The following is a 44,768-nucleotide window of genomic DNA, read 5'->3' on the forward strand; positions in this document are numbered from 1 at the left end:
CACCTCGACGGCCTCGCCCGCACCCACGGCCACAGCGACGCCGACGGCAGCCGGCTCCCCCACGACCACCGCCACACCGGTCCCGACAGCGTCGCCCGCGCCCAGCCCCGCGCTGACCACTGCCCCGGCAACGACCGGGTCGCAGACCCTGGCCGCTCCGGAACCGCTGTTCACCGAAGTCCTTGGCGGAAGCAAACCCTCGTCAAGCTCGTCCGTTGAGAGCACTTCGATCCAGGTCAGGAAGGGTGCCGAACAGCGCAAGGCAAGCACCGAGGCCTACTCCCTCAGCCGCAGCGGTGACATCAAGGTGAGACTGGTTATGGTCCAGCTGGCCGACCGGACGGCGACCATCCCGGAGGCGGACGCCCGTGCCGCCGTCGACACCAGCAGCCAGTACTGGCAGGCCATGTCGAACGGCAGGCTCTCCATGAGCGTCGCCACGGCCGAAAACAGGACAAGCAAGGCAACGTCCACCCAAAGCTATTCGTCCATGATGACTACGATCGTCGCAGAAACCGGCTGGGTCCCCAGCCCCCTGACGGCACTGGTCGTGTTCGTTTCCTCACCCACGCTGTCCGACGGGGCCTACGGCGCCGGCTGGAGCTACAGCGGAACGAGCGGACGCGTCATTATGCCGCTCCCGGCGTCGCTCACCAAGAGCGTGCTGACTCACGAATTCGGGCACGTCCTGGGCCTGATGCACGCCAACAGGCTCCGGTGCGGGGATGGGGCCGTGGACACCGCCAGCAACGCCGACGGTTCATTCGCGAACAGCACGTGCAGCGTGGAGGAGTACAAGGACAACCTCGACGTGATGGGCGTGTCACAGAGCAGCCAGCCGGTGATCAGCTCCCCGATGTACGAATACGGCGGATTCGGCGCCGGCGCCGAGGTCAGGAACCTGGGGAAGGCGGTCGGCCGGAACTCCTACCAGTTGAAGGCCTGGGGAAGCGCCGACGAGAGCCGCGCACTTAAGTTCACCGATCCCGTCAGCGGGGAGAGCTACAACCTGGAACTTCGCCTCCCGGTGGGCAATGACGCGGCAACGGCCGTCAGCGGCAACCGCGGAGTCAAGGTTGTCCAGGCCTTCGGTTCAGGGTCCATCGCCCTGCAGCCCAACACCACGACCTTCAGCGGCTATTACAGCTACAACCAGGCCTGGCAGGCCGGGCAGACCTTCACGACCTATGCCGGGACCAAAGTAACCATCGACTGGGTCTCAGATTCCGCCGCCGGGGTCACCATTGATGCCATGCCTGCGGCCAAGCCGTTGCTGGTCGCCCCCGGTGACTTCAACGGTGACGGAAACACTGACCTCATCCAACGCAAGGTCAACGGCGAGCTGTGGTTCTACCCGGGCGACGGTACGGGCAAGTCCGGTGCCGGCCAGCGGATCGGCACCGGCTGGGAGATCTACGACACCATCGTGGGGACCGGCGACTTCAACGGTGACGGCAGGAACGACCTCGTCGCCCGCAAGTTCGACGGATCGCTCTGGTTCTACGCCGGCACCGGAAATGTTTCGGCGGGCAACGAGGGGTACAGCGCGGCCGTCAAAATCGGCAACTTCGGCTGGGACGCCTTCGATGCGCTCCTGGGCGTCCGCGACTTCGACGGCGACGGCAAGCCGGACCTCCTGGCCCGGCGCCCGGACGGCGTACTGATGCTCTACCCGGGAATGGGAACGGGCTGGCCGGGAACCCCCCGGCAGATCGACTACGGCTGGGACATCTTTGACCAGCTGATCCCGGTCCAGGATTTCAACGGCGACGGAACCAACGACCTTGCGGCACGGCGCCCGGACGGAACCCTCTGGCTGTATTCCAACTCCGGGCCCGCGAAGCTCGTCCAGCCCCAGCAGATTGGGGCAGGCTGGGGCATCTACACGACCATCCTGGGCGCTGGCGACGCCAACGGGGACCGCACGGCCGACTTCGTGGCCAGCCAGGCCGACGGAAACGTCTTCTTCTACGCCGGGACCGCCATGCGGGACGAGGGGTACGGCAGCGCCCGGAAGATCGGCGACTTCGGCTGGGAGGTCTTCGACTCCCTCACGGCCATCGAGGATTTCAACGGCGACAAAATCGCCGACCTGCTGGCCCGGAAGCCGGACGGCACCCTGTGGTTCTATCCCGGCGACGGGAAGGGCGGCTACGGTGTGCCGCGGAAGATCGGTCTCAGCGGCTGGGAAGTGTTCAATGCGCTGGTCAGCGTCGGGGACTTCACCGGGGACGGAAAGAACGACCTCGTCGCCCGGAAGCCCGACGGCACCCTGTGGATTTACCCCGGCACCGGCCGGGTCGACGCCACCGACCCCGGCTACACGGCACCGAAAAAAATCGGCACCGCCGGCTGGAACGCCTTCACCGCCCTGACCGGAACCGGGGACCTGAACGGGGACGGAAAGAACGACCTCGTCGCGAGGAAGTCCGACGGCTCTCTCTGGCTGTACCGCGGCACGGGCACCATCAGCGGAACCAACGAAGGCTACTCCTCGCCGGTCAAGATCGGCGACTACGGCTGGGAGGTCTTCGACCAGCTTTTCGGAGCCGGTGACTTCAACGCCGACGGAAAGAATGACGTCGTCGCCAGGAAGTTCGACGGAACCCTGTGGATGTACCCGGGAGACGGCACGGGAAAGCTTTCCGCCCCGCGCAGGATCGGAACAGGCTGGAGCGTGTTTGACACCGTCCTGGGCGCCGGAAACCTGACCGCGGACAGCTTCCCCGACCTGGTGGCCCGCAGGCCCGACGGTTCGCTCTGGGCCTACTCGGGAACAGGCATGCAGCCGAACGAGGGCTACCTCCCCCGGACCTTCACGGGTTCGGTGTCGTAGGCCGGGACCGCACCCGGGAGCCCGGGAGGTGAGAGAAAAGGGCCGGATCGTCAACGATCCGGCCCTTTTCTGTCACCCCGGGGCACCGGCGGAGCGGGCTGCTACGGCGTGCTGCTCAGCGGGCTGCCCGGCGGGCTACTCCGGCATGATCATGGTGCGCAGGTCCAGCTGCCGCAGGACCCGGTCCGCGACCTCGGGGTCCACGCCGGGCTCGTTGCGGGCCGCGACGACTTCCTGGCGGGCCGCATCGAGCGCGATCGTCTGCACGGCAATCGCCAGCTCCCGTCCGCGTTGGCGCAGCTCCCCCACACTTTCGTTGCGGATGCTGCCGTCGAGCAGTTCGGCGTGCAGCCGGGTCATTTTCTCCTTGACCAGCGCCACCTTCTCCGGCGGCAGCTCCTTCATCAGCTCGTTCGCCTTCAGCGCCGCGATGGCCGCCTCCTGGGCGCGCCGGGCGAGTACCCGTGCGGCGTCGCGCTCTTCCGAGCCGTCGCCCGAAGCCTTCAGGGCCCGCATGAGCCACGGCAGGGTCAGCCCCGGGAGCACCAGGGTGGCCAGCAGGACCGCGCAGGCGATGACGATGAGCTGGCTCCTGGCCGGGAACGGGCTCCCGTCGGCAACGGTCAGCGGGAGCGCCAGTGCGAGGGCCAGCGTGGCGAGTCCACGCATGCCGCACCAGGTGAGGATGAGGACTTCCTTGGCGGAGGTCGGCCGCAGGGAATCCTGGGTGCGCGCCAGGCCGGACATCATGGCCATCCACGCAAACCGGACGGCGAACACCAGCACGCAGACCACCGCGGCGTTGCCGATCATCCCGACGATGCCGTCGCCTTCGTCGCGGACCACCTGCCGCACCTCCAGCCCCACCAGGCCGAACGCCAGCCCGGTGACCAGCAGCTCCACGACGTCCCAGAAGGCGCTGCGGGTGACCCGCTCGGCGGCGTCCTGCGGCCGGGCGTGCCGCTGGATCTCCAGGGCGGTGACGACGACGGCGATCACACCCGAGGCGTGCACCTCCTCGGCGAGGATGTAGGCCGCGAACGGCACCACCAGGGTGACGGCGCTGCGCGCCACCATGGACTGCACCAGCCGGGTGATCAGGCTGGTGAGCCAGCCCATGCCGATGCCCACGGCCACCGCGATCGCCGCGCCGAGCACAAACTGCAGGGCGACGTCAGGTGAGAACTCGGTGCCGGAGACGGTCGCGGCGACCGCGGCCTGGAATATGACGACGGCCGCCGCGTCGTTGAAGAGGCCCTCGCTTTGCAGCACCGTGATGAGCCGCCGGGGCATGTGGACGCGGCCGGCGATGGACTCCACGGCCACCGGATCCGGCGGGGCGACCATGGCGCCCAGGGCGATCGCCGCGGGAATACCGATCCCCGGGATCAGGAGCCAGGCCGCCCCGGCCACCACCGCGGTTGAGACCACCACGAGGGCCACCGCAAGCAGCAGCAGGGTGCGCCAACGGACCCGGAACACGGCCCAGGAACTGCGCTGGGCCGTGGCGAAGAGTAACGGCGGCAGGAAGATGGGGAGGATCAGTTCCGGCGAGATGGAAATCTCCGGAAACCCCGGAATGAAGGTCAGCGAGGCGGCCAGGATGAGCATCAGGACCGGAAACGGGAGCCGCAGCCGGTCCCCGACGCCGACCGCCACCACCGTGGCCAGCAGGAGTCCGATGATGAGTGCCAGCTGGTCCATAGGCCTACTTTCCCGGGAGTTGTCGGGTCAGGCCGCTGCGTTGGATGGGCCGCCCGCCCCCACTACCCTATCGGCACCTGCCGGGCGCAAGCTGGGACGCGTCCGGCGGCCTCCCCGCCGGGTTAGCTCACTGGCTCCAGTGCGGCCGCCAGGGGCAGCGTGCCGTCCCGGAATTCGATCGTGCTCCGGGCCGTTGAGGGCAGGCCCAGCACCGCGGCCGCGACGAGCGCCACGTTGGCCCGGGCCGTTTCCGAGCCGTCGGATGTATCCGCAGGGTTGACTTCGATCAGGCCGTTTCCGGGCCCGTCCGTGAGCGCTCCCGGGCCCAGGATCGTCCAGTCAAGTGCCGTCCCGTGCAGATAGGCGTCAGCGGCGGCCTTGGCATCGGCGTACGCGTAGAAACTGTTGTCCTCGGGGACGCCGTGGTCCGGCCCGGCACCAAGATAGGAGACCATGACGTACCGCCCGACGCCGGCCTCGGCCGCCGCATCCATCGACCGGATGGCGGCATCCCGGTCCACCGAGTAGGTCCGCTCGGGGCTTCCACCGCCCGCGCCGGCCGACCAGACCACGGCGTCATGGTTCCGCAGCGCCTCGGCGATCTCCGCCGTCGTCGAATTTTCAACATCCAGGACAACGGGAGTGGCGCCCGTGGCCGCGACGTCCTCCCGGTGGTCCGGGTTCCGGATGAACGACGTAACGTCCATTCCCTCCCCGGAGAGGATGCGGGACAGTTCCAGAGCCACTTTGCCGTGGCCGCCAATGATTGCGATTCGCGTCATGGACCCATTCTGTCCCACAACCGCCCCGGCCACCGTTGCTCTGTCACTTTTCGTGGCCAAAACGCCCGTTTAAGCACCCAGAGTGATAGCGCAAATGGGGGTTAAAACAAAAGGACCCCACAGGCTGGGCCTGCAGAGTCTTTCTGTAGCGGCGGGGAGGCTCGATCTCCCGACCTCACGATTATGAGTCGTGCGCTCTAACCAACTGAGCTACGCCGCCATAAATGAGGAAAACCTGCGCTAAGCCGGTCAAAAACCGCCTTGACACAGGCCCTCATTCAGAGCCCCCCACCGGAATCGATCCGGTGACCTCGTTCTTACCAAGAACGCGCTCTACCACTGAGCTAGGGGGGCAACGAGTAAATACTCTACCGGAAGATTCCGCTCCCAACAAATCGGCGCCGGGAGGGCTCCGAAAGCGTCAAAATCGGCGGAAATCAGGGCTGCCGGGGGCCCGGCGACGGCCCGCGGGCGGCCCTGGAGCTCCGCCGGGACCGCGGATGTGACCAAGGGAACTTAACGAAAAACGGGCCGGCTGTTCAGCCGGCCCGTTTTCAGGGTGAATCAGTGCTTAGCAGCTGATGGTTACCACTTGGTGCGGGGCTTGAAGCCGCCTTCGGTGCGCGGCTTGCGGGCCGCGTCGGAGCCGACGCCACGCTCGTTGCGGTCGCTGAAGGAGCGTCCGCCACGGTCAGCGGAAGTCCGCTCGCCGTCGTTCTTGCGGAATTCGCGCTTGAAGCCGCCGTTGCCCTTGAAGTTGCCGCCACGGTCGCCGCCGCCGGAGTAACCGCCGCGGCTGCCGCCCTGGCCGCCACCCTGGTAGCCGCCACGGTCGCCGCCGCGGTCGCTCGCGGGCGAACGGCCGTTGTCCAGCTCGAGGTGGATCAGCTCGCCGCCGATCCGGGTGCGGGACAGCGCCTTCAGCTGGTCGGCACTGAGGTCCGCGGGAAGCTCCACGAGGGAGTGGTCCGCACGGATGTCAATGCCGCCGATCTGGGCCGAGGAGATTCCGCCTTCGTTGGCAATGGCGCCAACGATGGAACCCGGCATAACGCGCTGACGGCGTCCGACGGCGATCCGGTAGGTGGCATTGCCCTCGGTCAGGGTGCGGGTCGGGCCGCGTGAGCCGAAGCCGTCCTTGGACCGCTCGCGCTTCTGGAACTCAGGAGCAGCAGGCAGTTCCTTGACCAGGAGCGGCTGGCCGCCCTGGGCCATGACGGCCAGTGCAGCAGCGATCTCCGACGCCGGGACGTTGTGCTCTTCTTCGTACGAGGAGATGAGGTCGCGGAATGCGGCGACGTCCTCGGACGCAAGCGTCTCCGTGATCTTCTCGGCAAACTTGCCCAGGCGCAGGGTGTTGACCGATTCCGCGGTCGGCAGGTGCATCTGCTCGACCGGCTGGCGGGTCGCCTTCTCGATGGAGCGCAGCAGGTACTTCTCCCGCGGCGTCATGAAGAGGATCGCGTCACCGGAACGGCCTGCACGGCCGGTACGGCCGATGCGGTGCACGTAGGACTCGGTGTCGTGGGGGATGTCGTAGTTGACCACGTGGCTGACGCGCTCGACGTCAAGGCCGCGGGCTGCGACGTCGGTGGCGACGAGGATGTCGATCTTTCCGTCACGCAGGGCCTCGACGGTGCGCTCGCGCTGCTGCTGCGGGATGTCGCCATTGATGGCGGCAGCCTGGAAGCCCCGTGAACGCAGCTTGTCGGCCAGGTCCTCGGTCGCCATCTTGGTACGCACGAAGGCGATGACGCCCTCGAACTCTTCAACCTCGAGGATGCGGGTCAGTGCGTCGAGCTTGTGCGGGCCCATGACCTGCAGGTAGCGCTGGCGGGTGTTCGCGCCGGTCGTGGTCTTGGACTTGACCTGGACCTCGGCCGGGTTGTTCAGGTACTGCTTGGACAGCCGGCGGATCTGGCTCGGCATCGTGGCGGAGAACAGTGCAACCTGGCGGCCCTCGGGGGTCTGCTGGAAGATCTGCTCAACGTCTTCAGCGAAGCCCATGCGGAGCATCTCATCAGCCTCGTCCAGCACCAGGTACTGGAGTTCGGACAGGTCGAGGGAGCCCTTGGCGATGTGGTCGATCACGCGGCCGGGGGTACCGACAACGACCTGGGCGCCGCGGCGGAGGCCGGCGAGCTGGGGGCCGTAGGCGGAGCCGCCGTACACCGGGAGGACGGTGAAGTCATCGATGTGCTTGGCGTAGGAGGTGAAGGCCTCGGCGACCTGGAGTGCAAGCTCTCGGGTCGGAGCAAGCACCAGGGCCTGGGTCTTGCGTGACGGGCCGTTGAGGTCGTGGAGCTCGGCCAGGCGGGACAGTGCCGGTACTGCGAATGCTGCAGTCTTACCGGTGCCCGTCTGGGCCAGGCCCACGACGTCGCGGCCTTCGAGCAGCAGCGGGATGGTTGCTGCCTGGATCGGTGACGGCTTCTCGTAGCCGACGTCCTGCAGGGCAGCCAGGACACGGGCGTCGATGCCGAGGTCAACGAACTTGACGCCTTCTTCTTCGTCTTCGTCCTTGGCCGGGGCGGGCGTGGTGTCAGCCTGCGGTGCGGTCTCGGCAGCAGCCGGAACCTCAACGGGGGCAGGAGCCTCGGTGAATACCGGGGCGGTGCCGGCTGCGGGGGCAGCCGTTTCAGAAGTCTCGACGTCGCTCTGAATGTTTTCGGTTTCGACGGAGTTGTTCTGAGTTTCGGGCATAGGTGAAATATCCTCATCCATAGGGGCCAAGCGGCACAACCCGAGGTGAGCGGAGCCGCAGTACGCGTGACACAAAATCGCCGGGCATACTTTGACCGGCCGGTCACATAGAAGCCCGGCGCTTTCGCAATCCCGTGGCAGGACTTCCCGCTGCAACTCTTGGCTGCTATCCCAGCAGTCTGTACAGCGTTTTCTTTAGCCGGCTCTCCCTATGAAAATGCCCGCATCTCAATTGCGCGGGCCCCAACACTTACCAGTCTTGCCTCAAGAATTGGGCAGGAAATAAGGGATTTCCGGAGTGGGGGATAGTTCAATTGTAGGGCATGGATCCGCCCTTGGGTAACCCGGCCGCCCACGACGGCGGTGAGCTTGCGCACACGGGCACCCGGCCCGCTACATCCCGGGGCGGCGCTGCAGCTTCTCGAACTCCCCCAGATACTCCGGCTGGAGGCGGATCTCACCGTCGGCGTCGGCGTCCCGCAGGGCCTCCATGTCCGCCACCGTGGGATCGCTGAACCACTTGCCGATGGTGACCCCGTGGGTGGGGAGGAAGATCCGGTGGATGTGGTCCCCCGCCTGGATGCTGCCGACCCGCACGACCCGCAGGTAGGTCCCGACCCGCCCGGCGTCGCCGAACCGCTTCACCCAGTGCGGCTCATGCATCCGCCGCTGGAAGGTGGCGCAGGGCACGCGCGGGGAGGTCAGCTCGACTTCGACGTCGAGTCCGATCTTCCAGCGTTCGCCGATCAGGGCGTCGGTGGCGCTGATGCCGGCGACGCGCAGGTTCTCGCCGAAGATCCCCGGCGGCAGTTCCCGGCCGAGCTCCGCTGCCCAGTAGTCGGCGTCGTCCTGGGAATAGGCGTAGAGCGCCTGGTCCTCGCCGCCGTGGTGGACGCGGCTGGCCTGGACGTCTCCGCGCAGCCCGAGCTTGTGCACTCTGACCGGTCCGGCCACGGGACGTTTGTCGATCGCGGTGACGCCGACGCTGCCTGGATCCTCCAGCAGCTGGTGTACGCGGCAGACGGCAAGAACGGAAGCGGTGTCCATGGCACCAGTGTAGGCCGGGGCCGCGGCGGCCGGGACCGTAGGATGCTGGAATGAGCAACGAAGCTGGTTTTCCCCATGCGTCCAACGATGTATCCGACGTCCTGGCCATCGATTCCCTGCTGAGCGCCGGGGAACTGGCCGTCCGGGAACGGGTCCGCGATTTCACCGATCAACGCATCCGCCCGGGCATCGCGGGCTGGTACGACGACGGCGTCTTCCCGCTCGAGCTGGCCCCGGAGCTGGGGGAACTCGGCGTCCTCGGCATGCATCTTCAGGGCTACGGCTGCCCGGGCCGCTCCGCCGTCGAATACGGCCTGGCGGCGATGGAACTGGAGGCTGGTGATTCCGGCATCCGCACCTTCGTCTCCGTCCAGGGTTCGCTGGCCATGACGGCCATCCACAAGTGGGGCTCCGAGGAGCAGAAACTTCACTGGCTCCCCCGGATGGCCGCCGGCGAACTGATCGGCTGCTTCGCGCTGACCGAGCCCACCGCCGGTTCGGACCCCGCCGCGATGAAGACCTTCGCCCGCCGCGACGGCACCGGCGAGGACGCCGGCTGGATCCTGGACGGCACCAAACGCTGGATCGGGCTCGCCTCGGTGGCCGACGTGCTGGTGGTGTGGGCGATGACCGACGACGGCGTCCACGGTTTCCTGGTCCCCGCCGGCACCCCCGGGGTGACCGCGAGGCCGATCGGGCAGAAACTTTCGATGCGCGCCTCGATCCAGTGCGATGTCACGTTCGACGGCGTCCGGCTGGGCCCGGAGGCCCTGCTCCCGGCAGCCCGCGGGCTGCGCGGCCCGTTCGGCTGCCTGAACGAGGCGCGCTACGGGATCGCGTGGGGCGCGATGGGTGCGGCCCGCGACTCCTACGAGGCGGCGCTGAAGTATGCGCAGGAGCGGCTGCAGTTCGGCCGGCCGCTCGCCGGGTACCAGCTGACCCAGGAGAAGCTCGTGAACATGCTGCTGGAGATCCAGAAGGGCACCCTGCTGGCGCTGCAGCTGGGCCGGCTCAAGGACGCCGGGAAGCTGCGGCCCGAGCAGATCTCGCTGGGCAAGCTCAACAACGTGCGGGAGGCGATCACCATCGCCCGGGAGGCCCGGACCATCCTGGGCGGGAACGGCATCACGCTGGACTATTCGCCGCTGCGGCACGCCGCGAACCTGGAGTCGGTGCGCACCTACGAGGGCACGGACGAAGTTCACACCCTGGTTCTGGGCCAGCACATCACCGGGCTGCAGGCCTTCCGCTAGGCCGGAACGGGCACGGCTTCCTTGGCGCCGGCATCCTTGCGGATGGTCGCGCTGATCACGGCGGCGATGGTGCACATCGCGGCCGCGCCGAACCAGGCGTAGGTGTACTGTCCGGTGGCGTCCCTGATGGCGCCGGCCGCCAGCGCCGCGGCGGCCGCACCGAGCTGGTGGGCGGCGAAGACCCAGCCGAACACCACGCTGCCGTCCGCGCCGAAGACCTGGCGGCAGATGGCAGCGGTGGGCGGCACGGTGGCCACCCAGTCCAGTCCGTAGATCACCACGAACACGATCATGCTGGGCTGGACGGTGGCGCTCAGCAGCAGCGGCAGCACCAGCAGGCCAATGCCCCGGAACTGGTAGTAGACCGCGAGCAGGATCCGCGGATTGAAGCGGTCCGTCAGCCAGCCGGAGGCGATCGTCCCCGCGATGTCGAAGATCCCGACGACGGCCAGCAGGCCCGCCGCCGTCGTCTGGGACATGCCGTGGTCGTGGGCGGAGGGGATGAAGTGGGTGCCGATCAGTCCGTTGGTGGTGGCGCCGCAGATCGCGAACCCGGCCGCGAGGGCCCAGAAGGTCCGCACCTTGCTGGCGCGCTTGAGCACCTGCAGGGCCCGGACGGCGGCATTCCGGCTAGGTTCCCCGGCCCCCGCCCGGCCCGGCCCGGGCGCGGACCCGGAAGTGGACTCTGAAGTGGACTCTGGCGTGGACCCGGGCGTGGGCTCAGGTTCCGCTTCGGCCCCGTAGGGCAGCACACCGGCGTCGGCGGGCGAGTTCTTCAGGAACTTCAGCACCAGCGGCACCACGGCCAGGGCACCGGCGGCGATCAGCAGCGACGCCTGCCGCCAGCCCGGATCCTGGGCCAGGGCGGCGATGAAGGGCAGGAAGACCAACTGCCCGGCGGCGCTGCCGGCGGTGAGGATGCCGATCACCAGGCCGCGGCTCTTCGCGAACCAGGTGTTGGCAATGGTCGCGGCGAAGACCAGCGCCATGGACCCCGTCCCGAGCCCGATCAGCAGCCCCCAGGTCAGCAGGATCTGCCAGGACTCGGTCACCAGCACGGTCAGGGCGCTGCCGGCCCCGATCAGCACGAGCGCCACGGCGGTCACGGCGCGGACGCCGAAGCGTTCCATCAGGGCCGCGGCGAAGGGCGCGGTGAGGCCGAAAAGCACCAGATTGATGCTGACCGCGGCGGAAAGCGCGGTGGTGGACCAGCCGAATTCGCTCTGCAGCGGCACCATCAGCACCCCCGGCGCGGCCCGGAAGCCGGCGGCGCCGACGAGCGCCAGGAACGCGACAGCGGCGACGGTCCAGGCCGGGTGGATCCTCCGCCGGCGGGCGGCCAGCAGGGTGTTCTTGGGGGCGCTCATGCGGCGGTTCCGTTCGCCTGGATGATGGTGCCGGCCGGGGCTGCCGGCGCCGGGGCGGCGGCGAGCGGCACGGGGTCCGGGGTCCGGGTGAGGCTGTGCCAGCTGGTATTCCGGACGGTGAGCCGTTCCCCACACGCGGTGCAGCTGTCCGCGGACGTGGTGCGCGCCCCGCAGCCGGTGTGGATCACGTACATGTGGGCCTGCTCCGAGGGCGCCGGCAGGTGCTTTTCGGCCCAGAGGACGACGGCGTTCAGCACCGGCAGCGCGTCCTCCCCCTTGGCGGTGAGCACGTACTCCTGGCGGGTGCGGCCGCCGTCGTCGTAGGGCTGCCGGGTGAGCAGCCCGGCGTCGACGAGGGCCGCCAGGCGTTTGGTGAGGACGGAATCCGCGGCCCCGAGCCGGGACTTCATCGCGTCGAAGCGGCCGTTGCCGAAGAAGACCTCGCGGAGGACGAGCATGCCCCACGGGTCCCCGAGGATGTCCAGCCCGCGCGCCATGCTGCAGTTCCGCTGGGACCAGTCTGATCGAAGTGCCATGCGGACAAAACTAGCTGACTATCTTCAAGAAAGCTAGACCCGGTGGCAAAGTTTCAGCGGAACCGGAGTTAGAGGTCTCAGCGGGACCTGTGGTAACAGCTTCAGAGGAGCCCGGCGTTGATGCGCGTGCGGAGCGCGGCGCGGGAAGGGTGGTAGGCAAGGGCCCAATAGACCAGCATGGCGATGCCGCAGACCACACCGAGGCTGGCCACAATGAGCTGCCACTGGGTCTGCGGGTCCTTGCCCCACTCGGCCGCCCCGGCCATGACCGAGAGGTACTTGGGCGTCAGGTAGAAGGCGAGGGCCGAGAACGCCACGATGATCCACCCTGCGAGGCGCATCCGCCCGTTCCGGGACGGCACCCGGTGGATCGCGAAGCCCATGCAGGGCAGCGCCACGGCCATCCACACCCAGTGGTGCGACCAGGACACCGGGCTGACCAGAAGCATCAGCACGGCGGTCGCGGAGACGGCGACGAAGTTCTCATCCGCGTCCACCGCCCACCGGATCACAAGGGCAGCGACCGCGGCCAGGGCCAGGGCCAGCACCAGCCACACCAGGCTGGTCAGACCGGAATCCGGCAGGCCCAGGTGCAGCAGCAGGCCCTTGACCGAGAGGTTGTCCACATAGGCCGGTCCGCCGATCCGTCCGGTGTCGGGCAGGATCTGGGTCCAGAAGGTGAGCGAGGCGTGGGGCAGCACCGCCCAGGCCAGGCCGATCGAGCCGAAAAAGCCGGCCGCCATCCAGCCGAGGGCCTTGAAGTCGCGGCGGACCAGGAAGTACAGCCCGAAGGCGAGCGGGGTCAGCTTGATGCCGGCCGCGATCCCGATCAGCAGCCCCGCGGGCCAGCGGATCTCCCCGGCCCGGGCCTTGCCGTGGAGCGCGAAGTCAGCCAGGATCAGGCCCATCAGGATGATGTTGATCTGGCCGAAGTCGAAGGTGTCCCGCCAGGGCCCCAGGAGCAGGATCGCGGCGGTGCCGGCCAGGGTCACGGCCCGGAACCGCCAGTCGGCGGCCGCGTTCCGCCAGCCGCCGAGGCGGAAATAGTGCCGCGCGAGCCACGCGGAGACGATTCCGGCGCCCAGCAGGGCCGTGCTGATGAACACCAGGCCGCCGCCGCGCTGGCCCAGCGTCGCCAGTGCCGCGAACAGCAGCGCCGCGAAGGGCGGGTACGTGAACGGCAACCCGTCCCGGGCCGCGTAGAGCTCGTTGACGCCGGTCTCCCCGGTCTGGAGCACCCGGTTGCCGCCGTAGAAGTAGACCTCGAAGTCATTCAGCAGCGGATCGTAGGCCGAGTACAGCACCACCAGGGCGGCGACGACGGCGGACGCGCCGGCCGCCGTCGCGAGCCAGCCGCGCGTGGTGGAGGGCATGGCCCTGGTGGTGGTTGTCACGGGTGCTTAGCTGCCTGACTCGCCGGCGGAGGCAATCTGCGCGAACGCCTGCTCGAGGTCGGCGATGAGGTCCTCGACGTCCTCGATGCCGCAGGAGAGCCGGATCAGGTTGACCGGGACGGCCAGCTCGGTGCCCTTGACCGAGGCGTGCGTCATTTCCGAGGGGTAGTTCATCAGGGATTCGATGCCGCCCAGGGACTCCGCGAGGGTGAACACGGAGGTCGATTCGGCCACCTTGCGTGCCGCCGCCTCGCCGCCCTTGAACTGCACGGAAATCATCCCGCCGAACTTCTTCATCTGCTTTTTGGCCAGCTCGTGCCCGGGGTGCGAGGGCAGTCCCGGGTACAGCACGGCCTCCACCTCCGGGCGCTCCAGCAGCCACTCGGCCACGGCCTGGGCGTTGTCGCTGTGCCGGTCCATCCGGACGCCGAGGGTCTTGAGCCCGCGGGTGGTGAGGAAGGCGTCCATCGGGCCGGAGACGGCGCCGACGGCGAACTGGACGAAGCCGATCTTCTCGGCCAGCTCCGCGTCATTGACGATGATGGCGCCGCCGACGACGTCGGAGTGCCCGCCGATGTACTTGGTGGTGGAGTGCACCACGACGTCGGCGCCGAGGGCCAGCGGGTTCTGCAGGTACGGCGAGGCGAAGGTGTTGTCCACCACGAGGAGGGCACCGGCGTCGTGCGCGACCTTGGCGAGGGCGGCGATGTCGGTGATCTTCATCATCGGGTTCGACGGCGTCTCCACCCACACGAGGCGGGTCTTGTTGGCGGCCACGGCCGTAGCGACGGCGTCAAGGTTGGACATGTCCACCGGGGTGTTGCCGATGCCCCACTCCCCCAGCACCCGGGCGATCAGCCGGTAGGTGCCGCCGTAGGCGTCGTTGCCGAGCACAATGTGGTCACCCGGGCGGGTGAGGGCGCGGATCATGGAATCCTCGGCGGCGAGGCCGGAACTGAAGGAGAACGCGGCGGAGCCGCCCTCCAGCGCGGCGAGCTGTTCCTGCAGCGAGTCACGGGTGGGGTTGGTGCCACGGCCGTATTCGTAGCCGGCCCGCAGCACGCCGATCGCTTCCTGGGCGTAGGTGGTGGAGAAGTGCACGGGCGGCACGACGGCGCCGGTGCGCGGCTCGAACTCCTGGCCGGCATGCACGGCGCGGGTGTTGAAGCCGGCGTTTTTTGCGGAAGAGCTTTCTGGCAAAGACATTTGCGTTCCTTTCGGCCGGCGGCCGGACGCCCCTAGGGGGCGGCCCGGTGTCCGGGTCAGTTGCTGGGGTCAGTTGCTGGGATCAGTTGCTCAGGTAGGCGAGCAGGTCATGGCGGGTGAGGATCCCCACCGGCGCGCCGACGAACGTCACCATGAGGGTGTCCGCGTCGGAGAGGAGCTCGCGGGCGGTCGAGATCGATTCGAGCGAGCCGATCACCGGCAGCCGGGCCTCCATGTGTTCGGAGATCTTGTCCGAGAGTTTCGCCTCGCCGCGGAAGAGCTTCGCGGTGAGGGTGCGTTCGTCGACGGCGCCGAGGACCTCGCCCATCACCACGGGCGGCTCCTGGGACAGCACCGGGATGTGCGAGACGCCGTACTCGTTCATGATGTTGATGACATCGCGGACGCTCTCGTTGGGGTGGATGTGCACGAGGTCCGGCAGTTCCCCGGTCTTGGCCTTGAGGATTTCGCCCACCGAGGCTTCGTCGCCGCCGGCCAGGAAGCCGTAGGAGCGCATCCACTGGTCGTTGAAGATCTTGGCGAGGTAGCCGCGGCCGGAGTCGGGCAGGATCACGACGACGACGGCGTCGTCCGGCAGGTCCCTGGCGACCTTCAGGGCGGCGACGACAGCCATGCCGGAGGAACCGCCCACGAGCAGGCCCTCCTCGCGGGCGAGCCGGCGCGTCATCTCGAAGGAGTCCGCGTCGCTGACCGCGATGACGGCATCCGGGACGGCCTTGTCGTAGTTGGCCGGCCACATATCCTCGCCGACCCCCTCGACGAAGTACGGCCGGCCGGTGCCGCCGGAGTACACCGAACCTGCCGGGTCGGCGCCGATGATCTTGACCACGCCGCCGTCGGCCTCCGCACGGGCGCCGGAGACTTCCTTGAGGTACCGGCCGGTGCCGGTGATGGTGCCGCCGGTGCCGGCGCCGATCACGCAGTGGGTGACCCGGCCGTCCGTGTCGCGCCAGATTTCCGGCCCGGTGGACTCGTAGTGGCTGGCCGGGGCGGCGGGGTTGGAGAACTGGTCGGGCTTGTAGGCGCCGGGGATCTCGGTGACAAGCCGGTCCGACACGCCGTAATAGCTGTGCGGGCTGTCGGGGGCGACGGCGGTGGGCGTCACCACGACCTCGGCGCCGTAGGCCTGCAGCACGGCGCGTTTGTCCTCGCCGACCTTGTCCGGCACCACGAAGATGCAGCGGTAGCCCTTCTGCTGCGCCACAAGGGCCAACCCGACGCCGGTGTTGCCGGAGGTGGGTTCCACGATGGTGCCGCCGGGCAGGAGCTTGCCGGTGCGTTCGGCCTCCTCGATCATCTTCACCGCGATGCGGTCCTTGATGGAACCGCCGGGGTTCAGGTATTCCAGCTTCACCAGGACCGTGGCCCCGATTCCGTCGGTAACGTGGTGCAGCTTCACGAGCGGCGTATTGCCAATGAGGTCCAGAACGGACTGGGCGTACTTCATAGGTACAAAGTTACCGTCTCTGCGGCCCGGGGCACGTCGGGGCGGCTCCCGGGGCACGCCGGTGCGAAGATTATCCGGTGAACCGTGGGTGGAGCCGATGAGGCTGAAGAGTTACTTGCTCCCTGCCGGCATGCTCGCGGCGGGAAGTGCGGCGCTGCTCACCGGACTGCTGCCGTGGCCGGCGTTCCAGGAGCTGGCCGGCCGCACCGTGCCGGTGCTGGCCTTTGTGGTGGCCATGTCCCTGGTGACGGAGCTGGTGGACGACGCCGGGCTGTTCCGGGTGGTGACGGAGCGTCTCGCCAGGCTGGGCCGGGGCCGGGTGTTCCTGCTGTGGCTGCTGGTGATCGGCCTGGCCACCGTCTCCACCGTGTTCCTGTCCCTGGATACGACGGCGGTGCTGGTGACCCCCGTCGTCGTGCTGCTGGCGATTCACGCCCGGATCCCGCCGCTGCCCTTTGCCCTGACCACCATCTGGCTGGCCAACACCGCTTCCCTGCTGCTGCCGGTCTCGAACCTGACCAATCTGCTCGCCCAGGACCGGCTGCACCTGAGTCCGGCCGCTTTCGCTTCTCTGGTCTGGGCGCCGGCGCTGGTGGGAATCCTGGTCCCGGTCGTGTTGCTGTGGCTGGCCTTCCGGAAGGACCTCGCCGGCCGCTACGGGCCGCAGCCGGTCCACAAGCCGCGGGACAGGGTGCTGCTGTATTTGGCATCGGGGGTGATGGTGCTGCTGCTGCCCGCGCTTGTCTCCGGTGTGCCCGTGCAGTATCCGGCGCTGGCGGCGGCGGCGGTCCTGCTGGTCCTCTTCCTCTGGCGCCGGCGCTCGGCGCTGCGCTGGTCCATGATTCCCTGGCGGCCGCTTATGCTCACCTCGGGGCTGTTCATGGTGGTGGAGGCCCTGCACTCGAACGGCCTGACCCGGTTCCTTTCCGGAATCGCCGGCTCCGGCGAGTCTCTTCCGGCCCTGCTCCAACTCGCGGGACTGGGCACCGGGGCCGCGAACGCGGTGAACAACCTGCCGGCCTACCTCGTCCTGGAACCGGCCGGCGACTCGCCGGTGCGGCTCGCGGCGCTGCTGATCGGCGTGAACCTCGGCCCGCTGGTGACCCCGTGGGCCTCGCTGGCCACACTGCTCTGGCACGAACGGCTCCGGACGCTCAACGTCGAGATCCGCTGGGGCGGCTTCGCGGTCGCCGGCGTCGCCGCCGTCGCCCTCACCGTGCCCCTCGCGGTCGTGGCGCTGTGGCTCACCACCGGGATGCACTGACTGGAGCACGCGGCTGCGCGGGCCGTCAGGCGCCGAGGTCGTTTCCTGGGGCCGCGGAGCCGGCTCCGCCCTCGGACACCGCGTTCTGCCACAAACCCACAATGTTGCCCTCGGAGTCCTTGAAATAGGCGTTCCAGCCGGACCCTGGCACCTCCATCTTTTCCCGGTGAACGGAACCGCCGTGCGCCACGATTTGCTCCAGGGCGGCGTCAATGTCCGCCACATCCACCGTCACCACCGGGGCGGTGAGCTGGCCCGTCCGCCGGAACAGTCCGCCGTTGATGGAACCGGACACCGCGGGCCGGCCATGCTCGTCCATCGGAGTGGTCATGGCGAGGCTATAGTCCATCTCCGGCAGCACCTGGAAGTCCCAGCCGAAGATCGAACTGTAGAAGTCCCGCGCGCGGCTCTCGTCGTCTGCGGGGATCTCGAAATGTACTACTCCATTAGCCATGACATGCTCCTAGGAAGAAGGGATCCGGACCCGGCGGCGGGCGCGGCCGGGCCGAGCCACAGCCGGAGTCTAGCCCCGGCAACGCGGGAGGATAAGGGGCGTACGGCCCATGCCGGGGATGCCCCGGTACGGCCGCTGTCAGGCGTTCGTGGAATCATGGTCGGATGACCATTGCAGACGTCCCCGCCGGCTTGGCCGCCGCGGCGGACGCCTCGCTGCGCTGGCACCCGGGCGGCCCCTTCGACCTGATGCAGACCATTGGTACGCTGCTGCGCGGGCACGGCGATCCGTCCATCCGCACCGCGCCGGATGGCCTTTGGCTGGGATTCACGACGCCCACGGGTGCGGCCACACTGCGCCTCACCGCCGCCGGCCCGCGGGCAGACCCGGCAGTCGAGGTCCAGGCCTGGGGGCCGGGGGCCGCCGATGCCGCCAACTCCGTACCGCGGATGCTGGGCCGCGATGACGACTGGTCCGGTTTTGACGAGCCCGCCTTTCACGCCACGCTCCCCCGGATGGTCACTGAGGCGCGGCGCCGCAACCCCGCCGTGCGGCTGCCGTCCACCGGCCGCCTCATCGACTCCCTGGTTCCCACGATCCTGGAGCAGAAGGTGACCGTGATCGAGGCCCGGCGCGGCTACCGTTATCTCATGTACCGCTTCGGGACCCCGGCGCCGGGCGCCGGCACCGTTGCCCCGGCGAACCTGTTGGTCCAGCCAACTCCCGAGCAGTGGCTGCGCATCCCGTCCTGGGAATGGCACAAGGCCGGGGTGGGTCCGCAGCGTTCGGCGACCGTCATGCGCGCGCTGCGTTCCGCCATCGCACTGGAACGGCTGGCCGCGCTGCCGGCCGCGGAGGCCTCCGCGAAGCTGCAGACCATCCCCGGCATCGGCGCGTGGACCGCCGCGGAGGTCGTGCAGCGCACGCACGGCTGCCCCGACTCGATTGCCGTGGGCGACTACCACCTGGCGGCGTATGTGGGCGCGGCGCTGACCGGCCGCAGGACGGACGACGCCGGCATGCTCCGGCTGCTGGCCCCGTGGGCCGGGCACCGGCAGCGCGTGATCCGGATGATCGGCCTCAGCGGCTTCCGCAAACCAACCTTCGGCCCGCGGATGACCATCCAGGACCACCGCGCCCATTAGCCCCACCCCTCCACCAGCAACGCGGGGTCACTTACGGCCCGTCCGGAGCCACTTTATGGGCGCGTTCTGACCCCGCGTTGTTGTCTGGTGGCGGGTCAGGGACGACCGGGACGGACCCACTTGATCCGGGCAATGACGCCCTCGAAACCTTCGGCCAGGTCATCGGCGTTGACTTTGAAGTACGCCCAGCCCGCGTGGCGGAACGCCTCGTCCCGCCGGTTGTCGCGGGACTGCTGTTCCCTCGTGAGGTGGGGCGCGCCGTCGTACTGGACCGCGATCCGGTACCTCCGGTAGCCCAGGTCGGCGGCCGGCGAGCGCGGGTCCTCCGGGTCCAGTCGCAACTGCAGCTCCGGCTCGGGCAGGCGCGCGTCCAGCAGCGCCAGCCGGAGGAAGGTCTCCGGGAAGGAGTCGGCCCCCACCCGCATCTCGTCCAAGGCAAGCCGGGCTTTCTCGACACCCTTCATATTGGGATGCTGGCGGATGAGCAGCCGCAGCCCCTCCTTGTGGGCGTAGGGCTGGGACCGCTGCTCAAAGCCCGGCCGGGGCATGCGGATGATCTGATCGCCCAGGGCAATGAGATAGTTCAGCGGCAGGTCCGCGGCCAGATCCAGCCAGGTCCGCGGCGGCGCCGTCACGGGGATGCCGTCGACGTCGGTCAGCTCACCGGGGTTGGACCGCACGCGGTGGCCGGTGACCCCGGCCCGGCGGACCCGGGGCAGCTCATGCTGCTTGCTGAGGTGGATGGTGGAGCACTCCCCCAGCCACGGGGGCAGGCCGAGCAGAGTCAGGACAGCCGCGGTTTCGTGGGACACCCAGGCTCCGGGGGTGGCGGCGGCCAGGACGCGGGCGTGTTCGACGATCTCCAGGTGCCGGCCGGCCGGCAGGTAGATGAGGCGGCCGCCGTCGGACAGGTCACGGGCCCGCAGCCGTTTGGGCGGGACCCCCAGCGCGCGGGACTCATAGACCGTGAACGGGGTCAGGACGAGGCTGTCGGGGAGCGGCGCGATGCGGACCATGCGACCCATTGTGGACCGGAACCAACGAGGGCGCAGAGGTTATCCACAGCCCCCCGGATTCCAAGCAACGCGGGGTCACTTGCGGCCCATTCCCGGGCCATTTATGGGCGCGATGTGACCCCGCGTTGCTGTCGGGGGTGTTGCTGTCGGGGGTGTTGGGGGCGTTGCTGTCAGAGGCCCAGCCGGGCGACGGCTTCTTGCCGCATGTCCACCTTGCGGATCTTGCCGGAGACGGTCATCGGAAAGTCCTCGCGCACGTCCACGTAGCGCGGGATCTTGTAGTGCGCCAGCTTCCCGCGGCAGAACTCGGCCAGGCTGCCCGCATCCATCGGGCCGGCGCCGGGCTTGAGGATCACGCAGGCCATCAGTTCCTCGCCGTACCGGGCGTCGGGGACCCCGATGACCTGCACGTCCTGGATGTCCGGGTGCGAGTACAGGAATTCCTCAATTTCGCGGGGATAGACGTTCTCGCCGCCGCGGATCACCATGTCCTTGATCCGGCCCTCGATCACGATGTAGCCGTCCTCATCCATCCGGGCCAGGTCGCCGGTATGCATCCAGCCCTCGGCATCAATCGCGTCGGCGGTCTTCTCCGGCTGGTTCCAGTAGCCCTTCATCACCGAGTACCCGCGGGTGCACAGTTCGCCGATCTCGCCGCGCTGCAGCACCGCCCCGGTCATCGGGTCCACGATCTGGCTCTCCAGCTGGGGCATGGTCCGGCCCACACTCTCGGTGCGCTGGGCCATGGTGTCCACGCTGCGGGTCATGGTGGACACCGGCGAGGTCTCCGTCATCCCGTAGCAGATGGCCACATCCGTCATGTTCATTTCGGAGATGACGCGGTTCATCACCTCGATCGGGCACAGCGAGCCCGCCATCACCCCGGTGCGCAGGGTCGAAAGGTCGTAGGACGCGAAGTCCGGCAGGGCGAGCTCGGCGATGAACATCGTCGGCACCCCGTAGAGTGACGTGCCGCCGAAGTCCTGGACCGCCTCCAGCGCCGCGGCGGGGGTGAACCCGCGGCCGGGAATGATGGTGGCGCAGCCGTGGCTCAGGGCGGCCAGGTTGCCGATCACCATGCCGAAGCAGTGGTAGAACGGCACCGGCAGCACCACCCGGTCGTGCTCGGTGTACTCCAGCAGCTCGCCGATCGAGTGGCCGTTGTTCAGGATGTTGTGGTGCGAGAGAGTGGCACCTTTGGGGAACCCGGTCGTGCCGGAGGTGTACTGCAGGTTGATCGCGTCGTGCGGGTCCAGTTCGGCCATCCGCGCCTTGAGGTCGGCATGGGCGACGTCGTCGGCCCGCTTGAGCAGCTCCGCGAACGTCCGCTCCGCCTCCGCTTCGGGGACCCCGGCCGTCAGGGCCGGCAGGCCGGCGTCGGGAAGGAAGACGAGTTCGCGCAGCTCCGGGCATTCAGCCAGCGCCTGCCGGGCCATGCCGGTGTAGTCGCTGTTGCGGTCCGACGGCGCCGCGACCAGCATCCGCATGCCGTTCTGTTTGACGACGAACTCCAGCTCGTGGCTGCGGTAGGCGGGGTTGACATTGACCAGGATCGCCCCGGTCTTGGCCGTCGCGTACTGCAGCATGGTCCACTCGGCGCAGTTCGGGCTCCAGATGCCGATCCGGTCGCCCTTGGCCACGCCCAAGGCGAGCAGCGCGCGGGCCACGCGGTCGACGTCGTCGTTCAGTTTGGTGTAGCTCCAGCGCCGGGCCTCTTCCCCGGGCACGGCCGCGGCCTCGATCAGGGCGTCCTGGAAGGGGAACCTGGCCACGATCCGTTCGAAATTGTCGCCGATGGTTTCCTCGAGCAGCGGAACGTCAGTGTCCCCGGCTGTGTATGCAAGCATGATGTGACGCTACCAACACTCGGCCGGCAAAAGAAGAGTAAAGCTTGGATGTCCTACGAAATCTTCGGGACAGGAAGCCGCGGCCCGGTATTGTGAAAACCATGAGCGCACCCATTGACCTTCAGGCCATCTTCATTCCCAACGACGGCGAGTTCTTCCGTGTGAAGCTCGCGCTGGAGATCGCGATCGACGAGGTGGTCACCGAACCCGGCTGCATCCGGTACGAGCTGACCGAGGCCACCGAGGACCGGCTGGTGCTGACCGAACAGTGGGCCTCGCAGGAGGACCTGGACAAGCACTCGAAGGGCTCCGCGGTCCAGGACCTCAACGAGTCCCTCAGCGCCCTGCTGGCCGAACCGGTCAAACTCGTCCACCTCTAGAAACGCCCAACCAAAGACAACGCGGGGTCACTTCGCGCCCATTAATCGGAAGATCATGGGCGCGAAGTGACCCCGCGTTGCTGTGTGCTGTGTTGCGGTGTGCTGTGTTGCTGTGTGCCGGTCAGACGCGGGGCGTTTAGGCCTCCGGGATCTGGCTTCCGTCCTGCTTGCCGGCTGCCGTGGCGGCCTCGGCCTGGGACCGGGCCACGTGCGCGTGGACTTCCTCCATGTCGAGGGCCTTGACGGCGTCGACGACCTGCTCCAGCTGCTGGGCATTCAGGGCGCCCGGCTGCGAGAACACGAGCACCTTTTCGCGGAACGCCATCAGCGTCGGAATCGACGTGATGCCGGCCTCGGCGGCGAGCTGCTGCTCGGCTTCGGTGTCCACCTTCGTGAAGACGACGTCCTGGTGCTTCTCGGACACTGCGGCGTATGTGGGTCCGAACTGCTTGCACGGACCGCACCATTCGGCCCAGAAATCGACGAGGACAATGTCGTTGTCCTCGACGGTAGATGCGAACTGTTCACCTGTAATGTCTACGGTAGCCATGGGTCAACGGTACGCGAGCAGCCCCGCCTTGTCCCCTCCATTTCGCTGTTGGCACACCCATGTGACGGCCCTCCGGCGCACCCCGCCGGCCGCCCCGGGGCCCGAAATCTAGGCCCAGACGTGCGGCGCCGGCCGCCGCGCCCCGGGCAGGGCGTTGGTTTCGCGCCATTCATGGATCCATTCGGGCAGGACCAGATCCGCCGGCGGCGTCCCGAACTCACGAATGATTTCATCCTGGCTGACCGGCTTGCCCTTGCTGACCAGCCGGGTGGCGATGAAGGCGCGGGCGTAGATTTCCCCGTCCACCACCATGCGCTGTTCGAAGTAGATGGCTTTCTCGTCGAGGCCAATGATCTTCGTTTCGATCGTGTACCGCTGCCACAGCTGCAGCGACCGGCGGAAGGCGATGGTCTCGCCCGCCGCCACGGGGCTCCATCCGCGGCGGCGCATGGCCTGCCAGGTTCCGCTGCGCGCCATCAGGTCGAACCGGCCCAGGTCCATCAGGGAGAAATACATGCCGTTGTTGACATGCATCGCAATGTCGATGTCGGTCGGGAGGACCTTCAAGGGCAGCGACGCGGTATCCCAGATGCTCAGCGGGGAGCGGCGGGCGGACGTGAAGAGCAGCAGAAGCGTGCGCAGGAGCAGGTGCATGCAGACTATGTTACCCGCGAGTAACAACACTGCCAAGGACCGAGACCGTGGCTTTGTGTCCGGGGCCGCGGATCAGCCAGCAGTTGCCGGCCCCGATCACCCGCTGCTCCCGCGGGTCCGCGTGCGGCAGCACCAGCGCGGTGTTCTCATCGACGGCCACCGCCTTATCGACCATCCCGTGCACGACGGCGGCGACGGCACGGCCCAGCGTACCGGCCTGCGCGGCGTGGACGTCGACGGCGAAGGCGACGAGGCCCAGCCCTTCGCGGAGCTCCACCTCCCCGAGCCCCTCGGAGGATTCCTCCGGGCACACCTCGGCGCCGCGGACCCGGTACCCGCCGACAATCGCCTTCTCCGGCACAATCATCGCCCCAGCGGAGAACCCAAGGTACGGGGCCCCCGCCTGGACCGCCCGGCGGATGGCGGCCGCGGCGGGCCGCAGGCCCGCCAGGTAGACGGGGGTCGGGCCGCCCCCGACGACGATCGCGTCGACGCCGTCGAACACCCCGGGATCCACGGATCCGCCGCGGCGGAGCAGCACCGTGGCCACTTCACACGGGGTCCGGCGGTGCAGGGGGTCCAGGTAGGCGGGCAGGAAGTACTCGGCGCTGCCTTCGTGGTCCACCAGGACCACCGCGATCCGCGGCAGCCTGCCGCCCCCGGCCCGCTGCCGGACCTCCGTGGCAAACTGGTCGAAGATCGCGGGAGTGGTCACGGTATCCGGGCCGCCGCCGACCAGATAGATGCTCATGGCTACAACGTACCCGGACCGCTCCCGGGTCGGGGCACCAATGCGTATTACCCTTGCCGGATGACAACCGACCTGACCGTCAGGGCCGCCGTGCCGGACGACGCCGCGGGCATTGCGCGGGTGCACATCCAGGCCTGGCGCGAGAGCTACGCCCACCTGCTGCCGGCCGAGGTGCTGGCGGGGCTGCAGCAGGCCCCGCGGGAGGCCAGATGGGACGCCATCATCGCCGCCGCCACCGCGGATATCTGGGTGGCCTGTGCGGGGACCGGCATCGTCGGCTGGGCAAGTGCCGGGGCCGGACGCGATGACAACGGACCGCGCCCCCGGGAGCTGGAGGGAATCTACGTGCTGGCCAGCCACTACGGCTCCGGGGCCGGGCAGATGCTGCTGGACGCAGCCGTGGGCGACGGCGGGGCGTACCTCTGGATTGCGGAGGACAACCCCCGCGCTTTCGCCTTTTACCGGCGCAACGGCTTCGTCCCTGACGGGGCCACCGCCGAGCATGAGCTGGCCGGCACGCCGGTCCGGATCCGGCGGATGGTGCGTTGAGCCGGCCGCGGAGCCCACCGCAGAACCCTGCGGGCCCGGCGTCGCCCGGTGGCGACCAGTTCAGCTTCGAAGCCGTCCGAATTCACCAGGTATGCGGCGAAGTGGTCCGGGCCCCCGGCGTGCGGGTACTTCTCCGGGAACAGTTCCCGCCAGCCGTGCTCGACGGCGGCCGCCGCCAGGGCGTCGACCTCGCGCTGCGTCCCTGCGCTGAAGGCCAGGTGGTTGAGCCCGGGGGCATTGCGGTCGTGCGTCCGGCCGCTCAGGGCCGGGGATTCCTCGACGACGATGTAGGTGGTCCCGCGCCGCCAGCTGCACCCGTCCGGCCAGCCCTGGAAGTCCTGGTAGCCCAGCCGGGCCAGGAGCCAGCCCCATTCGTCCCTGGCGCGGCCAAGGTCCGGCACCCACAGTTCGACATGGTGCAGGGCCCCGCGGGTTTCGTCAGTCACCCAGAGAGTCTCGCACGCCCCAGGCGGCACGGGCTCCGCCCGGGCCCGGATCACTCAATGCAGGACTCGCTTCAAAACAGGATGCGCTGGAAGAGGAGGTGGTCCTGCCAGTCGCCGGCAATGTTGAGATAGGCCGGTGCCACACCGATCTCCGTGAAGCCGGAGCGCTTGAGGATCTTCTGCGAGGCAGCGTTGTGCTGGAGGGTGGCGGCCTGCAGCCGGTGCAGCCCCAGCTCGTCCCGCGCCGCTTCGACGGCAAAAACGACCGCCGCGGTGCCGATCCCGCGCCCGTTGTAGTCCTTGTCCACCCAGTACCCGAGGTGGGCGCTGAGGAACGGCCCCCGGACGATGCCGCTGAGGGTCATCAGCCCGACAATCGCCTCGCTGTCCGTCAGGACCCACGGAATATCGGATCCGGCGATGAACAGGGCCAGCTTGGACTGGACGCTCACCATCTGGCCATCGGCGGTGAAGAACTCCTCGGCCCGCAGCGGCTCCCAGGGCGCCAGATGTTCGCGGTTTCGCACGTACGCCGCGCACATTGCTTCCGCGTCGGAGGCCCTCAGGATCCGGATCCGGACGCCGCCGGCCAGGGGCGTGCTCTTGCCTGTCATCCGAGGGCTCACCCCGGGGTCAGCCGGTACGGCGGCACACGGTCGGGCTGGCGCGGACGTTCCGGCCGGGCCGGATTATCGTCGGAGAAGGACATGATCTCTATCCTTGCACCGCCGTCAACCCCGGCCGGCGTGCGGCACAGCCCGCCGCCCGGCCCGGTGCACAGGACGACGACGGGCACCGACCTCAGCGCCCCTGTTTGAGTTTCCGCGAGCCTCCGGCCCGGTTGTTGGCGATGATCTGCCGCCGTCGTTCAGAAAAACGCTAACCTGGTCCTTCGCCGGCAGCGCTTCGATGAACCCATCCACGCGCGGGTCGCTTGAAGGCGGCAGCTCAGGCTTCGTCATCGTCGTCGTCGTCATCGTCACTCGAATCGGTGCCCCGGACAATCACGCTTTCAACGCCGTGCAGATCCATCAGCGGGAGGACGAGGTTCCGCAGCGGATGGCGCCCAAAGAACCGGACTTCCATCGAGACCATCGGCCTCTGCTCATCCCCGGTCCTTCGGGTGCGCAGGATTGAGGAGCTGAACCCCATGGTGGTGGCGATTTCCAGGACCTGCCGCAACACGCCCTGGCCGTCGGCGTAATCGATGTGCATCACGCGGTTCCGGTCCACGGACGGGATTCTGCGGACCGCCGGCGCAATCACGAACAGGGTGATGAGGTGGAAAATTGTGAGCACCACGCCCAGGGAGACCATGCCCGCCCCGCAGGCCATGCCCACCGCGGCGGACACCCAGATGGTGGCGGCCGTCGTGAGGCCGCGGACCACATCCCGGCCCTTGAAGATGACGCCGGCGCCCAGGAAACCGATCCCGCTGACGATCTGGGCCGCGATCCGCGAAGGGTCGACGGCTGCTCCAGGCTCCCTCACGAACGCGAAACCGTAGGCGGAGACCAGGGTGAAGGCGCAGGAGCCGAGTCCCACCAGCACGTGCGTCCGGTACCCTGCGCTCTTCTGCCGGACCTGCCGCTCGATGCCGATCAGGGAGCACAGCACGAACGTCGCGAGCAGCAGTCCGGCCTCCACCAGGCTCGTGTCCGTGAAGAATTCGAACATGCCGACCGCCTTCCTTGGCCAGTCAGGCGAGGCGGACCGGCCGGAGATCACTGTCCCTATGGCTGACTCTAGCAAGGCCGCCGTCAGCCGGCGCCGGACTCCTTTTCAGCCGGCGCCGGACTCTTTCTCAGGCCCGTCGCCGGGTTCGTCGGCGGACTCCTGTCCAGACCCGTTCCCGGGTTTGTCGCCTGCCTCATCGGGGCCATCGAGAGGCTGGCTGTAGGGTGCCCGGGCCGCACCGGAGTACATCTCGTCCAGGCGTTCGTTCAGGGCGTGGGCGAGGACGTCGCGTTGAAGTGCGGGCAGGGCGATGGCGCCGTGGATGTAGGCCTCGACCTCGAATTGTCCGGCCTGCCCGCCGAGCGTGAAATACCTCAGCCAGAGCTCTTCAATGCTGACGCCGGCATGGCGAAGCGATGCGGCGAACCGCCGCCGCTGCTCGCTCTCCTCGCCGCCCAACGCCATCTCTTCGTCCTGCGCTTAGTTTTCGAGGGGTCTGGCTGCGGACAGCAGCTCTGCCGCAACCCGGGCCAGGGGCTTTCCCGACTGCCGCGACAGCGTCATCAGGTCCCGGAGCGCCTCTTCACCGCTGGTACCTTTGCGGGCCATCAGCAGGCCCTTGGCCGTGCTGATCGTGTCCCGCTGCGCCAGCGATTCCTGCAAACGGTCGCTCAGCGTCAGGGCAGCCTCGCGGGCCAGGGAGTGGATGACAAAAAGTGTTGCCTGTTCGGCAAAGAGCTCGGCCAGCCGGACCAGCCCGTTGCCAAATTGCTGTCCGCCGTCCGAGTAGACCTTTACGGCACCCAGTGCGAGATCGCCTGACAGCAGTGGGCAGCTAACCGACGACGATATTCCCAGGGCAGCCGCGGCGGGGGTCCAGCGCGACCAACGTCGCTCGGAGGCCAGATTCTCGACCAGGACGGTTTCACCGCCGGCCCAGGCCGTGATGCACGGGCCTTCCCCCAGCTCGTATTGGAGCGCATCGGCTTCAGCTACGACGGCGTCGGACGCGGCCGTCGTCTGCCGCAGCCCCGAACCGTTGATCAGGCTCACGCCGGCGCCGATAGAGCCCGGAATCGCTGCCGTCGCGGCATCCGTGATCAGCCGGAGGGCGTGGGCAACCGTCTCTTCTGTCAGCAGCAGCCGTGAGGCCCGGGCGAAAACGGCGGTGATCTCGTCAGCCAGCGGCAGTTCCACGCTCATATTCACCTCAGAGTCCATACCGGCGCAGACGCCAGCCGGCGCCTATCGCCGCAGGTCTCAAGCATACGGCGGGCAGGCGGGGCGCGCCTGTATTCACGGTCACCCCACGGAGTAGGGTCGCTAGTAGCTTGCTCTCAGCCGTGACGGGTCCGTGGGTTTCGCTATTTGGGTTGCGGGCGATTAAGAGTCCGCAGCCGCTGAGCCGGCGCGTCACGGACGCCCAGCGTTCCTAGGATTGGGGGCCGGCATGATTTCCGGTACCGGTGCATCTCCAACACCCGAGCAACTGCAGGATCTCCTGCTGGAAAGTCCAGGGTTCACCGAGTTCCTTCTGGGCTTGACTACCGTCTCCGCGACCCTCCTCGGCGGTCCCGAGCCCATGCTGTGCGCCATCACGGTGGAACGGGAGGGCACTCCGGCCACCGTAGCCAGCAGCGGGGAGGACGCGAAACGGCTGGATGAGAAGCAATACGCGTTCGACGACGGCCCCTGCCTGACGGCCCTGCGGCACGGAACCACAGTTCTGGTTACCGATGTGGAAAATGAGGACCGCTGGGCGCACTACGCCTCTGCAATCTCCGGCGAGGGCATCCGGTCGGTCCTGGCCGTTCCAATCGGCACAGATCCGGGTGCAGCCGCAGCGCTAAACTGCTATTCGCGCACCAGTGGCGTTTTTGATGAGGCCACGGTTGCGGAGGTGGAGCGCCATACCTCGTCCATCTCGCGGATCCTACGGCTGGCACTCAAGGTGCACCCACCGGAAATCTACCCCGAGCATCTCCGAGCCGCCTTGAAATCCCGCGCCATCGTGGACGCCGCCGTCGCACTGATCATGGTCCAGAACCGGTGCGGCAGGGAACGGGCCATGGAACTGCTCCATCTGGCCGCCAGGGCAACTGACACCAGGCTCCACACCATCGCCGCGGATATCCTGCATGGCGCCTCACTACCTTCGGTGGACCCCCCACAATAGGATGGAAGAAAGCCGCTGTTTGCTCAGCGTGCGGCCGGGAATTGGGGGAAGTTATGAGTGACAACCGTGCCGTTTCGTCTACGGCGTACACCATCAGCGGCAGCGTCAGTACGCTGCTGGATCTTGTGCTGGACAGCTCCGGCGCGGGCACGCGAGTTGATGATTTCCTGGCCGAACTGGCCAGCTTGACGGCAATAGGACTGTCCCGCCCCGACCGCGAAGTGACCTGCGGGATCACCATCAGCCGGCGGAAGCAGCCTTCCTCAGCAGTAGGCAGCACCGGCGAAGGATCAGACAACATCGTCCAGATCCCCCTGCTGCTCGACGATGAGAACTCCGCCGTCGTCAACCTCTACTCGCCGCGGACAGAGGCGTTTTCTGTCGAGGATCTGGCGGTTGTCCAGCAGTTCGCCTCCGCCGCCGCGCGGGCGCTCCTGCTGGCCCTGCGGATCTCACAGCTCACAGAATCCCGGGATAACCTGACCGCCGCTATGCAGTCAAGGACCACCATCGACATGGCGATCGGGGCAATCATGGCCCAGAACCGGTGCGGCCGTGAAGCTGCCTTCAAGATCCTGCGGAATACGTCCAACAACAGGAACATGAAGATCCGTGACGTCGCGGCGGTGGTGGTTGCTTCCATCGCCGGCGACACCGACATCACGGCACGTTTCGAGGAATGATCTTCCGGCGGGCGGTCGGCGCCCGGCGGCGGCGCCCGGCGGCGGCAGCCGGCGGCGGCAGCCGGCGGCGGCAGCCGGACCAGGAGGACCAGGAGGACCAGGAGGACCAGGAGGACATCGTGGAGGATCCCTTCGAGCTGGAACGGTTTGTCGCGGCCCAGGACGCGGGCGGAACCTACCAACGCGCCCTCGGCGAACTGCGTGAAGGGCTGAAACGCACCCACTGGATGTGGTTTGTGCTCCCGCAGATCGCCGGACTCGGGCAGAGCCCGACCGCCCGGAAGTACGCCGTCACCTCCCTGGCTGAAGCGACGGCCTATTTGCGCCATCCGGTCCTTGGCCCGCGGCTGATCGAATGCGCCGGGGTCGTGGCCGGACTGGAAGGGCGCACGGCGGGTCAGATCTTCGGCGGCATCGACGAGCGCAAGCTGCACTCGTCCATGACCCTTTTCCTCCGCGCGGACCCGCAGCAGAACGTCTTCCAGGAGGTCCTGGCCAAGTACTTCGACGGGCAGCCGGATGAGGCGACCGACCAGCTCCTCGGCACGGTCTAGGGCCGCCCGTCCAACAGTTTCCGGAGCCGGTCCTTCCTGGAGTTCTCGCGGACGATCCAGGCGATGTCCGGGTCAGCGCTCTGCTCCAGTTCCGCGAACATCCGCAGACCTTCCGCGGGGAGTGCCGCAATCGCGACGCTCCAGCCGTAGCCGAGGCCCTGGCGGAGGGTCCGGACGGACGGCGAGCGCCGTCCGTCCGCCGGGACGCGGGCGAGATCAGCCGTGACATGGTCCAGGAGTTCCAGCGCCCGGCGCGCTGCCGCCGGGGTCCGCAGGAGGCGGGGTTCACAGATGGCGGCGACGGCGGCCCGTCGGACCAGCGGTTCCGGATCGTGCGCCCAGGATTCGGCCAGCGCGAACGCCAGCCCGGGATCGTCGTCGCCGGCCCGCTGCAGCGCCATTGCAACACCTTCCCTGACACGCCAGCGGGAATCGGCGGCATACCGGTGGAGGACCTCGACGTGCCCGCGGTCCCGGGGATGCAGGCCGAGATACCGGCCGAGTGCGACGATGCCGCACACTGTTGCGAACTCGTCGCCCGTCGCAATCAGCTGCTCGGCCCGCGGGACATCTGCTTCCTCGCCACAGGCCGCGACGAGCTCAAGGTTGCCGCGCGGGCCCGGCAACGCGCTGTGCGCGTTCAGATAGGGCATCCAGTCATCGAACCCCTTGAGGGCCGCCCGGTACTCCTCGATCCTGCCCACCGCGCCACGTCCTTCCAGCCGGAATAGGACCAAGCTACCCGCCCGGCACCGCAGGCGCACTATGCCGCAGCCACACGCAACCGCCGTCACCGTCGAGCGCGGAGGCGGTGTAGTTTGGCCCCATGATCAGCATTGGCTCCATCGTCATCCGTGTTGAGGACCTCCAGCGCCAGCTGGACTTCTGGACGTCCGCCTTGGACTACGTGCCGCGCCGGCCGCCCGAAGAAGACTTCGTCGTCCTGGAGCCCAGGGACGGGGCGGGCCCGAACATCTCCCTGGACCGGGTCCCGTCGAAGGCCCACGTCCCGCCCCGGATCCACCTTGACCTCTATTCGGAGCAGCAGGCCCGCGATATCGACCGGCTCCTGCGGCTGGGCGCGAGCCGTGTGGAGTGGAGCAAGCGTCCCGCGGACGCGGACTACGTCATTCTGGCCGATCCCGAAGGCAACCGCTTCTGCGTCCTGGACACCGCGGGACGGTAGCCCCGCCGGCCCGCAGCACCTCCAGCGGGCGACCTCGGTCGCGACAGCGGAGGAACCGCGCCGTACGATTTCGGGATTCCCTACGGGTTGACCGGCCGGTCCTGGTCCGAGGAGGACGGCTCCCTGCTGGCGTGGTTCCGCGCCGTTTTCAAACCGGGCGATGGTCCCCACCGTGATTTGCCAGAATCCCTTGAACTTCACGGCTCCCCCCTCCAGTGGGTGCCTCAAAGGCCCAGTAAACCGGCTCCCGGGCCGGCTTGGAAGTACAACCCCGCCGTTCCGGGGGCGCAGGGTCCAACGTATCGACAGCCAGAGTATCGACGCAGAGACCGATGCGGAGGAAGATTATAGGGCAGTCACGAAAAGGAGGTCAGTGATGTGCTATCAGTACAACAGGGAATTCCGGCGGGACATCAAGAAGGATGAACCAAAGGAAACCGAGGCGCGCCCGGAGCCCCGGGCCAAAGCGCCTGAGTTCAAGTTCTGGGCCTTCCCCCGCCGCAGCAGGGGATCCACGGTCGAAGAGCCGGCGACGGTCGACCGGACCCGTGCGAAGGTTTAGCCCGGAATCAACGGAAGGCCCCTCAGCGAGGGGCCTTCCGCCCTGCCAGGCTTCGGCGTGCGAATGGTGCCAGGAAGGTGCGGGACACTGGAAGTCCCCCATCCCGAAGGCAGGACCGCATTGATCAACCTCCAGCAGGACCCCGAAGGCTTCATCCGCATGAAGCGGCACTTTCCGGGCAGCACCGTCATCTCCATTACGTTCAACGATGGATCCTCGGAAGAATTCTCCGGAGAACGGCTCAACGCGATTTATGACGAGGCCCTCGCCGTGTACCGGGCCGAGAACCACCTGGACGCCAAGGGGTTCTCCCGGGCGCCGAAAAAAACGGTCCAGCCCACGAACAAGATCGAGTACGTGGCGGTCCATCCCGGGATGGCCGAATAGCCTTCCAGAAATGCGTTGACACCCCGGCACGGGCGGATTATCGTACAACCAAATGGTTGTACATGAGCTCCGGGGTGCCGAACTGGACCGCCTGTTCCAGGCGTTCGCCGATGCCACCCGCCGGGACATCGTCACCCGGGTGACGGCCGGCGAGTATTCGGTGTCCAGGCTGGCGGAGCACTACGCCATGAGTTTCGCCGCCGTACAGAAACACGTGGCGGCGCTGGAGCGCGCCTCCCTCGTTACGAAGGAAAAGCGCGGACGGGAGCAGATCGTGCGTGCCCACCACGATGGCTTGCAACAGGCCCGACGGCTGCTCGATGAGTACGAATCGATCTGGCGGCAGCGGGCCGACCGGATCGCAGACATTCTCGCAGAGGGATAGGAAGAGTTCCGCCATGACCGTTATCAGTTCGCACAAGGATGCCAAGGCCCTGAGCTTCACCGTCGTCGCCGAGTTCGACGCCGGCGTCGAGCGCGTGTGGCAGGTCTGGGAGGACCCGCGCCAGCTTGAGCGCTGGTGGGGCCCACCCACCTGGCCCGCGACCTTCGACAGCCACGAGTTCGTGTCCGGCGGGAAGGCCAGCTACTTCATGACCGGGCCCGGGGGCGAGAAGAGCCGGGGCTGGTGGCGCTTCACCGCCATCGAGGCCCCGCACCGGCTGGAGTTCGACGACGGTTTCGCCGACGAGAACGGCGACCCGATCCCCACCATGGGCACGAGCCACGCCGTGGTGCGGCTTGAGGCAATCGACAACCGCACCCGGATGACGATGGTATCGACCTTCGACTCCGCCGAGGCGCTGGAGAAGGTTCTCGCCATGGGAATGGAAGAGGGCATGAAGCAGGCCCTCGGCCAGATCGACGCGATCCTCGCCGGGTCCAAAGTCGGCTGACAGCAGCCGCCCGCAGGAAGCAAACACGCAAGGCAACGCCCCCGCACCTGCTCCGCAAGGTGTGGGGGTGTCGTGTCGGAGCAAGATGCCCTGGCGGCGTTAGCCGCCGAGGATCTTGGCCTTCTGCGCCGCGAACTCCTGCTCGGTGAGAATCCCCTGCTCTTTGAGCGCCCCCAGCTCTTTGAGCTGCTGGATGGCATCGTTGGAGATTCCGCCGGCGGCGGGCGGGGGTGCAGCCGGTTGCTGGTAGGCGGCTTGCTCCTGCTGGCCCATCTGCTGGTTGTAGGCCTCCTGCTGCTTCGCCGCGGTCGCGGCGTCCTTTTCGGCGAACTTCGAAGCCTGCCGCCGCTGGACGCGGCCGCTGACCGCTGATGCCGTCCCGGCGACGACCGCCGTCCGCGCCATACCCCTAAGCAGTCCCATAATCTTTCTCCTCTCGCAATCGCGGGTTGTGTGTCAGGCCACGGGCGGCGGGGCGTCGAGGGCCTCGAGCGCTGCCATAACGTCCGGGGCAGGGATCCGCGTGCTCCCGACGAGCTCGCCCCCGCCGTCCCGAACGGCGGCCACGAAGGGTGCCGCCCAGATGTTCTCGTAGACAATCAGTGCGGCGAGGTTCCCCGGGAGAATCGCGCTTGCGGCTTCGGCAATTTCCTCATCGCCGAGAAGCCCGGACTGCGCGCCGTCGAAGTACGAGAATGCCGCTGCAGGACCGCCGGGGTCGGTGAGCTCGAGTACCTCTACGGTGCCGTCCTCGCCCTTCATGACGACAAGGAGATCGAAGAGCCGGATGACACCCTGCTCCACGAGCTTGATGAGCTCTTCGCTCGCGCGTCCATTCAGTCCGGCCATGGGGAATTCAAGGAGCACAAAGTCGACCGGCCCGTGGGCCTCGGTCTCCGGTGTGGTTGTCACTGGCTTTCCTCCGTTCTGGTTCGAGCGCACTGTCCGGCACGCTCGTCTAAGTGTGTTCGTCGCCTGCCGGGCCGTCACCACCCGCACCGGGTGATCCCGCCGACGGGTCTGGAGTCCGCAGGCATCATTTGCCATCAGGGGTCTTGAGACCACTACAGCGCCAGCGGGCGGTCGCCGCATCATCCCTTTCGGGTGAGCCCCCGGGGCAGCGCTTACGACGCCGGACCCTTGGCAGGGGTGGGGAGAAAGTCCGATGTTTCCTTCCGGTTTCCGGGTGGGCTGTAAACTCATTCGAGGTTGAGTACCCACTGCCGGGTCGGGGCAACCACAGCTAGTCGGACCAGCCGGTCCGTGGTGGGTATCCGCCGCAATGTTGGAGGACGTATGACAAGCACCGAACACCAATCCCCCAGCAACCTCCGGGGTCCTGATGCGCCGGAATGGGCCCGGCTGGAGGACCTGTCGAGGACCCGGCTGCTGGACACCCCCTCGGAGGAGCGCTTCGACCGGATCACCCGGCTGGCGCAGAATCTTTTCGGGGTCAGTGCAGCCAGCGTCTCCCTCATCGCCGAGAACCGCCAGTACCTGAAGTCTTTTGTGGGCACGCTGTCCCGCGACTCGGACCGGCGCGACGCCTTCTGCGCAGAAACGATCAAGTCGGCCGAAACGATGATTGTGGAGAACGCCCGCACCGATGAACGTTTCAGGGACAGCCCCCTGGTGACGGGCAACCCCCACATTATGTTCTATGCGGGCCGTCCCCTCACCGGACCGGGCGGCACCCACGTCGGGACGTTCTGCATCGTCGACCAGTCGCCCAGGTCGTTCGATGCAGAGCAGCAGAAGATCCTTGAGGACCTGACCCAGATCATCCAGCGTGAAATGAACCTGTCGTGGGACATCGACTATGGAGCCCGCACTCAACGGGCGATGTTGCCGCTCACTCCCCCGGCCCCGGCCGGATACTCGCTGGCAACCTGCTTCTATCCCGCATTCGGGCTCAGCGGGGACTTCTACGACCTCGGCACGACCGGGTCCGGCCACTTCCGCATCACCGTCGGCGACGCCATGGGGAAGGGCGTCGGTCCAGGCCTCGTGGCCGGGGCCGCCCATTCCGCCTTCGTCAACACCGGCTGGGACGCAGACCCCGCCAGCATCCTCAGGTACGTATCGGACCGCTTGGACGAGACCCTGACCCGTGCCGGGTCCTACGCCACGGTCTTCCACGCCGAAATCGACCCGGCAACCGGCTCCGGCCTGTACTCGGACGCCGGCCAGGGGCTGACGCACATCCTGCGTGCCGACAACACCATGGAGCGGCTGCCCCCCACAGGACCGCCGCTGGGACTGGTCCCCGGCGGTACCTGGGACCAGCGCCCCTTCACGCTGTCCCCCGGTGAGGCAATCCTCATTCCGACCGATGGCCTCCTCGACCTCCACGGCGGCGACCTCAGCCGGCTCGCCGCGGCCATGCCGGACTGCCGGACCGCGGACGATCCGGACACAACCCTCAAGAAATTGTGCGACCGGCGGGGAAAGGTCGTCGTCCTGGACGACATCACGGCCGTCCTCTTCCGGAGGGCCCCGGAAGAACCCTAAGTCCCGACGCCGGGACCGGTGCGTGCCGCCGTCGTGCTGGGATGGCGTCTCCCCGTTAAGCGGCCGGAGCGTGTCGCGGGCCTGTCTCCGGAGGCCACCCCTCTCGGGGTCGGTAGGATGCAGTGGACACAAAAGTCGGCAGAGTCTGAATATGCAGAGTTTGAATATATAGGGGAGTCAGTGGCGGAAACGGCAACGCGTGAAGCCATGGTGACGGGTGTGGACGAACTGCCACGGCTGCGGCCCCAGATGCCGTCCATCGTGACCGGCCTGGACGAGCTATCGCCGCTGCGGAAACAAATTCCGTTCCTCGTGTTCTTTATCGTGGCCGCAGCCATGAGCAGTTCCATCGCCACGCTGACGGTGAGCGACTGGTCCGCACTGGCAGCCGCGGCGGTCATGACGGCAGCGGCCACCGGCTACGCCGCCGTGGCGAGCAGGCCAGGGCTGGCACGCTTCACCCTCATGGTGCCGTGCCTGGATTTCCTGGCGGCTGGTGCCTTGCGGCACGGCACGGGGGAAAGCCACTCCATCTATGCCTCGATCGTCCTTCTGCCGGTCCTCTGGCTCGCTGCCTTGCCAGGCCGGCGCCACGTGGGGTACGCGGCGGCGGGCGTGACCGTTGCGATCATGGTCCCCTTCGCCCTCGGGTCGAGCATCGACGCAAACCCCAACGAGCTCTTCCGCGGTCTGTACAGCACGATGATCTTCGTGCTCGGAGCCCTTGTGGTCAACGAGCTGGCGCGACGGGCACGGAGCCGTCTCCGCACCGCACGCGAGCAGACGGCCGCAGCCACTGCGGAACTCAGCCGGGCCGCCCAGATCCAGCGCTTCCTGTTGCCAACAAACGCGGCCCCGCTGGCTGGTTACCAGATAGCCGGCGCCTGTCTCCCCTCCGCCGCCGTGGGAGGGGACTTCTTTGACTGGTACCGCATCGAAGAGGGTCTCGCCTTCACCCTCGGCGACGTCATGGGCAAGGGAGCCGGGGCCGGCATGATCGCTGCCACGACGCGGGCTGTCATCCGCAGCGCCCGGAACAACGGCGACCCCGCGACGGCCCTGACCCTCACGCAGGACTGCCTCACTACCGACCTGGGCCAGGCGGGCTCCTTCGCGACACTCTTCCACGCCCGGCTCAGAGCCTCCGACGGGCGGATCCTGTTCTCGGACGCCGGCCACGGCCTGACCCTGGTCGTGCGGGCAACAGGCACCTGGGTGAGGCTAGCCTCTGAGAACTTTCCGGTCGGCCTGCTCCCCGACACCCGGTGGGAATCCTATGAAACACAGCTGGACCCCGGTGACATGATCGTCAGCTTCAGTGACGGTGTCCTGGACCTTTATGACGGAACACTCGCTGCGGTTGACGAGATTGGACACCTCGCCGTCTCCGCGGGGTCCGCGGAAGAGCTGGTAGACGCTGTCCGCCGGCTGGCACAGGGAACATCCAACCCCGATGACGTCACCATCCTTGCTGTCCGGCGGGATGCGGACAGCAGCAGAACCACGGCCCTTTCCGGGCCCACGAAACTGCACGTCGGAGGAACCCGGTGAAGTCTTTCTCGGTCCGGCTCATCGTCGTACTGACGGTGCTGACCGGCGTCAACTACATTGTCTGGCGCTGGCTGTCGTCACTGAACTGGGACGCATGGTGGATAGCGGTGCCCCTCGTCGCCGCCGAAACCTACAGCCTGATCGACGTCATGCTCTTCGGCATGACGGTCTGGCGACTCAAGACCCGCACACCGCCGGCGCCCGCGCCCGCGGATGCCACCGTTGACGTCTTCATCACCACGTACAACGAGCCGCCGGAACTGGTGATGGCAACAGCGCTTGCCGCCAAGAAGATCCGGCACCCCCACAGCACTTGGATCCTGGACGACGGCGACCGCCCGGAGTTCCGGGAACTGGCCGCCGCGAACGGGCTGGGGTACGTGACCCGCAGTGCGGAGTGGAGCGGGATGCCCCGGCATGCCAAAGCCGGGAACCTGAACAACGCGCTGATGCAGACCGAGGGTGAGTTCCTGCTCATTCTCGACGCGGACCAGATCCCTGAACCGGACATCCTGGACAAGACGCTGGGCTATTTCAACACCCGCAAAGTCGCCCTCGTCCAGACGCCCCAGTACTTCATCAACGTCCCGGCGGACGATCCCTTGGGCAGCCAGGCGCCGTTGTTCTACGGCCCGATCCAGCAGGGGAAAGACGGCTGGAATGCCGCGTTTTTCTGCGGCTCCAACGCTGTGCTCCGGCGGGAGGCCCTGATGCAGCTGGGACTCGTCGGCTACGTCAAGGAAACGGAAAAGAGCATCCGGCGCGCCCTCAGCGCGTCCCAGGCCGCCATCCGCAAGGCCCGCAAAGCTGCCGCCAACGAATCCGCCCTCCTGCAGCAGACCCTCGACGAGGTCGAGGCGGCGACCCTCGAGGCCCGCCGCCAACTCGACGCCGGCGAGTCACTGAGCGAGATCACCTACCGCGCGCGGCGCCGGGTGGACCGGGCCGTCCAGGCGCTGGTGTCGGCCGACGTCTCCGCCCTCCAGGCTGATCTGGAAGAGATTGCGGCGATGTCGCCGGTGGAAATCGGCGACGCGGGCGTGCCCGTGGTGACCGAGGACGCGGTGCAGCGTATGGCGGCCCGGGACTGGTCGCCGCTGGGGGCGATCGAGTCCGTCCAGGCCGTACTGGACGCCTTGTCGGTGGAACGGACCGGCGAGGCCCAGCCCGTGATGCCGCTGGCCACCATCTCCGTGACAGAGGACATGGCAACCGCCATGCGGCTCCATTCCATGGGATGGCAAAGCGTGTACCACCACGAGGTCCTGGCCAACGGGCTGGCACCGGAGGACATCGGGACCATGCTGACCCAGCGGCTGCGCTGGGCCCAGGGCACCATGCAGGTCTTCCTGCGGGAAAACCCCCTGGTCCAGCGGGGACTCAAATGGGGCCAGCGGCTGATGTACTTTGCGACCATGTGGACCTACCTCAGCGGCTTCGCCGCCGTCGTCTACTTCGCGGCACCGATCGTCTATCTGCTGTTCGGAGTCCTGCCCGTCACCAGCCTCAGCGCGGACTTCTTCGTCAGATTCATCCCGTTCATGGTGGTCAACCAGCTCCTGTTTGCGGTTGCCGGGAGGGGCATCCCCACCTGGCGGGGGCAGCAATACAGCCTCGCCCTGTTTCCGACCTGGATCGCCGCATGCACGACGGCGGCCCGGAATGTCTGGTTCGGCCGGCCCCTCGGTTTCGCCGTCACCCCCAAAGACCGGCAGTCCGGCGGACCGGGGTGGAGCCTGATCCGGCCGCAGATTGTGGTGTCCGTCCTGCTGGTCCTCGCCGCGGTTGTCGGGATTGGGCGGCTTGCTGCCGGAATGTCCGAACCGATCGGCACCCTGGTCAACGTAATCTGGGTGGTGTTTGACCTCGTCGTCATGAGCATCCTGGTCCGGGCCGTCCGGTACCGCGGGTACCAGGGCAGCGATTCCAACGATGCGGCAGACAGCACCATCGAGTCATCCAAAGAAAGGGCAGTCCGTGCTCCTGAGCTACAAAGTGAATGACAGCTACGCCGTGATATCAGCCGCCGGCCGGCTCAACATGGTGTCGGCGCCGAAACTCCGGGAAATGGTGGCGGAGGTTGTGGCCGCGGGTTCCGCGAGGATTGTGATCAACCTGGCAGAGACGGCCTTTATGGACTCCTCCGGCCTCGGAGCCCTCATCGGGTGCCTCAAGGCCGCCCGGCAGGCCGGTGGTGATCTTCGGATCGCCGCAGTCCAGCCGCAGGTTCAAATGGTCCTTGGCCTGACAAGCATGGACAAAGTCCTGACGTCGTACCCGTCCGCTGCTGTTGCTTTCGGCGATGACTGACGTCCTCGCCCGGCGGACGCTGCGCCAGGCGGCACTTCCGGAGGTCATCGACGCCGTGCACGCCGAGCTGGACGGCCTGTGGGACGACGCTTCCTTTGTTCCGGACATGGACCGCATGACGTTCGCCACCGCGGTCATCGAAGCCGCCAGCAACGTGGTGCAGCACGCCGTTCCCGAATCCACGAAGCCGGTGGAACTTGGCGTCGACATCAGCGTCACGCCCGTCAGGCTGGAGGCCCGGGTCAGCGCCTTCGGCGCGATGTGCCCTGACCCCATTGATACCGACGCTGCCATGCCTGACGGCGAGGCTGAATCCGGGCGCGGGCTCGCTCTCATCCGCGCCCTGGTCACCACCGTGACGTTCAAGCGCCAGGACGGGACGAACACCTGGATCCTGTCGAGGTCCCCGCTGCAGCGCTGAGTGGAATCCTTGGACAATCCTCAGGATCTCCTGCGACTTTCCAGCGCCGGGGCGGGCCGGCCGTGCCGGACACTGGAGGCTACGGCTTCCGGAGGGAGCCGTGTACCGTCACGATGCCCCGCCTTGCCCGGCGTCCGGCCGAGGAGTTCCGATGAAGCCGCTAAAAAGCGTGGCGTACGTACTTGCCCTGGTGGTCCTGGGCCTGTCACTGGCAGCAGTGCCCGCGCAGGCCGCCTCCGCGTCCATTAGCCTCAGCCCGGCCAAGGGTCCGGTGGGAACCACCGTGACCGTCACCGGCAACGGATTCCCCAAGAAGGGCTCAGGAACGCTCAGCGCAGGCACCAGCTCCGCCGCTTTCAAGGTGAACGCCTCCGGATACTTCACGGCCGACGTCGTCATCCCGCAGACCTCCCAGCCGGTCCTTGACGTCCAGGCCGTGGCCGGAACGGTCAAAGCTTCGGCGGCCTTCACCGTCGTCGCCGCGCCGGTGACGGATCCGGCGCCGCCGGTGATCAGCAGCGCGCCGCTGCGCTTCGGCGTCGGCACCCCCGGCGGACCGCTGGCATTGGCCGAACTGGACCAGGCCGCGTCCCTCGCCGGCGAGGCGCCGTCCGTCATTCTGTCCTACAAGGACTTCAACCAGGCACCGCCCATCACGGAACTGGACGCCGTCCGCAGCCGGGGCGCCATGACCCTGCTGGCGTGGGAGCCCTGGACCTGGGGCGGCGGAACCGAACAGCCGGCCTATTCCCTCGACCGCATCACCGCCGGAGACTTCGACCCCTATCTGCGACAGTGGGGCACCGCCCTGGCCTCGTGGGGGCACCCGGTGATGCTGCGCTTCGGGCACGAGATGAACGGCAACTGGTATCCCTGGTCCGAGGGCATCAACGGCAACGGACCCGGCGACTACGCCGCCGCCTGGCGGCATGTCCACGACGTCGTCGCTGCCACCGGCGCCGCCAACATCACCTGGGTCTGGAATCCCAACGTCCCCTACTCGGGGTCAACACCGCTCGACGGCCTGTACCCGGGTCCCGGCTATGTGGATGCGGTGGCCCTCGACGGATACAACTGGGGCACCTCGGCCGCGTGGAGCAGCTGGATCTCACCGTCTGACCTCTTCAGCGCGGGGCTTGCCGAAATGAGGCGGCTCGCGCCCGGCAAACAAGTGCTCATTGCCGAGACCGCCTCCGCGGAACAAGGCGGATCCAAAGCGGCCTGGAACACGTCGCTGATCAGCTACCTTGCGGCGCAGCCCGACGTCACAGCAGTGGTCTGGTTCAACTTCAACAAGGAAACCGACTGGCGGATCAACAGCAGCACCAGCTCTGCCACAGCGCTGGCCGCGGCCCTGGCCGCGCGCCCCAAGTAGCCGGCTACCGGGCCCACAGGCCGTTGCGCCATAGGATCCCTTTATGACACCCAATAGAGGCCTCGCGCTCTTCAGGTTCTGGTTTGCCCTTCTGGGATTCCTGGCCGTAGTTTTCCAGCTGACCCACCTGCTCCAGAATGTGCCCGGCGCCACCGCGGGTAACTACTTCAGCTATTTCACCATCGAATCCAACATCATCGCTTTCATCACCCTGGCGGTTGGCGGCCGGTACGCGTGGAAAGGCGAGAGCCCCCGCTGGCTGGAGTTGCTGCGCGGGGCCGCGACCATCTACATGACCATCACCGGGATCGTCTACAATCTCCTGTTGAGCAATATCGACGTCAACACGCCGATCCCCTGGATCAACGTCGTGCTGCATTACACGATCCCAACGATCATGGTCATCGACTGGCTGGTTGATCTGCCCAGGACGAGGATCCCGGTGCGCACCTCGCTGGTCTGGCTCGCGTTCCCCCTCCTGTATCTGGTTTACAGCCTGATCCGCGGTCCCATCGCCGGCTGGTACCCCTACCCGTTCCTGGACCCCCGGATCAGCGGCTACGGGACCGTGGCGGTCATGGCGCTGGCCATCGCTGCCGCAGCCTTCGTCCTCGCACTCATCACTGCGTTTTCCACGCGGCTCCACATTGCGCCGACATCCGACCGGGTCACCGCCGGTGCTGCGACGGCGCCCCTTCAGCCTGAGGGCAGCACCGTCAACTGAGGCCGGGCCGGGTCGGGACGAAACCTGGGCCGCCCAGGGCAAAGGAAAAGCCTCCGGAACCTGTTGGTTCCGGAGGCTTTTCCAAGGGTGGCAGATGAGGGATTCGAACCCCCGTAGGCGTTGCCAGCTGATTTACAGTCAGCCCCCTTTGGCCGCTCGGGTAATCTGCCGAACTTCAAAAGAAGATCACTCGCGGCTTCCATGTTCAGAACGGCTGTTTCCAGTCCGTTCCGCTTCCAGTAACCGCGGGCAAGACAACTTTACAGAACTTAAGCCGAAGAATCGAATCGGCGCTTGGCGGCCCCAAAAAGCGCGGAAAATCAGGCTTCTCCGAGGATGCGTCCGGCGAGTTTGGATTCGAACCGTGCAGCCTGCTCCTCCGTGATCTGGTTCAGCTGGATGGCACGTGCCAGATCGGTGTGGACACCATCCAGCCTCGACGAGGCATCCGCGGCCGGGCTGAAGATAATCGAGGCCGCCAGTGTTGCCGCCGCCACCGACGTTGCGGCAGTGGCGAAACCAACGGCGGCTGCTGCGGTGGTGCGGACGGCATACCGGACGGCCTTGTTTTGCATGTTGCGTGCCTTTCGAACGACTCTTCCAACTCCTGCAACTCTGCCGCCCGAAACTTCGTTCCCGCCCTGACCCACCTTTGAGCGGGCTGTGAACGGGACAACGCTCTGCAGCCTTCACATCAGGGGCATCCGTACTAGGCTGGATTGCAGACACAACGGCCCTTCACCGGGCACCCCCCAACCATCAGGAGGACAGTCATGGCAGGCGAATCCACATTCGACGTCGTCAGCAAGGTCGACAAGCAGGAAGTCGCCAACGCGCTGCACCAGGCGCAGAAGGAACTGGTCCAGCGTTACGACTTCAAGGGCGTCGGCGCCGAGGTCGATTTCAGCGACGAGAAGATCCTCATGAAGGCCAACTCCGAAGAGCGCGTGCTCGCCGTCCTGGACGTCCTGCAGTCCAAGCTCATCCGCCGAGGCATCTCCTTGAAGTCCCTCGAAACGGGCGAGCCCTACCCTTCCGGCAAGGAGTTCCGGCTTGAGGCCACCATCAAGGAGGGCATCGCCCAGGACCTGGCGAAGAAGATCAACAAGCTCATCCGCGACGAGGCCCCCAAGTCCGTCAAGTCGCAGATCCAGGGCGACGAGCTCCGGGTGACCTCCAAGTCCCGCGACGACCTCCAGGAGACCATGAACCTGCTGAAGGGCTTCGACGAGGCCGACCTGCAGTTCGTGAACTTCCGCAGCTAGCTAGGGTCCGTCCGCGGCGCATAATTTCTGACGCTGCACAAAAGGGCTGGCGCGCCGGTATTCCGGTGTCGCCAGCCCTTTTGCGCGTCACGGGACGAAACGCGCGTCGCCTCGGGCCGCCGGGCCGCGTCGCGCCGGGCTGCCGGTCAATTACGTCACGTAAGATTTTCGTATTTCATCGGGTAAGGGTTACCTTGGTTCTTAGGCAAACCTTAGTTAGTCACCTTTACCCGAAAGCATCCATATGAGCGCGAACTTCCTGATCGGCCTCCGTGAGGGCCTTGAAGCCGCCATGATCGTTGTCCTGCTGCTGGCCTACGTGGCCCGGACCGGACGGAGGCAGCTTGTTCCCCGCATCTGGGCCGGCGTCGGACTGGCCGTGGCGGTCTCCATCGGTTTTGGCGCCCTCCTGACCTTCGGCCCGCGCGGACTCACGTTCCAGGCCCAGGAAGCGATCGGCGGCAGCCTGTCGATTGCCGCCGTCGCCCTCGTCACCTGGATGGTCTTCTGGATGGCCCGCACGTCGCGGACCCTCGGCAGCGACCTCCGCGGCAAGATCGACAAGGTGGCCGACGGCGCCGCCTGGGGCCTCGTCGCCGTCGCCGCCCTGGCCGTGGGCCGGGAAGGACTCGAAACCGCCCTCTTTCTCTGGGCCGCCGCGCAGTCGGCCGGACAGTCGTCCTCCCCGCTGCTCGGAGCGGTCCTGGGCCTGGCCGCCGCCGCCGGGCTCGGCTACCTGCTCCACCGCGGCGCCCTGCGGGTGAACCTGGCCAAGTTCTTCACCTGGACCGGCGCTGCGCTCATCATGGTGGCCGGCGGGGTCCTGGCCTACGGGGTCCACGACCTCCAGGAGGCCGGCCTGCTCCCGGGCCTGCACTCCCTCGCCTTCGACGTCACGGCGGCGGTGCCGCCGTCGTCCTGGTACGGCACCCTGCTGAAGGGGACCCTGAACTTCTCCCCCGCCACCACCTGGCTTGAGGCCACCGTCTGGGTCCTCTACGTCACTCCGGTGATGGCGCTTTACCTCCGGTCATACCGCCGCAGCCTCCGCCGGACCCCCGGCGAAACGGCCGCAGTGGCGGCCCCGTCAGCCTCCGCCGCGGCCTGACACCCCACTCCGACCCCCGCACCTCGCCCG

At 67.6% G+C, this 44,768-nt stretch carries 47 protein-coding genes and 3 tRNA genes; 23 read left to right on the plus strand and 27 right to left on the minus strand.

Annotated elements, in window-relative coordinates; translation table 11 throughout:
• Window positions 1-319 precede the first annotated feature (319 nt).
• The gene (locus tag BJQ90_RS00625; protein WP_226758380.1) at window positions 320-2,836 is read left to right on the plus strand and encodes an FG-GAP-like repeat-containing protein; all 2,517 of its coding nucleotides are present in this window, start codon (window positions 320-322) and stop codon (window positions 2,834-2,836) included.
• A gap of 135 nt (window positions 2,837-2,971) precedes the next feature.
• Here BJQ90_RS00625 and BJQ90_RS00630 read toward each other — a convergent pair whose 3' ends face one another.
• The 6 genes from BJQ90_RS00630 to BJQ90_RS00655 form a co-directional block, all read right to left on the minus strand.
• Complete coding sequence (locus BJQ90_RS00630; RefSeq protein ID WP_226758381.1) at window positions 2,972-4,540, minus strand: Na+/H+ antiporter; 1,569 nt, start codon at window positions 4,538-4,540, stop codon at window positions 2,972-2,974.
• A 122-nt stretch (window positions 4,541-4,662) separates the two neighbouring features.
• Complete coding sequence (locus BJQ90_RS00635) at window positions 4,663-5,322, minus strand: NAD(P)H-binding protein (RefSeq protein ID WP_226758382.1); 660 nt, start codon at window positions 5,320-5,322, stop codon at window positions 4,663-4,665.
• Between the two features lie 146 nt (window positions 5,323-5,468).
• Window positions 5,469-5,542, minus strand: a tRNA-Met gene (locus tag BJQ90_RS00640).
• Between the two features lie 62 nt (window positions 5,543-5,604).
• A tRNA-Thr gene (locus BJQ90_RS00645) sits at window positions 5,605-5,676 on the minus strand.
• 231 nt (window positions 5,677-5,907) lie between these two features.
• Window positions 5,908-8,025 carry a DEAD/DEAH box helicase gene (locus tag BJQ90_RS00650; RefSeq protein WP_226758383.1) on the minus strand — a complete coding sequence of 706 codons (2,118 nt, stop codon included), beginning with the start codon at window positions 8,023-8,025 and terminating at the stop codon, window positions 5,908-5,910.
• Between the two features lie 393 nt (window positions 8,026-8,418).
• A complete protein-coding gene (locus tag BJQ90_RS00655; protein ID WP_226758384.1) occupies window positions 8,419-9,072 on the minus strand; it encodes an MOSC domain-containing protein in 654 nt (217 codons plus the stop codon).
• Window positions 9,073-9,122: 50 nt separating this feature from the next.
• Here BJQ90_RS00655 and BJQ90_RS00660 point away from each other — a divergent pair, with 50 nt between their 5' ends.
• On the plus strand, window positions 9,123-10,325 hold the full coding sequence (locus BJQ90_RS00660) for an acyl-CoA dehydrogenase family protein (RefSeq protein ID WP_226758385.1): 1,203 nt from the start codon (window positions 9,123-9,125) through the stop codon (window positions 10,323-10,325).
• On the opposite strand, the gene BJQ90_RS00665 is transcribed toward BJQ90_RS00660, so the two are convergent.
• The 5 genes from BJQ90_RS00665 to BJQ90_RS00685 form a co-directional block, all read right to left on the minus strand.
• On the minus strand, window positions 10,322-11,692 hold the full coding sequence (locus tag BJQ90_RS00665; protein WP_226758386.1) for an MFS transporter: 1,371 nt from the start codon (window positions 11,690-11,692) through the stop codon (window positions 10,322-10,324). The two genes, BJQ90_RS00660 and BJQ90_RS00665, sit on opposite strands and share 4 nt — an antisense overlap.
• Window positions 11,689-12,228 (minus strand): winged helix-turn-helix transcriptional regulator, encoded by a 540-nt coding sequence (locus tag BJQ90_RS00670; RefSeq protein WP_226758387.1) that lies wholly within the window; start codon window positions 12,226-12,228, stop codon window positions 11,689-11,691. Before BJQ90_RS00670 ends, BJQ90_RS00665 begins: the two co-directional genes overlap by 4 nt.
• A 101-nt stretch (window positions 12,229-12,329) precedes the next feature.
• Window positions 12,330-13,622: a glycosyltransferase 87 family protein gene (locus BJQ90_RS00675; RefSeq protein ID WP_226758388.1), complete on the minus strand. Its 1,293-nt coding sequence runs from the start codon at window positions 13,620-13,622 to the stop codon at window positions 12,330-12,332.
• Between the two features lie 6 nt (window positions 13,623-13,628).
• Window positions 13,629-14,828, minus strand: coding sequence for a cystathionine gamma-synthase (locus BJQ90_RS00680; RefSeq protein WP_226758389.1), 1,200 nt, complete (start codon window positions 14,826-14,828; stop codon window positions 13,629-13,631).
• 82 nt (window positions 14,829-14,910) lie between these two features.
• A complete protein-coding gene (locus BJQ90_RS00685) occupies window positions 14,911-16,296 on the minus strand; it encodes a cystathionine beta-synthase (RefSeq protein WP_226758390.1) in 1,386 nt (461 codons plus the stop codon).
• Window positions 16,297-16,393: 97 nt separating this feature from the next.
• On the opposite strand from BJQ90_RS00685, the gene BJQ90_RS00690 reads away from it, so the two are divergent.
• Window positions 16,394-17,560 (plus strand): SLC13 family permease, encoded by a 1,167-nt coding sequence (locus BJQ90_RS00690; RefSeq protein ID WP_226758391.1) that lies wholly within the window; start codon window positions 16,394-16,396, stop codon window positions 17,558-17,560.
• A 25-nt stretch (window positions 17,561-17,585) separates the two neighbouring features.
• Here the strand turns inward: BJQ90_RS00690 and BJQ90_RS00695 are convergent, their stop codons facing one another.
• On the minus strand, window positions 17,586-18,014 hold the full coding sequence (locus tag BJQ90_RS00695; RefSeq protein WP_226758392.1) for a VOC family protein: 429 nt from the start codon (window positions 18,012-18,014) through the stop codon (window positions 17,586-17,588).
• A 164-nt stretch (window positions 18,015-18,178) separates the two neighbouring features.
• On the opposite strand from BJQ90_RS00695, the gene BJQ90_RS00700 reads away from it, so the two are divergent.
• On the plus strand, window positions 18,179-19,159 hold the full coding sequence (locus BJQ90_RS00700; protein WP_226758393.1) for a DNA-3-methyladenine glycosylase family protein: 981 nt from the start codon (window positions 18,179-18,181) through the stop codon (window positions 19,157-19,159).
• A 95-nt stretch (window positions 19,160-19,254) separates the two neighbouring features.
• On the opposite strand, the gene BJQ90_RS00705 is transcribed toward BJQ90_RS00700, so the two are convergent.
• Window positions 19,255-20,175: a hypothetical protein gene (locus BJQ90_RS00705; RefSeq protein ID WP_226758394.1), complete on the minus strand. Its 921-nt coding sequence runs from the start codon at window positions 20,173-20,175 to the stop codon at window positions 19,255-19,257.
• 170 nt (window positions 20,176-20,345) lie between these two features.
• Window positions 20,346-22,022 (minus strand): AMP-binding protein, encoded by a 1,677-nt coding sequence (locus tag BJQ90_RS00710; protein ID WP_226758395.1) that lies wholly within the window; start codon window positions 22,020-22,022, stop codon window positions 20,346-20,348.
• Between the two features lie 101 nt (window positions 22,023-22,123).
• On the opposite strand from BJQ90_RS00710, the gene BJQ90_RS00715 reads away from it, so the two are divergent.
• Window positions 22,124-22,402 (plus strand): putative quinol monooxygenase, encoded by a 279-nt coding sequence (locus BJQ90_RS00715; protein WP_226758396.1) that lies wholly within the window; start codon window positions 22,124-22,126, stop codon window positions 22,400-22,402.
• A gap of 136 nt (window positions 22,403-22,538) precedes the next feature.
• On the opposite strand, the gene trxA is transcribed toward BJQ90_RS00715, so the two are convergent.
• The 3 genes from trxA to BJQ90_RS00730 form a co-directional block, all read right to left on the minus strand.
• Window positions 22,539-22,952: a thioredoxin gene (gene trxA, locus BJQ90_RS00720; protein WP_226758397.1), complete on the minus strand. Its 414-nt coding sequence runs from the start codon at window positions 22,950-22,952 to the stop codon at window positions 22,539-22,541.
• A 108-nt stretch (window positions 22,953-23,060) separates the two neighbouring features.
• A complete protein-coding gene (locus BJQ90_RS00725) occupies window positions 23,061-23,606 on the minus strand; it encodes an acyl-CoA thioesterase (RefSeq protein ID WP_226758398.1) in 546 nt (181 codons plus the stop codon).
• 10 nt (window positions 23,607-23,616) lie between these two features.
• Window positions 23,617-24,357, minus strand: a complete 741-nt coding sequence (locus BJQ90_RS00730; RefSeq protein WP_226758399.1) for a Type 1 glutamine amidotransferase-like domain-containing protein — start codon at window positions 24,355-24,357, stop codon at window positions 23,617-23,619.
• 60 nt (window positions 24,358-24,417) lie between these two features.
• Between BJQ90_RS00730 and BJQ90_RS00735 the strand changes: the two genes are divergently transcribed.
• Window positions 24,418-24,906, plus strand: a complete 489-nt coding sequence (locus BJQ90_RS00735; RefSeq protein WP_226758400.1) for a GNAT family N-acetyltransferase — start codon at window positions 24,418-24,420, stop codon at window positions 24,904-24,906.
• Here the strand turns inward: BJQ90_RS00735 and BJQ90_RS00740 are convergent.
• The 5 genes from BJQ90_RS00740 to BJQ90_RS00760 form a co-directional block, all read right to left on the minus strand.
• Window positions 24,816-25,352, minus strand: coding sequence for a VOC family protein (locus BJQ90_RS00740; RefSeq protein WP_319004581.1), 537 nt, complete (start codon window positions 25,350-25,352; stop codon window positions 24,816-24,818). The genes BJQ90_RS00735 and BJQ90_RS00740 overlap by 91 nt on opposite strands.
• 71 nt (window positions 25,353-25,423) lie before the next feature.
• Window positions 25,424-25,966: a GNAT family N-acetyltransferase gene (locus tag BJQ90_RS00745; RefSeq protein WP_226758401.1), complete on the minus strand. Its 543-nt coding sequence runs from the start codon at window positions 25,964-25,966 to the stop codon at window positions 25,424-25,426.
• 334 nt (window positions 25,967-26,300) lie between these two features.
• Window positions 26,301-27,029, minus strand: coding sequence for an MgtC/SapB family protein (locus BJQ90_RS00750; protein ID WP_226758402.1), 729 nt, complete (start codon window positions 27,027-27,029; stop codon window positions 26,301-26,303).
• 105 nt (window positions 27,030-27,134) lie between these two features.
• Window positions 27,135-27,494: a hypothetical protein gene (locus BJQ90_RS00755; RefSeq protein ID WP_226758403.1), complete on the minus strand. Its 360-nt coding sequence runs from the start codon at window positions 27,492-27,494 to the stop codon at window positions 27,135-27,137.
• A 15-nt stretch (window positions 27,495-27,509) separates the two neighbouring features.
• Window positions 27,510-28,232 carry a GAF and ANTAR domain-containing protein gene (locus BJQ90_RS00760; RefSeq protein WP_226758404.1) on the minus strand — a complete coding sequence of 241 codons (723 nt, stop codon included), beginning with the start codon at window positions 28,230-28,232 and terminating at the stop codon, window positions 27,510-27,512.
• Window positions 28,233-28,479: 247 nt separating this feature from the next.
• Here BJQ90_RS00760 and BJQ90_RS00765 point away from each other — a divergent pair, with 247 nt between their 5' ends.
• The 3 genes from BJQ90_RS00765 to BJQ90_RS00775 are packed head-to-tail and all read left to right on the plus strand — an operon-like array spanning window position 28,480 to window position 30,442.
• Window positions 28,480-29,205 carry a GAF and ANTAR domain-containing protein gene (locus BJQ90_RS00765; protein ID WP_226758405.1) on the plus strand — a complete coding sequence of 242 codons (726 nt, stop codon included), beginning with the start codon at window positions 28,480-28,482 and terminating at the stop codon, window positions 29,203-29,205.
• 53 nt (window positions 29,206-29,258) lie between these two features.
• Window positions 29,259-29,888 carry a GAF and ANTAR domain-containing protein gene (locus tag BJQ90_RS00770; RefSeq protein ID WP_226758406.1) on the plus strand — a complete coding sequence of 210 codons (630 nt, stop codon included), beginning with the start codon at window positions 29,259-29,261 and terminating at the stop codon, window positions 29,886-29,888.
• Window positions 29,885-30,442, plus strand: a complete 558-nt coding sequence (locus BJQ90_RS00775; protein ID WP_319004582.1) for a DUF1810 domain-containing protein — start codon at window positions 29,885-29,887, stop codon at window positions 30,440-30,442. The genes BJQ90_RS00770 and BJQ90_RS00775 overlap by 4 nt, the downstream gene beginning before the upstream one ends.
• Here BJQ90_RS00775 and BJQ90_RS00780 read toward each other — a convergent pair.
• Window positions 30,439-31,146, minus strand: coding sequence for a HEAT repeat domain-containing protein (locus BJQ90_RS00780; RefSeq protein ID WP_226758407.1), 708 nt, complete (start codon window positions 31,144-31,146; stop codon window positions 30,439-30,441). The two genes, BJQ90_RS00775 and BJQ90_RS00780, sit on opposite strands and share 4 nt — an antisense overlap.
• A 122-nt stretch (window positions 31,147-31,268) precedes the next feature.
• On the opposite strand from BJQ90_RS00780, the gene BJQ90_RS00785 reads away from it, so the two are divergent.
• From BJQ90_RS00785 to BJQ90_RS00805, 5 genes are all read left to right on the plus strand, one after another.
• Window positions 31,269-31,628 (plus strand): VOC family protein, encoded by a 360-nt coding sequence (locus BJQ90_RS00785; RefSeq protein WP_226758408.1) that lies wholly within the window; start codon window positions 31,269-31,271, stop codon window positions 31,626-31,628.
• Window positions 31,629-32,001: 373 nt separating this feature from the next.
• Complete coding sequence (locus tag BJQ90_RS00790) at window positions 32,002-32,190, plus strand: hypothetical protein (RefSeq protein ID WP_413463617.1); 189 nt, start codon at window positions 32,002-32,004, stop codon at window positions 32,188-32,190.
• Between the two features lie 120 nt (window positions 32,191-32,310).
• Window positions 32,311-32,577: a hypothetical protein gene (locus tag BJQ90_RS00795; RefSeq protein WP_226758409.1), complete on the plus strand. Its 267-nt coding sequence runs from the start codon at window positions 32,311-32,313 to the stop codon at window positions 32,575-32,577.
• A gap of 52 nt (window positions 32,578-32,629) precedes the next feature.
• A complete protein-coding gene (locus BJQ90_RS00800; protein ID WP_226758410.1) occupies window positions 32,630-32,962 on the plus strand; it encodes an ArsR/SmtB family transcription factor in 333 nt (110 codons plus the stop codon).
• Between the two features lie 13 nt (window positions 32,963-32,975).
• Window positions 32,976-33,473 carry an SRPBCC family protein gene (locus BJQ90_RS00805; RefSeq protein WP_226758411.1) on the plus strand — a complete coding sequence of 166 codons (498 nt, stop codon included), beginning with the start codon at window positions 32,976-32,978 and terminating at the stop codon, window positions 33,471-33,473.
• 99 nt (window positions 33,474-33,572) lie between these two features.
• Here BJQ90_RS00805 and BJQ90_RS00810 read toward each other — a convergent pair whose 3' ends face one another.
• Both BJQ90_RS00810 and BJQ90_RS00815 read right to left on the minus strand, forming a co-directional pair.
• On the minus strand, window positions 33,573-33,896 hold the full coding sequence (locus BJQ90_RS00810; RefSeq protein WP_226758412.1) for an SHOCT domain-containing protein: 324 nt from the start codon (window positions 33,894-33,896) through the stop codon (window positions 33,573-33,575).
• A 33-nt stretch (window positions 33,897-33,929) separates the two neighbouring features.
• Window positions 33,930-34,385 carry a DUF6325 family protein gene (locus tag BJQ90_RS00815; RefSeq protein ID WP_226758413.1) on the minus strand — a complete coding sequence of 152 codons (456 nt, stop codon included), beginning with the start codon at window positions 34,383-34,385 and terminating at the stop codon, window positions 33,930-33,932.
• Window positions 34,386-34,769: 384 nt separating this feature from the next.
• Here BJQ90_RS00815 and BJQ90_RS00820 point away from each other — a divergent pair, with 384 nt between their 5' ends.
• From BJQ90_RS00820 to BJQ90_RS00850, 7 genes are all read left to right on the plus strand, one after another.
• Window positions 34,770-35,984: a PP2C family protein-serine/threonine phosphatase gene (locus BJQ90_RS00820; RefSeq protein ID WP_226758414.1), complete on the plus strand. Its 1,215-nt coding sequence runs from the start codon at window positions 34,770-34,772 to the stop codon at window positions 35,982-35,984.
• A gap of 180 nt (window positions 35,985-36,164) precedes the next feature.
• Window positions 36,165-37,535: a PP2C family protein-serine/threonine phosphatase gene (locus BJQ90_RS00825; protein ID WP_226758415.1), complete on the plus strand. Its 1,371-nt coding sequence runs from the start codon at window positions 36,165-36,167 to the stop codon at window positions 37,533-37,535.
• A complete protein-coding gene (locus BJQ90_RS00830) occupies window positions 37,532-39,538 on the plus strand; it encodes a glycosyltransferase family 2 protein (protein WP_226758416.1) in 2,007 nt (668 codons plus the stop codon). Before BJQ90_RS00825 ends, BJQ90_RS00830 begins: the two co-directional genes overlap by 4 nt.
• The gene (locus tag BJQ90_RS00835; RefSeq protein WP_226758417.1) at window positions 39,513-39,845 is read left to right on the plus strand and encodes an STAS domain-containing protein; all 333 of its coding nucleotides are present in this window, start codon (window positions 39,513-39,515) and stop codon (window positions 39,843-39,845) included. The genes BJQ90_RS00830 and BJQ90_RS00835 overlap by 26 nt, the downstream gene beginning before the upstream one ends.
• A complete protein-coding gene (locus tag BJQ90_RS00840; protein WP_226758418.1) occupies window positions 39,838-40,266 on the plus strand; it encodes an ATP-binding protein in 429 nt (142 codons plus the stop codon). Before BJQ90_RS00835 ends, BJQ90_RS00840 begins: the two co-directional genes overlap by 8 nt.
• Before the next feature lie 151 nt (window positions 40,267-40,417).
• On the plus strand, window positions 40,418-41,641 hold the full coding sequence (locus BJQ90_RS00845) for a glycoside hydrolase family 26 protein (RefSeq protein ID WP_226758419.1): 1,224 nt from the start codon (window positions 40,418-40,420) through the stop codon (window positions 41,639-41,641).
• 43 nt (window positions 41,642-41,684) lie between these two features.
• Window positions 41,685-42,365, plus strand: coding sequence for a Pr6Pr family membrane protein (locus tag BJQ90_RS00850; RefSeq protein WP_226758420.1), 681 nt, complete (start codon window positions 41,685-41,687; stop codon window positions 42,363-42,365).
• Window positions 42,366-42,453: 88 nt separating this feature from the next.
• On the opposite strand, the gene BJQ90_RS00855 is transcribed toward BJQ90_RS00850, so the two are convergent.
• Window positions 42,454-42,535, minus strand: a tRNA-Tyr gene (locus BJQ90_RS00855).
• Window positions 42,536-42,685: 150 nt separating this feature from the next.
• Entirely contained in the window at window positions 42,686-42,940 is a 255-nt protein-coding gene (locus tag BJQ90_RS00860; protein ID WP_226758421.1) for a hypothetical protein, read from the minus strand.
• A gap of 198 nt (window positions 42,941-43,138) precedes the next feature.
• Here BJQ90_RS00860 and BJQ90_RS00865 point away from each other — a divergent pair, with 198 nt between their 5' ends.
• Window positions 43,139-43,630 carry a YajQ family cyclic di-GMP-binding protein gene (locus BJQ90_RS00865; protein WP_226758422.1) on the plus strand — a complete coding sequence of 164 codons (492 nt, stop codon included), beginning with the start codon at window positions 43,139-43,141 and terminating at the stop codon, window positions 43,628-43,630.
• A gap of 244 nt (window positions 43,631-43,874) precedes the next feature.
• Window positions 43,875-44,738 (plus strand): iron uptake transporter permease EfeU, encoded by an 864-nt coding sequence (gene efeU / locus BJQ90_RS00870; RefSeq protein ID WP_226758423.1) that lies wholly within the window; start codon window positions 43,875-43,877, stop codon window positions 44,736-44,738.
• Window positions 44,739-44,768 lie beyond the last annotated feature (30 nt).

Origin of the sequence: Arthrobacter sp. SO3 (assembly GCF_020532825.1) — a bacterium.
Lineage (GTDB): Bacteria > Actinomycetota > Actinomycetes > Actinomycetales > Micrococcaceae > Arthrobacter.

Coding starts and splice junctions, on each gene's coding strand:
- BJQ90_RS00625 (WP_226758380.1), top strand. CDS start 320: ATGGTCCAGCTGGCCGACCGGACGGCGACCATCCCGGAGGCGGACGCC.
- BJQ90_RS00630 (WP_226758381.1), bottom strand. CDS start 4,540: ATGGACCAGCTGGCACTCATCATCGGACTCCTGCTGGCCACGGTGGTG.
- BJQ90_RS00635 (WP_226758382.1), bottom strand. CDS start 5,322: ATGACGCGAATCGCAATCATTGGCGGCCACGGCAAAGTGGCTCTGGAA.
- BJQ90_RS00650 (WP_226758383.1), bottom strand. CDS start 8,025: ATGCCCGAAACTCAGAACAACTCCGTCGAAACCGAAAACATTCAGAGC.
- BJQ90_RS00655 (WP_226758384.1), bottom strand. CDS start 9,072: ATGGACACCGCTTCCGTTCTTGCCGTCTGCCGCGTACACCAGCTGCTG.
- BJQ90_RS00660 (WP_226758385.1), top strand. CDS start 9,123: ATGAGCAACGAAGCTGGTTTTCCCCATGCGTCCAACGATGTATCCGAC.
- BJQ90_RS00665 (WP_226758386.1), bottom strand. CDS start 11,692: ATGAGCGCCCCCAAGAACACCCTGCTGGCCGCCCGCCGGCGGAGGATC.
- BJQ90_RS00670 (WP_226758387.1), bottom strand. CDS start 12,228: ATGGCACTTCGATCAGACTGGTCCCAGCGGAACTGCAGCATGGCGCGC.
- BJQ90_RS00680 (WP_226758389.1), bottom strand. CDS start 14,828: ATGTCTTTGCCAGAAAGCTCTTCCGCAAAAAACGCCGGCTTCAACACC.
- BJQ90_RS00685 (WP_226758390.1), bottom strand. CDS start 16,296: ATGAAGTACGCCCAGTCCGTTCTGGACCTCATTGGCAATACGCCGCTC.
- BJQ90_RS00690 (WP_226758391.1), top strand. CDS start 16,394: ATGAGGCTGAAGAGTTACTTGCTCCCTGCCGGCATGCTCGCGGCGGGA.
- BJQ90_RS00695 (WP_226758392.1), bottom strand. CDS start 18,014: ATGGCTAATGGAGTAGTACATTTCGAGATCCCCGCAGACGACGAGAGC.
- BJQ90_RS00700 (WP_226758393.1), top strand. CDS start 18,179: ATGACCATTGCAGACGTCCCCGCCGGCTTGGCCGCCGCGGCGGACGCC.
- BJQ90_RS00705 (WP_226758394.1), bottom strand. CDS start 20,175: ATGGTCCGCATCGCGCCGCTCCCCGACAGCCTCGTCCTGACCCCGTTC.
- BJQ90_RS00710 (WP_226758395.1), bottom strand. CDS start 22,022: ATGCTTGCATACACAGCCGGGGACACTGACGTTCCGCTGCTCGAGGAA.
- BJQ90_RS00715 (WP_226758396.1), top strand. CDS start 22,124: ATGAGCGCACCCATTGACCTTCAGGCCATCTTCATTCCCAACGACGGC.
- trxA (WP_226758397.1), bottom strand. CDS start 22,952: ATGGCTACCGTAGACATTACAGGTGAACAGTTCGCATCTACCGTCGAG.
- BJQ90_RS00725 (WP_226758398.1), bottom strand. CDS start 23,606: ATGCACCTGCTCCTGCGCACGCTTCTGCTGCTCTTCACGTCCGCCCGC.
- BJQ90_RS00730 (WP_226758399.1), bottom strand. CDS start 24,357: ATGAGCATCTATCTGGTCGGCGGCGGCCCGGATACCGTGACCACTCCC.
- BJQ90_RS00735 (WP_226758400.1), top strand. CDS start 24,418: ATGACAACCGACCTGACCGTCAGGGCCGCCGTGCCGGACGACGCCGCG.
- BJQ90_RS00745 (WP_226758401.1), bottom strand. CDS start 25,966: ATGACAGGCAAGAGCACGCCCCTGGCCGGCGGCGTCCGGATCCGGATC.
- BJQ90_RS00750 (WP_226758402.1), bottom strand. CDS start 27,029: ATGTTCGAATTCTTCACGGACACGAGCCTGGTGGAGGCCGGACTGCTG.
- BJQ90_RS00755 (WP_226758403.1), bottom strand. CDS start 27,494: ATGGCGTTGGGCGGCGAGGAGAGCGAGCAGCGGCGGCGGTTCGCCGCA.
- BJQ90_RS00760 (WP_226758404.1), bottom strand. CDS start 28,232: ATGAGCGTGGAACTGCCGCTGGCTGACGAGATCACCGCCGTTTTCGCC.
- BJQ90_RS00765 (WP_226758405.1), top strand. CDS start 28,480: ATGATTTCCGGTACCGGTGCATCTCCAACACCCGAGCAACTGCAGGAT.
- BJQ90_RS00770 (WP_226758406.1), top strand. CDS start 29,259: ATGAGTGACAACCGTGCCGTTTCGTCTACGGCGTACACCATCAGCGGC.
- BJQ90_RS00775 (WP_319004582.1), top strand. CDS start 29,885: ATGATCTTCCGGCGGGCGGTCGGCGCCCGGCGGCGGCGCCCGGCGGCG.
- BJQ90_RS00785 (WP_226758408.1), top strand. CDS start 31,269: ATGATCAGCATTGGCTCCATCGTCATCCGTGTTGAGGACCTCCAGCGC.
- BJQ90_RS00800 (WP_226758410.1), top strand. CDS start 32,630: ATGGTTGTACATGAGCTCCGGGGTGCCGAACTGGACCGCCTGTTCCAG.
- BJQ90_RS00805 (WP_226758411.1), top strand. CDS start 32,976: ATGACCGTTATCAGTTCGCACAAGGATGCCAAGGCCCTGAGCTTCACC.
- BJQ90_RS00810 (WP_226758412.1), bottom strand. CDS start 33,896: ATGGGACTGCTTAGGGGTATGGCGCGGACGGCGGTCGTCGCCGGGACG.
- BJQ90_RS00820 (WP_226758414.1), top strand. CDS start 34,770: ATGACAAGCACCGAACACCAATCCCCCAGCAACCTCCGGGGTCCTGAT.
- BJQ90_RS00840 (WP_226758418.1), top strand. CDS start 39,838: ATGACTGACGTCCTCGCCCGGCGGACGCTGCGCCAGGCGGCACTTCCG.
- BJQ90_RS00845 (WP_226758419.1), top strand. CDS start 40,418: ATGAAGCCGCTAAAAAGCGTGGCGTACGTACTTGCCCTGGTGGTCCTG.
- BJQ90_RS00850 (WP_226758420.1), top strand. CDS start 41,685: ATGACACCCAATAGAGGCCTCGCGCTCTTCAGGTTCTGGTTTGCCCTT.
- BJQ90_RS00860 (WP_226758421.1), bottom strand. CDS start 42,940: ATGCAAAACAAGGCCGTCCGGTATGCCGTCCGCACCACCGCAGCAGCC.
- BJQ90_RS00865 (WP_226758422.1), top strand. CDS start 43,139: ATGGCAGGCGAATCCACATTCGACGTCGTCAGCAAGGTCGACAAGCAG.
- efeU (WP_226758423.1), top strand. CDS start 43,875: ATGAGCGCGAACTTCCTGATCGGCCTCCGTGAGGGCCTTGAAGCCGCC.